The 47,356-nt window shown below is 70.9% G+C and carries 44 protein-coding genes and 1 pseudogene; 18 read left to right on the top strand and 27 right to left on the bottom strand.

Translation table 11 applies throughout. The features are described 5' to 3' along the window. Positions 1-242 precede the first annotated feature (242 nt). On the bottom strand, positions 243-1,364 hold the full coding sequence (locus ACR2FV_RS00625) for a tyrosine-type recombinase/integrase (RefSeq protein ID WP_434013797.1): 1,122 nt from the start codon (positions 1,362-1,364) through the stop codon (positions 243-245). A 279-nt stretch (positions 1,365-1,643) separates the two neighbouring features. Further along, on the bottom strand, positions 1,644-2,240 hold the full coding sequence (locus ACR2FV_RS00620) for a DUF421 domain-containing protein (RefSeq protein WP_434013796.1): 597 nt from the start codon (positions 2,238-2,240) through the stop codon (positions 1,644-1,646). A gap of 204 nt (positions 2,241-2,444) precedes the next feature. Here ACR2FV_RS00620 and ACR2FV_RS00615 point away from each other — a divergent pair, with 204 nt between their 5' ends. The 6 genes from ACR2FV_RS00615 to ACR2FV_RS00590 are packed head-to-tail and all read left to right on the top strand — an operon-like array spanning position 2,445 to position 8,223. Then, complete coding sequence (locus ACR2FV_RS00615) at positions 2,445-5,399, top strand: DUF4040 family protein (protein ID WP_434013795.1); 2,955 nt, start codon at positions 2,445-2,447, stop codon at positions 5,397-5,399. Continuing rightward, a complete protein-coding gene (locus ACR2FV_RS00610; RefSeq protein WP_434013794.1) occupies positions 5,396-5,734 on the top strand; it encodes a sodium:proton antiporter in 339 nt (112 codons plus the stop codon). Before ACR2FV_RS00615 ends, ACR2FV_RS00610 begins: the two co-directional genes overlap by 4 nt. Beyond that, positions 5,731-7,245, top strand: coding sequence for a monovalent cation/H+ antiporter subunit D family protein (locus ACR2FV_RS00605; protein ID WP_434013793.1), 1,515 nt, complete (start codon positions 5,731-5,733; stop codon positions 7,243-7,245). Before ACR2FV_RS00610 ends, ACR2FV_RS00605 begins: the two co-directional genes overlap by 4 nt. Further along, positions 7,242-7,595 carry a Na+/H+ antiporter subunit E gene (locus tag ACR2FV_RS00600; RefSeq protein WP_434013792.1) on the top strand — a complete coding sequence of 118 codons (354 nt, stop codon included), beginning with the start codon at positions 7,242-7,244 and terminating at the stop codon, positions 7,593-7,595. Before ACR2FV_RS00605 ends, ACR2FV_RS00600 begins: the two co-directional genes overlap by 4 nt. Then, positions 7,592-7,852 carry a monovalent cation/H+ antiporter complex subunit F gene (locus ACR2FV_RS00595; protein WP_434013791.1) on the top strand — a complete coding sequence of 87 codons (261 nt, stop codon included), beginning with the start codon at positions 7,592-7,594 and terminating at the stop codon, positions 7,850-7,852. Before ACR2FV_RS00600 ends, ACR2FV_RS00595 begins: the two co-directional genes overlap by 4 nt. Beyond that, positions 7,852-8,223 (top strand): cation:proton antiporter, encoded by a 372-nt coding sequence (locus ACR2FV_RS00590; protein WP_434013790.1) that lies wholly within the window; start codon positions 7,852-7,854, stop codon positions 8,221-8,223. Before ACR2FV_RS00595 ends, ACR2FV_RS00590 begins: the two co-directional genes overlap by 1 nt. Positions 8,224-8,245: 22 nt before the next feature. Here the strand turns inward: ACR2FV_RS00590 and ACR2FV_RS00585 are convergent, their stop codons facing one another. From ACR2FV_RS00585 to ACR2FV_RS00565, 5 genes are all read right to left on the bottom strand, one after another. Further along, entirely contained in the window at positions 8,246-8,860 is a 615-nt protein-coding gene (locus ACR2FV_RS00585) for a DUF5063 domain-containing protein (RefSeq protein ID WP_434013789.1), read from the bottom strand. Between the two features lie 22 nt (positions 8,861-8,882). Then, positions 8,883-9,482, bottom strand: coding sequence for a recombination mediator RecR (gene recR, locus ACR2FV_RS00580; protein WP_434013788.1), 600 nt, complete (start codon positions 9,480-9,482; stop codon positions 8,883-8,885). Positions 9,483-9,539: 57 nt separating this feature from the next. Further along, positions 9,540-10,214 carry a lysophospholipid acyltransferase family protein gene (locus ACR2FV_RS00575; RefSeq protein ID WP_434013787.1) on the bottom strand — a complete coding sequence of 225 codons (675 nt, stop codon included), beginning with the start codon at positions 10,212-10,214 and terminating at the stop codon, positions 9,540-9,542. Between the two features lie 11 nt (positions 10,215-10,225). Beyond that, positions 10,226-12,112 carry a DNA polymerase III subunit gamma and tau gene (locus tag ACR2FV_RS00570; protein ID WP_434013786.1) on the bottom strand — a complete coding sequence of 629 codons (1,887 nt, stop codon included), beginning with the start codon at positions 12,110-12,112 and terminating at the stop codon, positions 10,226-10,228. A gap of 76 nt (positions 12,113-12,188) precedes the next feature. After that, positions 12,189-14,504, bottom strand: a complete 2,316-nt coding sequence (locus tag ACR2FV_RS00565) for a HelD family protein (RefSeq protein WP_434013785.1) — start codon at positions 14,502-14,504, stop codon at positions 12,189-12,191. A gap of 332 nt (positions 14,505-14,836) precedes the next feature. Here ACR2FV_RS00565 and purD point away from each other — a divergent pair, with 332 nt between their 5' ends. From purD to purL, 4 genes and pseudogenes are all read left to right on the top strand, one after another. Beyond that, positions 14,837-17,131 (top strand): phosphoribosylamine--glycine ligase, encoded by a 2,295-nt coding sequence (gene purD, locus ACR2FV_RS00560; protein ID WP_434013784.1) that lies wholly within the window; start codon positions 14,837-14,839, stop codon positions 17,129-17,131. Between the two features lie 73 nt (positions 17,132-17,204). Continuing rightward, on the top strand, positions 17,205-17,492 hold the full coding sequence (gene purS / locus ACR2FV_RS00555) for a phosphoribosylformylglycinamidine synthase subunit PurS (protein ID WP_434013783.1): 288 nt from the start codon (positions 17,205-17,207) through the stop codon (positions 17,490-17,492). Next, entirely contained in the window at positions 17,489-18,169 is a 681-nt protein-coding gene (gene purQ / locus ACR2FV_RS00550; RefSeq protein ID WP_434013782.1) for a phosphoribosylformylglycinamidine synthase subunit PurQ, read from the top strand. The genes purS and purQ overlap by 4 nt, the downstream gene beginning before the upstream one ends. 11 nt (positions 18,170-18,180) lie before the next feature. Then, positions 18,181-20,520: pseudogene (purL, locus tag ACR2FV_RS00545) on the top strand (phosphoribosylformylglycinamidine synthase subunit PurL). Between the two features lie 446 nt (positions 20,521-20,966). Here purL and ACR2FV_RS00540 read toward each other — a convergent pair. From ACR2FV_RS00540 to ACR2FV_RS00495, 10 genes are all read right to left on the bottom strand, one after another. Next, positions 20,967-21,836 carry a helix-turn-helix domain-containing protein gene (locus ACR2FV_RS00540; protein WP_434013781.1) on the bottom strand — a complete coding sequence of 290 codons (870 nt, stop codon included), beginning with the start codon at positions 21,834-21,836 and terminating at the stop codon, positions 20,967-20,969. A gap of 2 nt (positions 21,837-21,838) precedes the next feature. Then, on the bottom strand, positions 21,839-23,128 hold the full coding sequence (locus ACR2FV_RS00535; RefSeq protein ID WP_434013780.1) for an adenylosuccinate synthase: 1,290 nt from the start codon (positions 23,126-23,128) through the stop codon (positions 21,839-21,841). A gap of 70 nt (positions 23,129-23,198) precedes the next feature. Continuing rightward, positions 23,199-24,023: a helix-turn-helix transcriptional regulator gene (locus tag ACR2FV_RS00530; RefSeq protein WP_434013779.1), complete on the bottom strand. Its 825-nt coding sequence runs from the start codon at positions 24,021-24,023 to the stop codon at positions 23,199-23,201. A 157-nt stretch (positions 24,024-24,180) separates the two neighbouring features. Beyond that, positions 24,181-24,585 carry a DUF3151 domain-containing protein gene (locus ACR2FV_RS00525; protein ID WP_434013778.1) on the bottom strand — a complete coding sequence of 135 codons (405 nt, stop codon included), beginning with the start codon at positions 24,583-24,585 and terminating at the stop codon, positions 24,181-24,183. Then, positions 24,582-25,610 carry a class II fructose-bisphosphate aldolase gene (fbaA, locus tag ACR2FV_RS00520; RefSeq protein ID WP_434013777.1) on the bottom strand — a complete coding sequence of 343 codons (1,029 nt, stop codon included), beginning with the start codon at positions 25,608-25,610 and terminating at the stop codon, positions 24,582-24,584. Before fbaA ends, ACR2FV_RS00525 begins: the two co-directional genes overlap by 4 nt. Before the next feature lie 46 nt (positions 25,611-25,656). Next, positions 25,657-26,448, bottom strand: a complete 792-nt coding sequence (locus ACR2FV_RS00515; protein ID WP_434013776.1) for an energy-coupling factor ABC transporter ATP-binding protein — start codon at positions 26,446-26,448, stop codon at positions 25,657-25,659. Between the two features lie 15 nt (positions 26,449-26,463). Next, positions 26,464-27,225: a cobalt ECF transporter T component CbiQ gene (cbiQ, locus tag ACR2FV_RS00510; RefSeq protein WP_434013775.1), complete on the bottom strand. Its 762-nt coding sequence runs from the start codon at positions 27,223-27,225 to the stop codon at positions 26,464-26,466. 2 nt (positions 27,226-27,227) lie between these two features. Then, entirely contained in the window at positions 27,228-27,539 is a 312-nt protein-coding gene (locus tag ACR2FV_RS00505) for a PDGLE domain-containing protein (RefSeq protein WP_434013774.1), read from the bottom strand. After that, positions 27,536-28,225, bottom strand: a complete 690-nt coding sequence (locus ACR2FV_RS00500; protein ID WP_434013773.1) for an energy-coupling factor ABC transporter permease — start codon at positions 28,223-28,225, stop codon at positions 27,536-27,538. Before ACR2FV_RS00500 ends, ACR2FV_RS00505 begins: the two co-directional genes overlap by 4 nt. Before the next feature lie 52 nt (positions 28,226-28,277). Continuing rightward, positions 28,278-28,940: a TrmH family RNA methyltransferase gene (locus ACR2FV_RS00495; RefSeq protein ID WP_434013772.1), complete on the bottom strand. Its 663-nt coding sequence runs from the start codon at positions 28,938-28,940 to the stop codon at positions 28,278-28,280. Between the two features lie 221 nt (positions 28,941-29,161). Between ACR2FV_RS00495 and ACR2FV_RS00490 the strand changes: the two genes are divergently transcribed. The 3 genes from ACR2FV_RS00490 to ACR2FV_RS00480 all read left to right on the top strand — a co-directional run bounded on the left by ACR2FV_RS00490 (position 29,162) and on the right by ACR2FV_RS00480 (position 32,761). Then, on the top strand, positions 29,162-30,505 hold the full coding sequence (locus ACR2FV_RS00490) for a sunset domain-containing protein (RefSeq protein ID WP_434013771.1): 1,344 nt from the start codon (positions 29,162-29,164) through the stop codon (positions 30,503-30,505). 277 nt (positions 30,506-30,782) lie between these two features. Then, positions 30,783-31,235 (top strand): C40 family peptidase, encoded by a 453-nt coding sequence (locus tag ACR2FV_RS00485; protein WP_434013770.1) that lies wholly within the window; start codon positions 30,783-30,785, stop codon positions 31,233-31,235. A 335-nt stretch (positions 31,236-31,570) separates the two neighbouring features. Continuing rightward, positions 31,571-32,761: an SH3 domain-containing protein gene (locus ACR2FV_RS00480; RefSeq protein ID WP_434013769.1), complete on the top strand. Its 1,191-nt coding sequence runs from the start codon at positions 31,571-31,573 to the stop codon at positions 32,759-32,761. 9 nt (positions 32,762-32,770) lie between these two features. Here ACR2FV_RS00480 and pyrE read toward each other — a convergent pair whose 3' ends face one another. Further along, on the bottom strand, positions 32,771-33,316 hold the full coding sequence (pyrE, locus tag ACR2FV_RS00475) for an orotate phosphoribosyltransferase (RefSeq protein ID WP_434013768.1): 546 nt from the start codon (positions 33,314-33,316) through the stop codon (positions 32,771-32,773). A gap of 45 nt (positions 33,317-33,361) precedes the next feature. Further along, positions 33,362-35,221 carry a S9 family peptidase gene (locus ACR2FV_RS00470; protein WP_434013767.1) on the bottom strand — a complete coding sequence of 620 codons (1,860 nt, stop codon included), beginning with the start codon at positions 35,219-35,221 and terminating at the stop codon, positions 33,362-33,364. 87 nt (positions 35,222-35,308) lie between these two features. Here ACR2FV_RS00470 and ACR2FV_RS00465 point away from each other — a divergent pair, with 87 nt between their 5' ends. Further along, positions 35,309-36,073: an alpha/beta hydrolase gene (locus tag ACR2FV_RS00465; protein ID WP_434013766.1), complete on the top strand. Its 765-nt coding sequence runs from the start codon at positions 35,309-35,311 to the stop codon at positions 36,071-36,073. A gap of 54 nt (positions 36,074-36,127) precedes the next feature. Here the strand turns inward: ACR2FV_RS00465 and ACR2FV_RS00460 are convergent, their stop codons facing one another. Both ACR2FV_RS00460 and ACR2FV_RS00455 read right to left on the bottom strand, forming a co-directional pair. Beyond that, positions 36,128-37,123, bottom strand: a complete 996-nt coding sequence (locus ACR2FV_RS00460; RefSeq protein ID WP_434013765.1) for a Gfo/Idh/MocA family protein — start codon at positions 37,121-37,123, stop codon at positions 36,128-36,130. 27 nt (positions 37,124-37,150) lie between these two features. Further along, positions 37,151-37,930, bottom strand: coding sequence for an SDR family NAD(P)-dependent oxidoreductase (locus tag ACR2FV_RS00455; protein ID WP_434013764.1), 780 nt, complete (start codon positions 37,928-37,930; stop codon positions 37,151-37,153). Positions 37,931-37,986: 56 nt separating this feature from the next. Between ACR2FV_RS00455 and ACR2FV_RS00450 the strand changes: the two genes are divergently transcribed. Together ACR2FV_RS00450 and ACR2FV_RS00445 are read left to right on the top strand one after the other, a co-directional pair. Further along, positions 37,987-39,909 (top strand): penicillin-binding transpeptidase domain-containing protein, encoded by a 1,923-nt coding sequence (locus ACR2FV_RS00450; protein ID WP_434013763.1) that lies wholly within the window; start codon positions 37,987-37,989, stop codon positions 39,907-39,909. Between the two features lie 47 nt (positions 39,910-39,956). Beyond that, a complete protein-coding gene (locus tag ACR2FV_RS00445) occupies positions 39,957-40,742 on the top strand; it encodes an exodeoxyribonuclease III (protein ID WP_434013762.1) in 786 nt (261 codons plus the stop codon). A 19-nt stretch (positions 40,743-40,761) separates the two neighbouring features. Here the strand turns inward: ACR2FV_RS00445 and ACR2FV_RS00440 are convergent, their stop codons facing one another. The 6 genes from ACR2FV_RS00440 to ACR2FV_RS00415 all read right to left on the bottom strand — a co-directional run bounded on the left by ACR2FV_RS00440 (position 40,762) and on the right by ACR2FV_RS00415 (position 45,726). After that, positions 40,762-41,031 (bottom strand): type II toxin-antitoxin system RelE family toxin, encoded by a 270-nt coding sequence (locus ACR2FV_RS00440; protein WP_434013761.1) that lies wholly within the window; start codon positions 41,029-41,031, stop codon positions 40,762-40,764. Then, complete coding sequence (locus ACR2FV_RS00435; RefSeq protein WP_434013760.1) at positions 41,021-41,320, bottom strand: type II toxin-antitoxin system Phd/YefM family antitoxin; 300 nt, start codon at positions 41,318-41,320, stop codon at positions 41,021-41,023. The genes ACR2FV_RS00440 and ACR2FV_RS00435 overlap by 11 nt, the downstream gene beginning before the upstream one ends. 60 nt (positions 41,321-41,380) lie before the next feature. Further along, positions 41,381-42,523: an MFS transporter gene (locus ACR2FV_RS00430; protein ID WP_434013759.1), complete on the bottom strand. Its 1,143-nt coding sequence runs from the start codon at positions 42,521-42,523 to the stop codon at positions 41,381-41,383. Positions 42,524-42,611: 88 nt separating this feature from the next. Next, on the bottom strand, positions 42,612-43,193 hold the full coding sequence (locus ACR2FV_RS00425) for an HhH-GPD-type base excision DNA repair protein (RefSeq protein ID WP_434013758.1): 582 nt from the start codon (positions 43,191-43,193) through the stop codon (positions 42,612-42,614). Positions 43,194-43,265: 72 nt separating this feature from the next. After that, positions 43,266-44,909, bottom strand: a complete 1,644-nt coding sequence (locus ACR2FV_RS00420; RefSeq protein WP_434013798.1) for an MFS transporter — start codon at positions 44,907-44,909, stop codon at positions 43,266-43,268. A gap of 73 nt (positions 44,910-44,982) precedes the next feature. Then, positions 44,983-45,726, bottom strand: coding sequence for an LppX_LprAFG lipoprotein (locus ACR2FV_RS00415; RefSeq protein WP_434013757.1), 744 nt, complete (start codon positions 45,724-45,726; stop codon positions 44,983-44,985). 119 nt (positions 45,727-45,845) lie between these two features. Here ACR2FV_RS00415 and ACR2FV_RS00410 point away from each other — a divergent pair, with 119 nt between their 5' ends. Both ACR2FV_RS00410 and ACR2FV_RS00405 read left to right on the top strand, forming a co-directional pair. Next, positions 45,846-46,385 carry a hypothetical protein gene (locus ACR2FV_RS00410; RefSeq protein WP_434013756.1) on the top strand — a complete coding sequence of 180 codons (540 nt, stop codon included), beginning with the start codon at positions 45,846-45,848 and terminating at the stop codon, positions 46,383-46,385. A gap of 73 nt (positions 46,386-46,458) precedes the next feature. Continuing rightward, the gene (locus ACR2FV_RS00405; RefSeq protein WP_434013755.1) at positions 46,459-47,265 is read left to right on the top strand and encodes a MerR family transcriptional regulator; all 807 of its coding nucleotides are present in this window, start codon (positions 46,459-46,461) and stop codon (positions 47,263-47,265) included. Positions 47,266-47,356 lie beyond the last annotated feature (91 nt).

Below are 47,356 nucleotides of genomic sequence, written 5' to 3'. Positions count from 1 at the left end.
GGGAAGTCGTCATCAGCCGGCAAAGCAGCGACCGCCGGGGGCGTCTCGATCAGACAGACCACCGCGGCGCGCCGGAACTATGCAAGCTGCACTGCATCATGGAAGCGACCAGTCGACCATGGACGCGAGACCGGTGACTTGACGGCCCCGCAGATCTGCTGAGGCGGCATTCCAGTGCCTCGTGAGGTTTTACGATCAGATGTCTGCGGTCACATCCTCGTGAGCGTGGTCACAAGGAGCGGTCAATCACCGGCGGCAGCCAGTTCCGACAGGGCGGCAGCGATCTTGGCGTCGCGTCCCCGGGCCGCGTGCTGGTATCGCAGCGCCGCCTGTGGCGTGGAGTGGCCAATGCGGGCCATGAGTTCGGCCAAGGTCGCTCCGGTCTGCGCCGCAAGGACCGCACCGGTGTGCCGCAGATCGTGGACCCGCAGATCCGGCCTGCCCGCTGCCTCCCGTGCGGCGTACCAGTACCGGTAAATGGTGTTGGGGTGCACTTGGACTGCGGGATCCTTGACCGACGGGAAGACGAGAGCGTCCCGCCCCTCCCCTACGTGGGTGTTGAAGTGCTCGTGCAGCACGGGCAGGAGGTGGGGTGGGACCGCGACGTCTCGGACTCCGGCACTGCTCTTCGGCGTGCCGACCGTCACCTGCCCCCCGTGCCGGACCACGCCCCTTCGGACATGCAGCACCCCTGCATCCAGGTCCAGGTCGCCGCGCCGCAGCTCGGCCAGCTCACCGAACCGCAGGCCGCACCAGGCGCCGATCAGAACCAGCGCCTGGAATCTGGCGGGCATCTGCCGCACCAGGATCCCCAGTTCCTTCAGGGAGGCCGGCTCGACCCGCCTGCTCCGTGTCGCGACGCCGGCGCCCCGCACCTTGCAGGGGTTGGTGGCGAGGATCTCGTCGTGGACCGCGGTGCTCAGGATCGAGCGCAGCAACCCGTAGGTCTGGGCGCGCTGGGTTGGTCGGGTCGGGTCAAGCTCGCTGTGCCAGATCCGGACGACGGACGGGGTGATGTCCCGCAGCGACATGTCGTCGAACGTCGGGATGATGAATCGGTCCAACTGCCGCCGGTAGAGGGCGCGGGTCGTCGGCTTGACGTCGCGGTGTGTCAGCCAAGCCTCGGCGTACGGCCCGAATGCCTCGGCCCGGCGACGGACCTGCGCACGCCGGGAGCGGGTGGGCGACCACTCGTCCTCTTGAATGAGACGACGTTCCTGTGCGAGCCAGGCCTCGGCGTCGGCCCTCGTCTGGAAGGTGGAGGGTGCCCGGTGGAACCCTTGGTCGGGACCCATGTAGAAGGCCTGGTAGCGCCTGTTCGATCGCTTCCGGATGCTCCCGAAGTCCCGCTTGGTTCGCGGCATGTGTTGACACCTGCTGTCAGGTCTGGGCATAACTGGGGCATAACTGGCGGACAATGGTGTCCTGTTACGCCTCAGTCTCTCACGAGGTAGCCTACTGATTATTGCTGGTCAGACGCCTTAAGGCCTGGTCAGCGACACAGACTTCGAGTCGGGCGTAGGAGATTCAAATCCTGTCACCCCGACCACGTCAGACCTCGGTTGCCGCATTGCGCGGCCTTGTGCACATCGCGCGGTCGCCGGAAGCGGCGCCCTGCATCAAGAGCCGCGCAATGTGAGCGCCTACGGCTGGGGGTCCGGGGCGGCGAGCAGGTCGGCCGGCATCTCCGCCGCGCCGACGACGCCGCTGAGCAGCTGAGGGTCGACGAGCTCACCACGCCGGAGCACGCTGGTGGCCCCCGTCGGCTCGAAGACCACCGCCGCCACTTCGCGTGGGTGCCGGACGCCGGCCAGCCGCAGCCGGGACTGCAGCTCGCTGGGCAGCACGTGGCAGCGCGCCATGTTGTCCGCCAGCATCCGGTCACCGGCCATCAACAACACAGGATGGTTGTCGATCATCGTGGCGCCGATCCGGGTGCGCCGGGCCATGCCGACCAATCCCTGCAGCAGGATCAGCGTGGCCAGCGCGATCAGGCCTGCGCTGAAGGCGGGGAACTCACCCAGCGCGCTGCGCCCGATCACGGCGCCGAACGCGATCACCGCCGCCAGGTCGAAGCCGGACATCCCCGACAGCATGCGCGGCCCCAGCAACCGGACCAGCAGCACCATCGCCAGGTACATCCCGATCGTGGACAGCACGACGGCCAGGCTCTCCAGGGGGCTGACGGTCAGTAGCTCCCAGAGCCCGAGACTGTCCCGCTCCAGCACGTCAGGGGGCACCCTGGGCACCCTACTCCGGCCGTACCCCCTGGTCGTGCGGCCTGCGAGCCACAGTCCAGCCCGCAGCTTTAGCGCCGAATTGCCGGGACGTCAAGCATGGTCTTCACCTAGTCCTGACCGGGTATGTCGTTGCTACACTCCGGCCCATGCCCGACCCTGACTCGACGACGTCCGGCGTCGTCCGAGCACGGGCGGCCTGATCCCGTGAATCTGCTCTGGACCCTGCTCATCCTCGTCGGGGCCGTTGCCGCCGCGCCGGCGTGCACCCGGTGGCTGGGCCGGGACGCCGGCTACCCCCTCGCCGGCATCTACCTGCTGGCCACTGCAGCCTTCTTCCCGGCCGCCATGGATGTCATGGCCGGGGAGACCGTCACCTACTCCGTGCCCTGGGTGCCGGCGCTCGACCTCAACTTCGCCCTGCAGGCCGACGGCATCGGGGTGGTGTTCACCTTCATCGCGTTGATCATCGGGGCGGTGGTCTTCGCCTACTCGGCGCGCTACCTGCACGACGGGCGGCATCTGAGCTTCTACCTCGTGATGTGCGCGTTCACCCTGTCCATGGTCGGGCTGGTCCTCGCGGACGACATGATCCTGCTCTTCCTCAGCTGGGAGCTGACCTCGCTCGCGTCGTTCCTGCTGATCGCCCGCTCCGGCTACGGCGGCGAGCTGGCCTCGCTGCGCACCCTGATCATCACCTTCATCGGCGGACTCACCATGCTGGCCGCGACGGTGTCGATCATCGCCCGCACCGGCACCACGTCGGTCACCGAAGTCCTGGCCGACCCGGTATGGACCACCGACCCGGCCTTCACCACCACGATGGCCATCCTGGTGCTGGTGGCCGGCTTCACGAAGTCGGCGCAGTTCCCCTTCCACAGCTGGCTGCCCGACGCGATGGCCGCGGCCACGCCGGTCAGCGCGTACCTGCACGCCGCTGCGGTCGTCAAGGCCGGCATCTTCTTGCTGATGCGCTTCAGCCCGGCATTCCACGAGACGCCGGTGTGGAACTACACACTCATCATCACCGGCCTGTTCACCGGTGCGATGGCCGCCTGGTTCGCCGCGCAGAAGACCGACCTGAAGAAGCTGATGGCGTACTCCACGGTCAGCCAGCTCGGCCTGATCGTGGCCACCATCGGCATCGGCACCGAGGAGGCGCTGGCCGCGGCGACCCTGCACATCATCGCGCACGCGCTGTTCAAGTCCGGGCTGTTCATGATGGTCGGCGTCATCGACCACGCGGCACACACCCGGGATATGCGGCGCCTGCCTGCGCTCTACAAGAAGATGCCGTGGTCGTTCGCCGCGGTCGTCCTGGGCTGCGCCTCCATGGCCGGCATCCCGCCGATGCTGGGCTTCGTCTCCAAGGAGTCCATCTTCACCGCGATGCGGGAGGCACCCGGACCCGAGTGGTTCGGCTGGGCCGCCCTGGCGGGGGCGGTCGGTGGTGCGGTGCTGACCTTCGCCTACTGCGCCAAGATCGTCTTCGGCGGCTTCGTCGACGGCACCCGCACCGACATCGAGGTGCACGAGGCGGCCCCCTCGCTGCTGCTGCCGGCGGCCCTGCCCATCGTGGTCGGCCTGCCGCTGGCGATCTTCGTCGGGGTCCTGGACACCCCCGTCGGGCAGGCCGTCCGGGCCGCCCTTCCCGAGGTCGAGCATGAGGTGCACCTCGCGTTCTGGCACGGGCTCAACCTCGAGCTGGCCCTGTCCGCCCTGGTCATCGCCGTCGGCATGCTGATCATCCTCAACCGCGCCGGCCTGCGGCGCTGGGTCGAGCACGAGACGCTCTCGGTCGACGGCGCCTGGATGATGACGCGGATGGTGCGCCACCTGACCACCTTCGGCCGGGTCCTGGTCGGCACCGTCCGGGCCGACAACCCAACGCGGCACGTGGCTGCGCAGTTCACCGTGCTCAGTGTGGTCATCGTCGGCGGGGTGCTGAGCATCCTGGCCACCTCCGGTCTGGCCCCGCAGACCCCGGGCCTTGGCCGCCCGATCGACGCGCTGCTGCTGCTGGTCATCGTCGGTGGGGTGATCGGGCTGACCCGGGCCGACTCGCGACTGGCCGCCACGGTCAGCCTCTCGGCGGTCGGCATCACCGTCACCGTGCAGATCTTCGCCCTCGGCGCCCCCGACGTCGGGCTGACCCAGCTGCTGGTCGAGGCCCTCACGGTGCTGATGATCATGCTGGTTCTGCAGAAGCTGCCGTTGCGCTTCGTCAGGGCCCCCCGGTGGGGTCAGCGGGCCGCCGCCGGGCTGGCGGTGCTCGCGGGACTCGCCGCAGGTCTGGTGACGTGGGCGCTGACCGGGCGCCGCGAGCTCAGCGCCGTCGCCGACTACTACCTCGAGGAGACCTACGAGGAGACCGGCGGCAAGAACATCGTCAACACGATCCTGGTCGAGTTCCGGGCCCTGGACACCTTGGGCGAGCTGACCGTGCTGGGCATGGCCGGCATCGCGATCATCGCGGTCCTGTCCACAGTCCGGGACCGGGAGCTGGACCCGGACGCCGAGCACGACCACAACTACGTGCCCGCGCCCGACATACCGCTGCGTCCGGCCGGCTCCACGGCGCACCGGGCGATGACCGAGTCGTGGGGCAACGCCGTCCCCCTGCAGATGCTGATCCGGGTCACGGCACCTCTGCTCGCGGTCATCTCCGCCATCCTGTTCCTGCGCGGGCACAGCAGCCCCGGCGGCGGCTTCATCGCCGCGCTCGTGGGCTCCTCGGTCGTCGCGCTGATCTATCTGAGCGCCGCCCGGGACCACCAGGTCGGTCCTCCGCGAGCCCCGGTGACCCTGATCGCCGCCGGCGTCCTGCTGGCCCTGGCCACCGGCATCTGGGGGCTGCTGGCCAAGGGCTCGTTCCTGGAGCCGATCCACGGGGAGTTCGCCGGTCAGGCGATCTCCTCGGCCATGGTCTTCGACCTCGGCGTCTACTGCGCGGTCCTCGGCCTCGTGATGGCCGCGTTCAACCTGCTCGGGGCGACCGAAGACGCCGAGGAGGGCACTCGGGAGCGCGCAGACGAGAGCTTCGAGGGCGAGGTGCACGGCCCGCTGGAGACCGTGCGCGGTGAGCGGCCCACCGGCGGACTGACTCCACGCTCCACCCACCTGACCTCGGACACGCAACCCACCACGAGGAGTCGATCGTGACCTCGCTGCTGCCGATCACCATCGGCATCCTCGTCGCCGGTGGCGTCTACCTGATGATGCAGCGGGCCATGATCCGGATCATCTTCGGCCTCGCCCTGCTCAGCCACGCCGCCAACCTGATTCTGCTCACCACCGGTGTCACGGCCAAGCGTGACGAGCCCCTGGTCAACAAGATGGACGTAGCGGCCGCCGCGGACCCGCTCCCCCAAGCCTTCGTGCTGACAGCCATCGTGATCGCGTTGGCCGTGACGGTCTACATGCTCACACTCGCGGTGATCGGGCACAACGACGACACCAAGCGGATGCCGGAGACCGGGGAGTACCACGACCGATGATCTCCGAGCTCCTCCCCCTGTTCGTGATCGTCCCGCTCACCGCGGCGGCGATCTCGGTCCTGATCCGGCATACCGCCGCGCAGCGAGCCGTCCTCATCGGCGTGCCGGCGTTGATCTGCCTCGCGGGAGCCCTGCTGGTGCTGGAGCACCGCAGCACTCCTGTCATCGCGCACAACATCGGCGCCTTCCCCGGTGGGGTGTCCATCCCGTTCGTCTCCGACACCCTGTCGGCGCTGATGCTCACGGTGACGGCGTTCACCACGACGGTGACCTCGGTGTTCCTGACCCAGACGGGCGAGGACCGCCTCCGCTTCGTCCCGGCCCTGGCCCTGATGCTGACCGCCGGCGTCAACGGCGCCCTGCTGACCGGCGACCTGTTCAACCTCTTCGTCTTCATCGAGGTCATGCTGCTGCCGTCCTACGCGCTGATCGCGGTGACGGGCACCTGGCGGCGGCTGGGCATCGGCCGGCTGTTCGTGGTGGTCAACCTGACGACCAGCACCATCCTGCTGATCGGTGTGGGCCTGGTCTACGCCACCGCCGGCACGGTCAACCTGGCCGAGCTGGTCGGGGCGGCCGCCGAAGACCCCCGAGTGAGTCTGGCCATCTCCATCGTGCTGCTCTCCCTCGGCATCAAGGCAGGGCTGGTGCCCACCCATGGATGGATGCCGAGGTCCTACCCCGCGACCTCCGCGGGCATCATGTCCCTGTTCGCCGCGGTGCACAGCAAGGTCGCGCTCTACGCCATCTACCGGATCTACTCGATGACCTACGAGGGCCAGGCCGCGTGGTCGCCCGTGCTGGCACTCATCGTGGCGTTGACCATCCTCATCGGGGCCTACAGCACCTTCGGCGAGCACATCATGCGGCGGGCGCTGGCCTGGCAGATGATCACCGGGATCGGGCACATCCTGCTCGGCGTGGCGCTGTTCACCCAGCTCTCGCTCGCCGCGGGGATCCTCTACATGGTGCACCACATCGTGACCATGGGAGCGCTGCTGCTCACCTCCGGGGCGATCGAGCAGACCTACGGCAGCGGGCGCTACGAGCGCCTCGCCGGGCTGGCCAAACGCGACCCCTGGGTGGCCGCGGTCTATGCGTTCGCGCTGCTCTCCCTGGTCGGTCTGCCGCCCTCGTCCGGCTTCTTCGGCAAGGTCAGTCTGCTGCAGGCGTCGGCCGATGCCGGAGGCTGGCAGCAGTGGACCTTCATCGCGGTGATCACGGTCGCCGCCTTCGGCAACCTCATCGCGGCGCAGAAGCTGTGGTCGGGGGTCTTCTGGGGCCCACAGATGGAGAACTACCGCCCGGCCAGCCCCCGATCCGGACGGGGGCGACGGGTGCCCCTACCTCGGACCACGCACGTCAAGGCGCGCCTGGCAGCTCCCGGCGCCTTCCTGTGCGTCACCCAGCTGGCCATCTTCCTGGGGGCCGGCGCCATCCTCCCGATCACCTTCCGAGCGGCGCAGGGCCTGACCAACCTGGCGCCGTATGTCGAGGCGGTGCTGCAATGATCCATCCCCTGAACGCGGTGCGCTACTTCGGCTTCATCACCTGGGAGGTGCTCTCCGGTGCCGTCACGGTCGCTGTCGACGCCTTCACCCCCGGCAAGGGCGCCACCCCGATGATCGTGGAGCTGCCGCTGCGGTGCACCACCGACTTCGAGGTCACCACGATGGCGTCCTCGATCACCATCACCCCCGGCACCATCACGGTCGGCATCACCCCGGCGACCGGGCCCGCCCCGGCGACGCTGTTCGTGCACTCCATGTATGTCGCCGAGCGGGAGGACGTGCTCGAGGGGCTGCACGACATGGAGCGCCGGCTGCTGCTGATGACCCGGGGCAAGGAGGCGGACAGATGACCGTCATCGTCTGGGTCACCGTCGCGATCCTGATCGTCTCGGCGCTGCTGGGGATCCTCCGCCTCATTCTGGCCACCGACGAGGCCACGGCCGCCGCCGTCAGCGACCTGATCTACTTCTGCGCCGTCGGGACCTTCGTGATGATCGCGACGCTGTTGGACTCCTCGGTGATCTTCGACGTGGCCTCCATCGCCGCACTGCTGGGCATCCTGGCCACGGTCGCCTTGTCCCGCATCCTGACCCGGGGGCGCCGCTGATGGACACCGTGCTGCTCATCCTGATCGCCGTGCTCTCGATCGGCGGTGCGTTCTTCGTGCTGGTCAGCGCGCTGGCGATGCTGCGGGTCGGCGACGGCCTGAGCCGGATCAACGTGCTCAGCCCGGCCACCGGCATCGGTCTGCCCGCGATCGTCGCTGCTGCGTTCATCCACGACCTGCAGATGCACGGCTTCGACGTCTTCGACCTGATCAAGACCACGGTCGCGATCGTGGGCTTCATCATCCTGTCGTCGGTGGCCAGCAACACCCTCGGCCGCGCGACCTACCGCTCGGGGTGTCCGCTGGACCCGGACACCCAGCCCAACGAGCTGGCCCAACGGCCCTCGGAGACGCCTCGCGAGCTGCCCTGAGGCTCCGGGCAGGCGCGAGCGTTCAGCCGACGGGGTCGGCGGCCGAGTCAGCGTGCAGGGCCGCCATCTCCGCCTCCATCACTATCTCCTCATCGACATCCAGCCGCACGTGGGCCAGCAGGGCCAGCACGACCCGCAGGGCCGACGCCGCACGCTCCCCCCAGGACGACAGATAGCTGAACTGCCACCACCACAGCGCCTCCGTGGTCGCACCGGCGTCGTGGTGCCGCAGGCCGTGCGAGAGGTCGGCTGCAATGCTGACCACGTCGTTGGCCAGGCTGCCGCGCACTACCTCACCGGTGAGCACCGGATCCTGCACCTCGGCATACTCATCGACCCCGGTGAGCAGGGCCTGCAGCCCCTCGCGGATCAGGTCCAGGTCGGGGTCCGGGCCGTGGTCGGGCTCGAACCGCTCTGCCGGGACCACGTCGACCATGGCGCCCAGCCGGGCGCCGGCGCCCTGCACCTGGGACAGGGCCAGCAGCAGCATGGGCAGCGCCGCCTCGGGAGCCGTCCCGGCGGCCACCTCCCGCACGGCCACGAGATAGGTCCGCGCCTGGGCGGCGGTCTCCACGGCTAGGCCGGACAGATCGGTCCCTACCGCGGAGCCATCCGCACTTCTGCCGTCCTGCTTCATTGCACCTCTCCTTGCGCCCGTCTCAGGCCTCGATCAGTCGGCGTCCCTCGAACGCCCGGCCCAGGGTCACCTCGTCGGCGTACTCCAGGTCCCCGCCGACGGGCAGGCCGGAGGCCAGCCGGCTGATCGGCACCTGCATCGAGCGCAGCAGCCGGGTCAGGTAGGTCGCGGTGGCCTCCCCCTCCAGGTCGGGGTCGGTCGCGATGATGACCTCGGTCACCGCGCCGTCGGCCAACCGGCTCATCAGCTCCTTGACCCGCAGGTCCTCGGGACCGACGCCACCGATCGGGTTGATGGACCCGCCGAGCACGTGGTAGCGGCCACGGAACTCGCGGGTGCGCTCGATCGCCTGGACGTCCTGGGACTGCTCGACCACACAGATCAGCGCCGGGTCGCGACGGGGGTCCAGGCAGATCCGGCACTGCTCCGCCTCGGCGACGTTGCCGCAGGTCACGCAGAACCGCACCTTGTCCTTGATCTGCTGCAGAGCTTCGGCAAGCCGGACGACGTCGTCGGGATCGGTGGACAGCAGGTGGAAGGCGATCCGCTGCGCGCCCCTCGGACCGACGCCAGGCAGTCGGCCGAGCTCGTCGATCAGGTCCTGGACCACTCCTTCGTACACAGGGCGACTGTATGCGGATCAGCTGGGGATGCGCGAGCGACCCACCGATTCGGGTGCTCAGTCGGCTGCCTCGGGTGGTCGCTGGTTGTAGTCCGGCGTTGTCTCTTGGCCGCTCATCGTCTGCACCGCCAGGCGGATCTCGTCGGCGACCTCCCGCCGGGCCCGGCCGGCCGGGACACCGGCATAGCGTTCGGTGAAGGTCATGGGCGGCCCGAACTGCACCCCGAAGCGCTGCACCTTGGGCAGCCGTCGCCCGATCGGCTGCAGCTCGTCGGTGCCGGTCAGCGCCACCGGGACGACCGGGCAGTCGGCCTCCAGCGCCAGCCAGGCCACCCCCGTCCGGAAGCGGTACAGCCGCCCGTCGCGGGAGCGCGTGCCCTCCGGGTAGATCCCGAAGGCGCCGCCACCGCGAAGGTGTCCCAGGGCCAGGTCCAGTGACTGCTGGGCTGCCCTGGTCTGGTCGCGCTCGACCGGGATCGAGCCGATTGCGGTGAAGAAGGTCCGGTTGACCCGGCCTTTGAGGCCGCTTCCCGTGAAGTACTCGGCCTTGGCCAGGAAGGACACCTGACGGGGTGCGGTGAGGGGGATCGCCACGCTGTCGGCGAACGACAGGTGGTTGCTGGCCAGGATGACCGGTCCGGCCTGGGGCACGTGCTCCGCTCCCACGATGTGGGGTCGCCACAGCGCCAGGGCCGCAGGTCGGACGGTGAAGTGCAGGAAGCGATAGAGCATGCGTCCTCGCCTCATGGGGCGGGCGCGTCATCGATGGCGATCACCGTGCCACCCAGCACGCTCTCGATGACCGGCTGGCCGAACGAGCCTGAGGTGTGGAGGTCCTCGTCGTCCTCGCGCGTCGGGGGCTCCTGGTCGGGCGGTCGCGCCCCGGAGGCCCGGTCGGCGCCGCCGCTCGGCGGTGACCCGTGGGGGTCACGACCCTGGGGCGCCCGACCCTGGCCCGCCCGCCGAGGCTCACCGTCATCACCTTGCCCGGCGCCGACCGTGCTCTCCACCCGGGTGTCCAGGCCGAGGGACTCGATGAGCGCCTGACGCACGACCTCGGCGTGGTTGCCCCGCCGAAACGTCTCGGCCTGACCGGCGGTCGCGATCTCCAGCAGCAGCCGGCGGCCGTCGTAGTCGAGCACGGTGGTGTTGACCGACACGAAGCTCCAGGTGACCCGGCGGATGGCCTTGACGGCGTCGAGAACCTCGGGCCAGTGCCGCCGCACGGCGTCGGTGTCCAGGCCGCCGGGGGTCGGTGTCGCGGCGGGTGGCCTCTGGAGGGGCGCCGGACCGGTCGGGCCAGCCGAAGCCGCCGGTGGGGTGGCGGACCGCGCCCCGGCGGGCTGCGACGGCGATGACGGCTGCCGCTGTGACGGCGATGCTGGCTGCCGCTGTGACGGCGATGCTGGCTGCCGCTGCGACGGCGCGGACGGGGCCGCGGTCACCGGCGGGGGCGTACTGTCGGGCCGGGCGGCCGAGAGCCGACGTTCGATCCGGTCCAACCGTGCGGCATACCCCTGCTCGCCCGTCGCGCCGGGCAGCAGCAGTCGGGCGCAGATCAGCTCCAGCAGCAGCCGGTAGGAGACCGCGCCGGTCATCTCCGCGAGCCCCCGGCTGACCACGTCGGCGCATCGTGTCAGCGAGGCGATGCCGTAGGACGACGCCTGGTGTCTCATCCGGTCGACCTGGTCCCGTGGGATCCCCGGCAACAAACCGTCGGCGTGCTCGCCGACCGCTGCCAGCACGATCAGGTCGCGGTAGCGCTCCACCAGGTCCTCCACGAACCGGCGAGGGTCGTGCCCGGACTCCATCACCCGGTCGACCTGACCGAACACGGATGCGGCATCGCCTGCGGCCACCGCGCCGACCACCGCGTCGAGCAGCTCGCTGTCGGTGAAGCCCAGCAGCGTCGCGGTGCGCTCGTAGCTCAGTCCCTCCGGCCCGGCGCCGGAGATCAGCTGGTCCAGCACGGACAGGGAGTCGCGCACCGACCCGCCGCCGGCCCGGGTCACGAACGAGAGCACCCCGGTCTCCAGCCCCACCTGCTCGGTGGCGCAGACCTGCTCGAGGTAGCCGGTCAGCCGCTGCGGCGGCACGAGGTGGAAGGGGTAGTGGTGGGTGCGGGAGCGGATCGTGGAGAGCACCTTGTCGGGCTCGGTCGTGGCGAAGATGAACTTCACGTGCTCCGGCGGCTCCTCGACCACCTTGAGCAGGGCGTTGAAGCCGTGCGTGGTGACCATGTGGGCCTCATCGATGATGTAGACCTTGAAGCGCGCCTGGGCCGGTCCGAAGGCCGCCCGCTCGCGCAGGTCGCGGGCGTCGTCGACCCCTCCGTGGCTGGCCGCGTCGATCTCCACCACGTCGATCGCGCCTGCCCCCCCACGGGCGAGGGCCACGCACGAGTCGCACTGCCCGCACGGCTGCGGCGTGGGGCCCTGCGCGCAGTTGAGACACCGCGCCAGGATGCGGGCGCTCGTCGTCTTGCCGCAGCCGCGCGGCCCGCTGAACAGGTAGGCGTGGTGCACGCGCCCGCTGCGCAGCGCCTGCATCAACGGTTCGGTGACGTGCTCCTGGCCGATGACATCGGCGAAGGTCTCCGGTCGGTATCGCCGGTACAGCGCAGTGCTCACGGCACCGACCCTAGCGGTCCGGGCCGACCACGTGGCCCCTTGCCCACAGGGCGTCCCCGTCGGCACCGGCGCTCGCTCAGGCGACCCGCAGCACGGTCATCCGGTGTGCCGCCCGGGTCAGCGCGACGTAGAGCATCCGGGCACCGCCCGGCGACTCGCGCACGATCTCCTCGGGGTCCAGCACCACCGTGGCGTCGTACTCCAGCCCCTTGCTGGACAGCGGATCCGCCAGCACCACCCGGTCGGCGTACCCGCCGACGACGCGGGCCACGCCCTCCAGCCGGCGCCGCGGGCCGATGACCGCGATGGTCCCCTCGACCTGGTCCACCAGCTCCGCGACCGCCTGCTCGGTCTGCTGGAGCAGCTCTCCAGCGGCGACCGTGCGCTCCACGGGCCGGTCACCGGTCTCCCGCACGGCCCGCGGGATGTCGGCCTCGGGCACGTGGTCACGGATCAGCCGCTGCGCGACCTCGAAGATCTCCCGCGCGTTGCGGTAGTTGGTGTCCATGTGGAAGTGCCGTCGGGTCGCCGCCCCGAAGGCCTCGTCACGGGCGACCCGCGCCTGCGCCAGGTCCGGCCAGGACGCCTGGGCATCGTCGCCCACGACGGTCCAGGAGGCCGACCGGCCCCGCCGGGCAAGCATCCGCCACTGCATCGGTGAGAGGTCCTGGGCCTCGTCGACCAGCACGTGGGCGAAGTCGTCGACGGCGGTGAGCCGGCCGGCCAGCAGCCGCTCGAGGGGGTCGCGGGAGACCCGGTGGTATGTCGTGGGCTCACCGGCGCCCTGCCCGCCGGCCCCTGCGTCGTCGCCGGGGTTCGCTGCGCCGCGCTGCGTCCGGTCCTCTCCCCGCCCCGAGCGCAGTGCCGCCACGCCGTACTGCGAGGCGTCCTGCAGCTCCTCGATCTCGTAGAAGCCACGTTCTTCGACGGGCGGGGCGATCATCGGGCCGAGCATCGCCGCGAGCTCGTCGATCAGGGCGATGTCGGCCACCGACCACTCACCGCTGCGCCGGGCGACGTGCAGCGACTGGGCCAGGTCGCGCACCTGCGCGGCGTCGAGGTCGTGGCCGGCGACCTGCTCGGCCACACCGGGGTCGGCCAGCCGCAGCAGCACCTCTCGCGGGTCGACCGGGCGCCACCACTGCTGCACGAACGCCTCGACGTCCCGGGAGTCCTCGAAGCGACTGAGGAACTCCTCCCGGTCGCCCTCCCGCACCTGCCGCCACGCCAGCTCGCCCAGCACCCGGAGCACGACGTCGACCGGGCTGTTGCGTCGATGGTGGCGCAGCACGTCCCGGTGCGCCTGGGCCAGGGCAGGCTCGTCGAGCCGGACGGCGTGCCCTGCCACGAAGCAGCGCAGTCGCTGCGGCGCCTCCGGCAGCGGCAGCCGTGCCAGCCTGCTCAGCACGGCCCGCATCCGGGCCGAGCCCTTGACGAAGGCCGCCGGGGGCGCGTCCCACCGGTTGGCGGTGACGCCCCCCACGACGTCACCCAGGGAGCGCAAGGTGACGCTCTGCTCCCCCAGCGAGGGCAGCACCCGCTCGATGTATGCGGTGTAGGCGCTCGACGGGCCGACCACCAGCACGCCGCCGGACTCGAAGCGACGCCGGTTGGAGTAGAGCAGGTAGGCCGCCCGGTGCAGCGCGACGACCGTCTTGCCGGTACCCGGTCCGCCCGTGATCTCGGTCACCCCGCGGGCGGGTGCTCGGATGGCCTCGTCCTGATGCTGCTGGATAGTGGCGACGATGTCGCGCATCCGGGCACCCCGGCTGCGGGTCAACGCGGCCATCAGCGCACCGTCTCCGATGACGACCAGGTCGTCCGGGGCCTGCGCGACCATCAGGTCGTCCTCCACCCCCACGACCTGCTCGTCACGGCAGCGCAGCACCCGCCGCCGCAGCACCCCCAGCGGCTCCACGGGCGTGGCCCGGTAGAACGGCGCCGCCGCGGGGGCGCGCCAGTCGACCACGAGAGACTCATAGTCGTCGTCCCGCACGCCGAGCCGACCGATATAGCGGACCTCACGGTCCGGCAAATTCGTGCTGTGGTCGGGCTGGAGGTCCAACCGGCCGAAGACCAGACCTTCGTGCTGGTGCTGCAGGGACGCCCGGCGGCGGGCGGCGCTGTAGACCAGGGCGTCCCGCTCGAACAACCCGGTCATCTCCTCCTCGCGAGGCTCGCCGGTGCCGCGGCGGTCGGTCTGACCCCGCGCCATCCCCTCAGCGTGCACAAGATCGGCCCGGACCCCCGCCTTGGTCAGCTCCCGGTAGACCCGGTCCACGTGCGCCTGCTCACGGGTGATCTCGGCGTCCAGGGCAGCACGGACCTCGACAGTCACAGCATCCGTCCTCTCGGCTCGAGGCGCCCGGGCCTCCGGCACCGGCGAGCGCATCGCGAGCGACCCATAATAGCGAGCGGCACCTCCGACTCCGGATAGCCTCGCGGTATGCCGTCGAGCAGGCCTGCATTTGATCATCGCCTGACGAATGTCTCAAATTGGTCACGTGTTCCACTGGCGCCGGGGGTGCCGGTCGTGCCACGATAGGAAGACCGGCGTTCGCGTCGGCATGGGGACGCGCAGCGTCGCCGGCTTGGACCCCCCATCAAGTCGGCTGACCCCGCCTCATGGCAGTGGCCCGCCTGGGAGATGCCCCCCCGCCTCCCAGGCGGGCCACTTGCACGTCCGGGTCCGGACCGTTCCACGTGCTGGCTAGAGTCATCCCCGTGAAGGTCTTGGTGATCGGCGCCGGCGCCCGCGAGCACGCCCTGGTCCGCTGCCTCGATCTCGACGCTGCCGTGACCGAGGTGCTGGCCGGCCCCGGCAACCCGGGGATCGCCGAGATCGCGCAGTGCCTGCCCCACATCGGCGACGGCACCGACGCGGCCGCTGTCGTCGAGGCAACGCGACGGCACGCCGTCGACCTGGTGGTCATCGGCCCCGAGGCGCCCCTGGTCGCCGGGGTGGCCGACGCGGTCCGCGAGGCCGGCGTCCCCTGCTTCGGTCCCTCCGCCTCGGCGGCCCTGCTCGAAGCCAGCAAAGCCTTCGCCAAGGAGGTCATGGCCGCTGCCGACGTGCCGACCGCCCGGGCACACATCTGCACCGGCCTCGACGAGGTCGCCGAGGCACTGGACTCCACCGGGGCCCCCTACGTCGTCAAGGACGACGGCCTCGCCGGAGGCAAAGGGGTCGTCGTGACCGACGACCTCTATGCCGCGCTGGCGCACGCCCGGCGCTGCCTGGACAAGCCACGGGCCACGGTGGTCATCGAGGAGTTCCTCGACGGTCCCGAGGTGTCACTCTTCTGCCTGACCGACGGCCACGTCGTGCGGGCGCTCGCGCCGGCGCAGGACTTCAAGCGGCTCGGCGACGGTGACGTGGGCCCCAACACCGGCGGGATGGGGGCCTACAGCCCCCTGCCGTGGCTGGAGGACCAGGCGCCCGACCTGATCGGGACCGTGCTGGAGCGGATCGCCCGGCCGACCGTCGAGGAGATGCGACGCCGCGGTATGCCGTTCGTCGGAGTGCTCTACGTCGGGCTGGCGCTGACCTCTCGCGGACCCCGGGTGGTGGAGTTCAACGCGCGCTTCGGCGACCCGGAGACCCAGGCCGTGCTCGCCCGGCTGCGCACTCCCCTCGGCTCCGTGCTGTATGCCGCGGCGACCGGAGCGCTGGAGGAGGTGCCGCCGCTGACGTGGCATCCGGAGGCAGCAGTCACGGTCGTCCTGGCGGCGCCGGGCTACCCCGACAAGCCCCTCACCGGCATACCCCTGCGCGGGCTGGACCGCGCCGCCCGGATTGCGGGTACCCACCTGCTGCATGCGGGCACTGCGGCTGATTCGAGTCCCGACGCGGCGTCGGGAGCGCTGGTCAGCAGTGGCGGGCGGGTGCTCTCCGTCGTCTCACTCGGCACGGATCTTACCCAGGCCCGGGAGCGGGCCTACGCCGCCACGGACCTCCTCGAGATGGACGGCGCCCAACACCGGACCGATATCGCCCTCGCGGCAGCCGGCGGCGAGGTCGCGGTGCCCGGGGAGACCCCCCCGGGACGGGCCACGGACCCCTCCGGCGGCGTCGGGGAGATCCCGGGCCACGTGCGGATCTACTCGGGCAAGGTGCGCGAGCTCTATGCCCCGGTCGAGGAGCGGACCGGGGCGGTGCGGGACGACCGGCTGCTGCTGGTCGCCAGCGACCGCGTCTCCGCCTACGACCATGTGTTGAGCTCCCCCGTCCCGGACAAGGGCAGTGTGCTGACCCGGCTGTCCCTGTGGTGGTTCGACCGACTTGCCGACCTGGTGCCGCACCATGTGCAGTCGACCGACGTGCCCGCTCAGGTCGCCGGGCGGGCGGTCTACGTGCACCGGCTGCGGATGCTGCCGGTCGAAGCCATCGCCCGGGCCTACCTGACGGGGGGCGGGCTCAGGGAGTACCGACGGGACGGAACGGTGAGCGGGGTGCCGCTGTCCGAAGGTCTGGTCGACGGGTCCCGGCTGCCCGAGCCGATCTTCACCCCGTCGACCAAGGCCGCGCTCGGGGAGCACGACCAGCCGATGACCTACGACGAGGTGGTCTCGCTGCTGGGGCCGACGCTGGCCGCTCGGGTGCGTGACCTCACCTTGGCGATCCTGCGCCGCGGCAACGAGATCGCCGAGCAGCGCGGGATCCTGATCGCCGACACCAAGGTGGAGTTCGGGGTGGACCCGGTGGCGCTGGGCCTGCCGCACGACGCGGAGGTCGACTGGGCCGCGTTGGACCCGGGCCGGGTGCAGCTGGTGCTGGCCGACGAGGTGCTCACACCGGACTCCTCCCGGTTCTGGCGCGCGGCGCAGTGGGCACCGGGGTCGCCCCAGACGTCCTATGACAAGCAGGTGCTGCGCGACTGGCTCACCGGCCCGGAGAGCGGCTGGGACCAAGCATCGGGGGAGCCGCCCCCGGACCTGCCCGAGGTCGTGGTCGCGCTGACCCGGGGGCGTTACGTCGAGGCCTATGAGGCGCTGACGGGTCAGGCGTTCGATCGATAGACTCCGCCTCGATTCGTCTGCCCGATCAACCCTCACCGGACGACCCGTTCACCACGACCAAGGAGTGGCCCCCATGGCGACTGTCGTCGTTGACGTCATGCCCAAGCAGGAGATCCTGGACCCGCAGGGCCAGGCGGTGGTCGGGGCGCTGCGGCGCCTGGGCATCGAGCAGTTCTCGGACGTGCGCCAGGGCAAGCGGTTCACCCTCGAGGTCGAGGGAGAGATCACCGAGGACGTGCTGGAGGCGGCCCGGGAGGCGGCTGACACGCTGCTGAGCAACCCGGTGATCGAGGAGGTTGTCTCGGTCCGGGCGCAGCAGGACATCGACTCGGTCCGGGCGCAGCAGGAGCCCCCCGCATGAGGGTAGGGGTCGTCACCTTCCCCGGCTCGCTGGACGACGTCGACGCCCAGCGCGGCGTGCGGCTCGCCGGCGGCGAGGTGGTGCCGCTGTGGCACGGCGAGGACAGCGGGACGGCGCTGCGCGGTCTCGACGCCGTGGTGCTGCCCGGGGGGTTCTCCTACGGCGACTACCTGCGCTGCGGAGCGATCGCGCGGTTCGCGCCGATCATGGACGAGCTGGTGCCGGCTGCCCGTGGCGGGTTGCCGGTGCTCGGCATCTGCAACGGCTTCCAGGTCCTGTGCGAGTCACATCTGCTCCCCGGGGCGCTCGTGCGCAACGACCACCAGCAGTTCGTCTGCCAGGACCAGCGGCTGCGCATCGAGCGGGTGGACACCGCCTGGACCACCGACTTCGCACAGGACGAGGAGATCGTCGTGGTGCTCAAGAACGGCGAGGGCAGCTATCAGGCCGACGAGCACACCCTTGATGCGTTGGAGGTTGAGGGCCGCGTCGTGGCCCGCTACCTCGGCGTCAATCCCAACGGCTCGCGCCGGGACATCGCCGGGGTGAGCAACGAGCGCGGCAACGTCGTGGGCCTGATGCCGCACCCTGAGCACTGCGTCGAGGCCGGCTACGGGCCCAGTCTGGACGGCTTGCCGTTCTTTTCCTCGGTGCTGGCTGCGGCGGTGAACGCATGATGTCGGGGGGGATGCGAGGGGGGACACGGGGGGCGGAGGCCCCAGTGCGAGGGGGGACACGGGGGGCGGAGCCCCCCGTGCGACTGGGCACCGTCGAGCAGGCGCGGAGCACACCGGAGCACCCTCAGCCCTGGGCCGAGCTCGGGCTGAAGTCCGACGAGTATGCGCAGCTGGGCGAGATCCTGGGCCGACGCCCGACCAGCGCCGAGCTCGCCATGTATTCGGTCATGTGGTCCGAACACTGCTCCTACAAGTCCTCCAAGGTGCACCTTGGCCAGTTCGGCGACAAGACCGACCCGGCGATGCGCGAGCACCTGCTGGTCGGCATCGGGTAGAACGCCGGGGTCGTCGACATCGGCGATGGGTGGGCGGTGACCTTCAAGGTCGAGAGTCACAACCATCCCAGCTACATCGAGCCCTACCAGGGCGCGGCCACGGGGGTCGGCGGCATCGTCCGCGACATCATGAGCATGGGTGCTCGCCCGTTGGCGGTCATGGACTCGCTGCGCTTCGGTGCACTGGAGCATCCCGACACCGCGCGGGTGCTGCCCGGCGTGGTGGCCGGGGTCGGCGGCTACGGCAACTGCCTGGGCCTGCCCAACATCGGCGGCGAGGTCGCCTTCGACCCGTGCTACCAGGGCAACCCGCTGGTCAACGCACTGTGTGTCGGGGCGATGCGCGTCGAGGACATCCATCTGGCCTCGGCCAGCGGGGTCGGCAACCTGGTCGTCCTCTTCGGGGCCAAGACCGGCGGCGACGGCATCGGCGGAGTCTCGGTCCTCGCATCGGAGACCTTCGACTCCGCCAAGCCCGCCAAGCGACCGGCGGTCCAGGTCGGTGACCCGTTTGCGGAGAAGGTGCTCATCGAGTGCTGTCTGGACCTGTATGCCGCAGGCGTCGTCGCGGGCATCCAGGACCTGGGCGGGGCCGGGCTGAGCTGCGCCACCAGCGAGCTGGCCTCCAACGGCGACGGGGGCATGCGGATCCACCTTGACCGGGTGCCGCTGCGCGACTCCAGCCTCTCCCCCGAGGAGATCCTGATGTCGGAGAGCCAGGAGCGGATGATGGCTGTCGTCGAGCCCGCGCAGCTCGAGGAGTTCCTGGCCATCGCCGGCCGCTGGGAGGTGGAGGCGACCGTGCTCGGCGAGGTGACCGACGGCACACGACTGGAGGTCTACTGGGAGCAGGACCTGCTTGTCGACGTGCCCCCACGCTCGGTGGCCCACGACGGCCCGGTCTATCAGCGACCGCTGCAACGTCCGGCATACCTGGAGGCGCTGCAGGCCGACTCCACGGCAGGGCTGGCCGGACCGAGCACCGGAGCCGAGCTCGCGCAGGCGCTGCTGGATCTGCTGGGCTCCCCCAACGGTTGCGACCGCTCCTGGGTGACGCGGCAGTACGACCGCTACGTGCGCGGCAACACCGCTCAGTCGATGCCCGATGACGCCGGGGTGGTGCGGGTCGACGAGGCGACCGGGCGCGGGGTGGCATTGTCCGCGGACTGCAACGGCCGCTTCGTGCAGCTCGACCCGTATGTCGGGGCGCAGCTGGCCCTGGCCGAGGCCTACCGCAACGTCGCGGTGGCCGGGGGCGCTCCCGTGGCGGTCTCGGACTGCCTCAACTTCGGCTCCCCGGAGGACCCGGGGGTGATGTGGCAGTTCAGCCAAGCGGTGACCGGGCTGGCCGACGGCTGCGCGACGCTCGGGATACCCGTGACCGGCGGCAACGTGTCGTTCTACAACCAGACCGGCGCCGTCCCCATCCACCCCACGCCCGTGGTCGCGGTGCTCGGGGTGCTGGACGACGTGGCCACCCGCAACCCGTCGGGCTGGTCCAAGCCCGATGAGGCGATCTATCTGCTCGGCACGACCCGGGACGAGCTCGACGGCTCGATGTGGGCCGACGTGGCCCACGGCCACCTCGGCGGTCTGCCCCCCGCCGTCGACCTGGCGGGCGAGCGTCGGTTGGCCGAGGTGGTGCTGGCGGCGGGCGCGGGCGGTCTGCTGACCTCGGCGCACGACCTGTCCGAGGGAGGGCTGGGCGTCGCCCTGGCCGAGGGCGTGCTCCGTCACGGGGTGGGAGCCTCGGTGTCGCTGGACAGGGTGACCGATCGGGACAGCGTCGATGCGTTCGCGGCGCTGTTCAGCGAGTCGTCTGCCCGTGCACTGGTGACCGTGCGGAGCGAGGACACCGAGGCCCTGGAGCAGCTGTGCGCCGAGCACGAGCAGCCGGTGCTGCGCCTGGGCACGACCGGAGGCGAGGCGCTGGGCGTGGAAGCGCTCTTCGAGCTATCCATCGGCGACCTCCGCGCTGCGCATGACGAAGTCATCGAAGCGGCTCTGCGGGGCTGAGGCCGTCCCGGTCCGGCACCTTGTGGCGGTGGCTGGGTTCGATGCTGTGTTGTGTGCTCGGCACCGACATCGGTCGGGCGCCTCCCGAGACGACGGGGTGAGCGTTGTCAGTGCGGTGCTGCCGTCCACCCAGACGCCCCAGCGGGGCACCGAGTGCGGCCGGCCGCCCCGGCGCACACTGGCGATCCAGTGGTGCAGGGAGCTGGACAGCCGCGGCTCCACGTCCGACCAGCTCAGGAGTCCTGCGCTCTCGTCCGGCAGGCCGTAGCCCTCCGGCAGATCGGGGCGGCCAACAATCAGGGGCGTCCAGGCCATCCCGCGGTGGTAGGACGAGCCCCCTCCAGCGCATCACCACCCAGCGCCGGAGCGTTGCCTTGGGTGCAGAGTGCCGCGCTGCAGCCCAGCGCTGCGCGCAAAGGACTGCGCCGACGGGACCGATGCAGTGCTCATCGCCTCGAGTCTGGACCGTTGCGGTGGCCGCCGCCGTCAATGTTTGGTCGCTCCTCGGCCAGCCAGGCCGACGGCGAGCACCCCACCATCGCGGTGAACTCAGCGTCCAGGTGGGCGTGGTCCGCGTAGCCCGAGGCGAGCGCCGTGTCGGCCAGGGTGCGGTCGATGCCACCCACGATGCGGTGAGTCGCGGCGTCGAGCCGAGCCAGCCGACAGGCGGTCTTGGGGCCGACTCCCAGCTCACGACGCATCAGCGTGCGCAGCTGCCGGGTGCTGAGTCCTACCTGCTGCGCCAGCCGGTCCACCCGGATGCGCCCCCCGGAGCGCTGCACCTCACGCCAGGCATGGGCCACCTCCGCCCTGCCCTGCGGCACCTCGCCTCGGTCTGCCGTCGTGCACAACCCCTGGACGGTGGCGGTCAACTCCCCGACGTCACAGCCGTCGGCCAACCGCGCTCTCAGCTGAGCCGGTGCAGGCCCGAGGACGTCCTCGACGCCGAAGCCCGCCCCGGTCAACTCGGCGGCCGGCAGACCGAGCAGGCGCGGTGCTGCCAGGGGATGCAGAGCCAGCTGCACGCCACGCTGAGACCCCTGCATGCGCACCGCAGTGGCCCGGTCGTGCAGACCCGCGAGACAGCTGGGCAGGGCGGCCGCCGGTGTCGCGGGCCACGACGCGCCGACGCCGGGAGCCGACCCGTGCAGCCGGATCGGCTCACCGACGGTCACGATCAAGGTCAGCCAGCTGGACGGCATACCTCGATGCCATCGAGGCACCGGCTCGAGGTTGTCGTAGGCGACGGCGGAGACGACCCCGGCCTGCGCCATACCTGGCCAGCGCAACCGCGCGAACGCTGACCCGGACGTCATCGTCAGTCGCCGAGCAGGCCGAACCGCTGGATGGTCTCGGTGCGACCGGGTCCGACGCCGATCGCGGAGATCCGGGTGCCGATCAGCTCCTCCACGCGCAGCACGTAGGCCTGTGCGTTGGCGGGCAGCTCCTCGAAGCTCCGGCAGGCCGAGATGTCCTCCCGCCACCCGGGGAGCTCCTCGTAGATGGGCTTGGCGTGGTGGACGTCGGACTGGTTGACCGGCATCTCCTCGTGCTTGGTGCCCTGCACGTCGTAGGCGACGCAGATCGGCACGGTCTCCAGACCCGTCAGCACGTCCAGCTTGGTGAGCACCACGTCGGTCAGGCCGTTGACCCGCCGCGCGTAGCGGCCGACCACCGTGTCAAGCCACCCGCAGCGTCGCGGACGACCGGTCGTGGTGCCGTACTCCGCACCCGTCTTGCGCAGGAACTCACCGGAGTCGTCGTGCAGCTCGGTCGGGAACAGACCCTCCCCCACCCGGGTGCTGTAGGCCTTGAGGATGCCGATGACCCGGTCGATCCGGGTGGGTGCCACACCGGAGCCGGTGCAGGCACCGCCGGAGGTCGCGTTGGAGGAGGTGACGAAGGGGTAGGTGCCGTGGTCGACGTCCAGCAGCGTGGCCTGGCCGGCCTCGAAGAGCACGGTCTTGCCCGCGTCGAGCGCCTGGTTGAGGCACAGACCGGTGTCGGTCACCATCGGCCGGATCCGCTCCGCATGCAGCAGCAGCTCGGCCAACACCTCGTCGACCTCCACCGCCCGTCGGTTGTAGATCTTCAGCAGCACCTGATTCTTGACCTGCAGGGATGCCTCGATCTTCTGCCTCAGGATCGACTGGTCGTAGAGATCCTGCACCCGGATGCCGACGCGGCTCATCTTGTCAGCGTATGTGGGCCCGATGCCCCGCCCGGTGGTTCCCAGCCGGCGCTGGCCGAGGAAACGCTCGGTGACCTTGTCCAGGACCCGGTTGTAGGGAGGTATGACGTGCGCGTTGGCGCTGATCCGCAGATGGGAGGTGTCGACCCCTCGGGCCTCGAGCGCGTCGAGCTCCTCGATCAGCACGCCGAGGTCGACGACGACACCGTTGCCGATCACCGGGATGACCCCGGGGGTGAGGATGCCGCTGGGCAGCAGATGCAGGGCGTAGGTCTGGTCCTCGATGACGACCGTGTGCCCGGCGTTGTTGCCACCGTTGAACTTCACGACGTAGTCGACGCTGCCGCCGAGCAGATCGGTGGCCTTGCCCTTGCCCTCGTCGCCCCACTGGGTGCCCACCAGCACGATCGCCGGCATAGTGCCTACCTCTGTCGTCCTCGAAACGGTCGGGCACAGCGTACCGGCCGCCGCGCGGTGCTCCTCACCCTTACGTGATCGGTTGGTCGTGCTGACCTCGCCGGCCGATCTCCAGACCCAGCTGGAAGCGCGTCCGCACTCCGTAGCCGTCCACGAGGTCGGCCACCCGGCGACGCACCGTGCGCAGACCCACACCGAGATGCCGGGCGATCGCCTCGTCCTTGAAGCCCATCGCAAGCAGCTCCACGAGGCCGCGCGTCTGGGCGGACAGATCTGCCTGGAGCGCAAGCTCGCCCCTGCGCCAGTACTCCTCGAAGAGCGCGGTGAAGGCTTGGACGACGATCGGCACGCGGATGAGCAGGGAGTCGGCGTCGGGCTCCGGTCCCTCTTCGACCAGGACGACCGAGCTACCGAAGACCACAAACTGCAGGTCGATGTCCTCGACGAAGCGTTGTCGCTCACCGTCGGCCGCTCGGGCGTGGACCCAGTCTCGCCAAGCCGGGTCGGTCAGCACATCCAGCCGGAAGACCGTATGCACCGCCCGCCCCGCGTGGATGCCCTCGCGACGGGCGCGGATCACCGACGGGTCGTGCTCGGGCCCGGTCTGAACCCGAGCGGTCACCTGGCGGACGTCCCCTGGTGAGGTGCGGGCCGCCATCTGCACGATCTCCGAGGCGGTGGTGGGCGTCACCTCCTCGAAGGGGGGCAGCCGCGCAGGATGGTCCGGCGTGCCCGCGGCACGGTCCTGCTCGTAGCTCTCCAACGACCCCCGGAGCTGTACAACCCGCCGATGCTGCTCACCCAGCTCGGCCTCGGCCAGGTCCAGCAGCCCACCGATTCTGGCCAGCGCCACGCCCTGGTCCGGAGACTTTGCGGTTGGTGGTTGATCGTTCACCCAAGGCAGGATAGTGCCAATGGCAGGAAGGAGTCACTATTGGCCGCGACGGTGTGCTTCCATGGGACCTGTCGGGCACACCGCAGGGGACGCGCAGCCTGACGTTGCAGGGGTGTCATCGGTGTCGGGCCGCTCGGCCCGACACCGATGCCATGCCCTAAAGTCCCAGTTCGCGAGCTGCCTGCGCGGACGAGGCCCTCAAGAAGTCGGCGCAGCGACGCTGTTCCTCATCCTCGCCGATCCGTTGGGCAGCCACGGCCAGCGACGCCAGCGAGCGCAGAAAACCGCGGTTGGGCTCGTGCGACCACGGCACCGGACCCTGACCACGCCACCCTGCCTGGCGCAGCGCGTCCAGACCGCGGTGATATCCGGACCGGGCAAAGGCATATCCCTCCAGGTCCAAGCCGTCCTCCAGGGCATCCTGGGCCAGCACCGCCCACGCCAGGCTGGAGGAAGGATGGGCTGCGGCCACCTGCCGAGGGTCGATCCCCTGCTCCAGCAGGTCCGCCGCCGGGTCGACCGGCAGGTGAGTTGCCGGTATGCCGAGCAGGTCGTCGCTCACTGGTGCGTGCCCGCGCTACGCAGGTTCTCGCAGGCGGTGACGATCCGGGCGGCCATCGCCGTCTCGGCCTCCTTGCCCCATACGCGCGGGTCGTACTTCTTCTTGTTGCCCACCTCGTCGTCGACCTTGAGCACGCCGTCGTAGTTGGTGAACATGAAGCCTGCGATGGGCCGGGTGAACGCGTACTGCGTGTCGGTGTCGAGGTTCATCTTGATCACGCCGTAATCGACCGCTGTCGAGATCTCCTCCATCGTCGAGCCGGAGCCGCCGTGGAAGACCAGGTCGAAGGGACGCGCGTCGGCATCCAGCCCCAGCTCCTCGGCCGCCGCGGACTGCGCCTGCTTGAGGATCTCCGGCCGCAGCTTGACGTTGCCCGGCTTGTAGACACCGTGCACATTGCCGAAGGTCAGCGCCGTCAGGTAGCGGCCCCGGTCGCCGGCACCCAGGGCCTTGATCGTGGCGATGGCGTCCTCGGGGGTGGTGTAGAGCTTGTCGTTGCGCTCGTTGTCGACACCGTCCTCCTCACCGCCGACGACCCCGATCTCCACCTCCAGGATGATCTTGGCCTCGGCGCACTTCTCCAGCAGCTCCTCGGCGATCTGCAGGTTCTCCTCCAAGGGCACCGCCGAGCCGTCCCACATATGGGACTGGAAGATCGGCGTGCCGGTGCGCTGCACCTGCTCGGCCGAGGCGGCCAGGAGCGGACGCACGAAGTCGTCCAGCTTGTCCTTCGGGCAGTGGTCGGTGTGCAGGGCGATGTTGACGTCGTAGTGCTTGGCGACCTCGTGGGCGTAGGCCGCGAGCGCCAGCGACCCGGCGGCCATGTTCTTCACGGTCGAGCCGGAGAGGTAGTCAGCGCCTCCGGTGGACACCTGCACGATGCCGTCCGACCCGGCCTCGGCAAAGCCGCGGAGCGCGGCGTTGAGGGTCTGGCTCGACGTGACGTTGATGGCGGGGTAGGCGAACGAGCCCGCCTTGGCCCGATCCAGCATGTCGGCGTAGGCGTCGGGGGTGGCGATGGGCATGGGTCCTCCTCGTTGAGTCCGGGCTCTGCGTCCGGGTGGGCGCGGCTCAGCCGCCATGCTTCCACACGCCCGCGCCGCCACGCTCCCGGACCGGGGCCGGCGGCACTGCGAAACCGACCGGCATCTCGAGGCGGTGTGCCGCAAGGAGCGCCGAGTCGCCCAGCACCTGATCGATCGGCCGGTCGGCCGCGATCACGCCCTCGGACAGGATCACCGCTCGCTCGCACAGCTGCAGGGCGTAGGGAAGGTCGTGGGTCACCATCAGGACCGTGACGTCCAACCCGCTCAGGATCTCGGCCAGCTCGCGGCGAGAGGCGGGATCCAGGTTGGAGCTCGGCTCGTCGAGCACGAGGATGTCGGGCCGCATGGCCAGCACGGTCGCCACGGCCACGCGCCGCCGCTGCCCGAAGGACAGGTGGTGCGGCGGGCGATCCGCGACGTCGCCCATGCCCACCGCTGCCAGTGCCTCCTCGACCCGGTCGGCGAGCTCCTGCCCGCGCAGACCGAGGTTGGCCGGGCCGAACGCGACGTCATCGCGCACCGTCGGCATGAACAGCTGGTCGTCGGGGTCCTGGAAGACCAGGCCGACCCGGCGCCGGATCTCCGCCAGGTGCTCATCAGCCACTGGCAGGCCGGCCACGTGCACCGTCCCGGCCCCCGCGGTCAGGATCCCGTTCAGATGCAGCACAAGCGTCGTCTTGCCGGCGCCGTTGGGTCCGAGCAGGGCAACCCGCTCCCCCCGACCCAGGCGCAGGTCGACGCCGTAGAGCACCTGCCGGCCGTCGGGGTAGGCGTAGGCCAGACCACGCACGTCCAGCACGACTTCGCTCGCCGGCACCGGGGTCACCACCGCTCAGACCAGGTATGCCGTGAGCAGGACGACCGCCGCCGCCGTGGGCAGGGCGAGGGCGGTGACCACGTGGACCCTGCTCACGGGGGGCCGTGCCGTGTCCGGCAGCGATCCGGCGTACCCCCGCGACAGCATCGCCAGGTGGACCCGCTCGCCACGCTCGTAGGAGCGGATGAACAACGCTCCCGCGCTGCGCGCCAGCACCGGCCAGGACTTCAGCGAGCCACCCCGGAAGCCCCGGGACTCCCGGGCGATCCGCATTCGGTGCATCTCAGCGGTGACCACCTCGAGGTAGCGCAGCATGAAGGACAGGATCTGCACCATCAGCGAAGGCATCCGCAGCCGCTGCAGCCCGGCCACGACCTCCCGGGGCTCGGTGGTGGTCGCGAGCAGCAGGGCTGCCAGGACCCCGAGCGTGGCCTTGGCGGCCAGCAGCCAGGCCGCCTCGAGCCCCGCCTCGGACAGACTCAGCGGACCGACCTGCACCCGGGGACCGGTGGCGATCACCGGCAGCAGCAGGGCGAAGACCAGGAACGGCGCCTCGATGACCATCCGCGGCAGCAGGAAGGCCAACGGGACGGTCGAGACGCGCACGGCCGCGAGCAGGAGGATCAGATAGCCGGCAAACGCCGTCGGGTGCTCGGCGGGCGTGGCGACCACGAGCACGACGAAGGAGACGAGCGCCACGAGCTTGAGATGCGCCGGCAGCCGGTGGACCGGTGAGTGACCGTGGAAGTGCAGGGCGTGTCCGTGCGGGGCTCCCACCGTCAGCGATCCTGGTGACCGCGGCGGCGCAGCAGCCACATCAGGGTGAACGCGATCGCCGCGGTCACCGCGACACCGAGGACCCCGGCCAACCCGCCGGAGAGCCGCTCGTCGCCGACGCCGGCGGTGCCGTAGTCAGCCAGCGGCGAGCCTGCCGCGGCCGAGTCTGCGGCGGTGTCAGCGAAGCCCACCTGCGCCGCGACGTACTCCAGCCCGTCCGGGTGCGAGGAGGCGTAGAAGCTGACGACACCCGCGACCAGCAGGCACGCTGCCAGGCCGGTCAGCACCAGTGCCTTGGTGGAGATGCGTTTCATGCCCGCACCCCGCTGCGGATCTCCAGGTCGGCCGGACTGCGGTAGGGGCGGGCGCCCCGGACGAGGTCGGGCCGCACGGCCAGCACCGAGGAGACGACCAGTGCGGTGATCACACCCTCGCCCAAGCCGATCACGGTGTGCCAGCCGACCATGACGGCCACCAGCGTCGAGAAGTCCAGCGGTGCCTGGCCGCCGACGGCATACAACGCACAGAACGCCAGGGCGGCGACCGGGACGGAGACCAGCCCGGCGACGAAGGCAACGCCCGGCAGGACACCCACTCGCCGAGGCAGCAGGGCCGTGCCGAGCCGGTAGGCACCCCATGCCGCCCAGACACCCACGATGGCCATCAGGGTGATGTTGGTCCCCAGCGCCGTCAGCCCCCCGTCGCCGAACAGCAGGGCCTGCACCACGAGCACCACGCTCACGCACAGGGTGGCGGTCCAGGGGCCCACCAACAAGGCCGCCAGCGCTCCCCCCAACAAGTGACCCGAGGTGCCTACTCCGACCGGGAAGTTGATCATCTGGCCGGCGAAGACGAAGACGGCGGCGAGTCCCGCCAGCGGAGCCGTGCGGTCGTCGAGCTCACTGCGGGCGCCGCGCAGGGCGGCGGCGATGCCCCCGACGGCGACGACACCGGTGGCCGCGGACGTGGTCAGGTCAAGGAAGCCATCAGGAACGTGCATGGTGAGAGCCTAATGCAAACACTTCGCATTTGCCAGGTCTCTTTGCCAGGTCTCACGGAGTCGGCCCGGAGACGTGTTGGCGCACCCAGGCATGCATGGCGATCGCACCCGCGGCGCCGGCGTTGAGGGAGCGGGTGGAGCCGTACTGGCTGATCGCGACCACCTGGTCGGCGCAGGCCAGCGCGTCCTCGGTCAGCCCGGGGCCTTCCTGGCCGAGCAGCAGGACGCAGTGTCGCGGCAGCTGCGCGTGCTCCAGCGGGAGTGCCGTGACGGTGTTCTCCACGGCGATGATCGGTATGCCCTCGGGCTGGCGCTGGGCGCGAGCCCAGGCCGCCAGCGCGTCGACCCCTGGATGGTGGTGCTCGTGCTGGTAGCGGTCGGTCACCATCGCCCCGCGACGGTTCCACCGCCGCCTGCCCACGATGTGGAATGCCGCGACGTTGAAGGCGTTGGCGGTGCGGATGACCGATCCGATGTTGAAGTCGTGGCCCCAGTTCTCGACCGCCAGGTGCAGCTCGTGGCGACGGCTGTCCAGGTCGGCGACGATCGCCTCCCGGGTCCAGTAGCGGTAGCGGTCGACGACGTTGCGCCGGTCACCCTGGGTGAGCAGCTCCGCATCGAGGTGCCGTGGCAGTGCCCCTGTGTCGTCCCGTGGCCAGGGGCCGACCCAGGGCCCGACCCCCACCTGGCGCGGACCCGCAGCAGCGTCGCTCATCCTCGCTGACCCTCCACACGGTCTGCCGAGACGTCCGAAGCGCTGCTCACGCTGTCTCGCTCTCGACGCGGGCCGGGGGTGCCCCAGCATTGTGACACTCCGGCCGAGCCGTAGCAGCGGGCGAGTGGGCGCACTACGGTGAGCAGCAGGTGCCCTGCAGCAGCGCGCCGACCGACGCGACCGATCAGGGCCGTGTGACCCGAACAGAACGGATCGTCTTCATGCGACCCATCTACTGGTTGTTCATCATCTCCGCGGTCCTCTTGCTCGCGGTCGGCATCTACCTGCTGACCCGCAGGCCTAGTGCTCCCAGCGACGACGATCACGAGGTGTCCGAGTTCGGACCGGGTGGCCGGCACGTGGCGGCCGGCGACGCCGGCGTCGAGCCCGCCGCTCCCGCGCCTCAACCCGTCGAGCCCGAGCGGTCGCAGAACGCTCCCTACGATCAGGAGGCGGACCAGGACGATCGGGCGCAGACCGCCTCGGACGACGGGCATGACGCAGCGGCCGTGCCCGAGGCTGCCTACACCAACACGGCCACGGGGCAGGAGGTGCCGTTGGAGGACGAGCCGTCGGCGCAGGAGGAGCCGACGACGACTCAGGAAGAGACGGCGACTCCTGACGAGGCGGAGCCGCATGCGAAGCAGGACACCTGGGTCCCGGTCGAGCCGCACCCGGAGCAGCAGCACGCCGATCCCGAGGCGCAGGAGCGCGCCGAGCACGAGGCGCAGGAGCGCGAAACCGCCGCCGCGGTCACCTATGGCTCACCGCCGGACCTCGGTGAGGACAAGGTGTACGCGATCCCCGATCACGGGACCCACGGCGCCGACAACGACGCCAGCGGTGCCGACACCCCACCCGTCCCCTTTGCTGCCGGCTCCGCGGATGCCCCCGAAGCCGAGGCCATCCGGCACTCCGACGCCGGTCATCCGGGGCCGTCCAGCCAGCACGCTGACGACGCCGAGTACGCGCCAGGGGAGGTGGGCGCCGACTCCCCCGGACCGGAGCCGCGGCACGGTGCCGGTTCGACCGCATACCCCACCGCGGAGCAGACCGGTCAGGGCGCCCCGGGTCCGGACAGCCAGCCGACCGATGCAGCGATCCTGACCCCTGGAGTCGACGATCCCGACATCGATCACCCGGGCGACGATGATCGCCGTCACGACGACGAGCGGCCCGCCGAGGGGCAGGATGAGCACACCGCCGTTCCGCAGGCCGAGACGGCCCAGCCGGTCGAGACAGTGGAGAGGGTCGAGACGGTCGAGACGGTCGAGCCTCAGGCTCCGACGGCGCCTGCGTGGGACGAGCATGACGACGACGTCCCGCCCGACGCCGCAGCCGCCGGCTTCGAGCCGGCTCCCAGCCCCTACGGCCCCGGCACCGCGCTCCCTGCCGAGGACGGCTCAGGACCTGCGAACTGGGACATCAAGGGCAACACCGGTTCCATGCTCTTCCACACCACGGACTCGCCAAGCTATGCCGAATCGCGGGCCGAGGTGTGGTTCGAGTCCGAGCAGGCTGCACGCGCCGCGGGCTTCGCGCACTGGGATCGCAAACGCCGCTGAGGGCGCAGCCGGCGCCGTCAACGCGCGACGGGTAGGTAGCGGACTTGGCCCTCCGCGGGGTCAATTCTGGCTCAAGGGTTGCCTGCGGCTACGTTTGCGCTTCACTCTTGGTGTCTTCCTGTGACTCCCCTGACCCAGACTGGATAGCCCATGACTGTTGCGCGCCCGCCTGCCCTCCACCCGCCGAAGCACCGCATCGCTCCTCGCAGGGGCGGCGCGAGACGCGGAGTGCTGCTGCTCGCGGCGGCGCTTTCGTTGAGCTCCGGTCTCCCTGCCCATGATCGACCAGCGCAGCGACGGCTGGGTCGATCTGCCCGGTGACCGCTACGTCTCCAGCGTCATCCTGAGCGAGACTCCGCCTGGGGGTGGCACGACTCCCCCACCGGCGGAGGGCTCGCCCAGCGCAGCCGCGGTCCTCTCGATGGCACAGACCTACACCGGTGTCCGGTACGTCTACGGCGGTGAGGACCCGTCCGGCTTCGACTGCTCCGGTTACACGCAGTACGTCTTCGGCCGGCTCGGGGTCTCCCTTCCCCGCACCGCGGCCCAACAGTTGGCCGCGACTACACCGACGAACAACCCCCGGCCCGGTGACCTGGTGTTCTGGGGCTCCTGGCACGTGGGCATCTACGCCGGCAACGACTACGTCTACGACTCGGGCCGGAGCGTCCAGCAGACGTCGAAGCGCCGGATGTTCCCCGGCGTCACCAGCTACGGCCGGGTCGGCTGACCGCTCCTGCCCACCCGGATCTACCGTCTGAAACCCCTAGTTCACGTGCGATTTCGTGAGCTTTGCTGGACCTAGAGGATGTTCGTCGCGATGACGTGCTGAACTACATGAATAGTGTGAGCAAGATCACGCTTTCCTCACGGCACGTCGTCAGCGTAGCCGCTGTGACCTGTGTGAAGGGAGGGTTGCGCGATGCTCGTGTTGTCGGATTCACTCCCGGTGTCGACCCACCCTCACGTCGGACTGGACGGACCATGACTGTCGAGCACCCCCCCGCCCTCGGTTCATCGCCGCGATCCCGCCGTTCCCTTCGGTATGACGTGCGAAGAGCCGCCATGCTCCTGGCCGCAGCCTCGCTCCCGGTGGGCGCGGCGGTCCCCGCGCACGCCGCGCCGGCGCCGGCCAAGACTCCAGCGCCGCAGGACGCCCTGGCCACGACCACGCCACCAGTGCTCGGCTCGGGGGTGAGTGGACTCGCCTCCATTGGCACGCTGCGGACCGCGCCCGGCACGACGACTCGCTACGTCGACGTCGGCCTGGCCAATGTCCGCCGCGGGCCCGGGATGGGATACGACGTCGTCGGAACCCTCACCCGAGGGACCAGGGTGACCGGCACCTCCACGCGGGGATGGCTCAGGATGGGCGACGGACGCTACATCGGCACCTCGATCCTGACCGGCACCGCGCCCGGCGGCTCGGGGAGCTCAAGCTCCGGCGGGAGCTCCCACGCAGGGCCCACCGTCACCCGCTGGGTCACCGCCACGGGCGGCAACGTGCGCTCCGGCCCAAGCCTGAGCCACCACGTCACCGGCACCCTGCGCCGGGGCGCCAAGGTCACCGGCACCCTGACCAGCAACGGCTGGGTCCAGATGCCCGGCGGGCGCTTCATCTCCGGCTACATCCTGACCGGCACCGCGCCGGGCCGGGACAACGGGGGCGGCTCCCGCAGCCGCGGCAGTGAGGTGGTCCGCTACGTCACCGCCACGGCCGGCAACGTGCGCTCCGGGCCGAGCACGTCTCACCGGGTCGTCGGCACGCTGGCGCACGGCACCCGAATCCGCGGCGTGCCGCGCAGCGACGGGTGGCTGGCTCTGGGCGACGGCCGCTTCATCTCCGGCGTGATCCTGTCCGCGCAAGCGCCCGGCGCCGGGGTGGCGCCCCCGCGGACTGCTCCCCCGCCCTCCGCCGGGTCCTTCGACCGGGCCCAGCTGCTCTCCGTGGCGCAGCGATACACCGGGTTCAGCTACGTCTACGGCGGTGAGGACACCTCCGGCTTCGACTGCTCCGGCTACACCCAGTTCGTCTTCCAGCAGATCGGCGTGCGGCTACCCCGCACGGCGGCGCAGCAGCTGGCGGCCACCACGCCCACCACCGACCCGCGGCCCGGTGACCTGGTGTTCTGGGGCTCCTGGCACTTGGGCATCTACGCCGGCAACGGTTACGTCTACGACGCGGGTCGCAGCGTCCAGCAGACGTCGAAGCGCCGGATGTTCCCTGGCGTCACCAGCTATGGCCGGGTCGGCTGAGCGGTCGGGTCACCCCAGACCGAGATCGGCCAGCGCGTAGGCCGCGCGGTAGTCCAAACCATGCTCGTGCACCCTCTCCCGGGCACCACTGGCCCGGTCGACGATCACGGCCACAGCAGCGACCTCAGCGCCGGCCTCCCGGCAGGCCTGCACGGCCGTGAGCGGCGAGTCGCCCGTGGTGGACGTGTCCTCGACCACCAGGACCCGCCGATCACGGATCGGGGGGCCCTCGATGCGCTGCTGCATACCGTGCGCCTTGCCGGACTTGCGCACCACGAACGCGTCGAGACGATCGCCGCGGGCCGCGGCAGCGTGCAGCATCGCTGTCGCGACCGGGTCGGCGCCCATGGTCAGCCCACCCACGGCATCGAGCTCCAGGTCGGCGACCAGGTCGAGCATCAGCTGACCCACCAGGGGTGCGGCCACACCATCGAGGGTGACGCGGCGCAGGTCGACGTAGTAGTCGGCCTCGGCGCCCGAGGACAGTGTGACCCGGCCGTGCACGACGGCCTGGTCGCGGATGATCTGCAGCAGCTGCTCGCGGGGGGTGCTCACGGTGGGCCAGCCTAGTGGGCGGGTCACCCCGGCGTGGGTCGTCGGCTACTCGTCGCGGGGCCCGGCGAGGTGGCGGTGCAGGAAGTCGATGGCCGCGGGATAGGCGTCGATCTTGTTGACCCGCTTGACCAGTCCGTGGCCTTCGTCGTCGTAGACCCGCAGCTCGCACGGCACACCCTTGGCCTGCAGCGCAGTGGTGATCTGCCGGGCCTCGCCCACCGGAACCCGGGGGTCGTTGGCGCCATGGATGACGAACAACGGCGCGACGATCTGATGCAGGTAGGTGATCGGCGAGGCCCGCGTCAGCAGCTCGCGGTGATCCTCCAGCGAGCCGTACTCCCGCTCGCGGTAGGCCCGCCGATAGCCCGAGGTGCGCTCCAGGAAGGTCACCAGTGAGCTGATCCCCACGATGTCGACACCGGCCGCCCAGCGGTCGGGCTGCATCGAGACCCCGGCGAGCACCATGTAGCCGCCGTAGGACCCGCCCCACAGCGCGGATCGCTGCGGGTCCAGACCCTGGGTCGACAGCCAGCCGTGCAGGTCGGCCAGGTCGGCCACCGACTCCAGCCGCAGGTCCACATCGTCCAGGGAGTACCACCGCTTGCCGTAGCCGGTGGAGCCGCGCACGTTGGGCACCAGCACGGTCAGCCCGGAGGAGGCCAGGGCCTGCACGACGGGGTGCCAGATCAGATCGGACGCTGCCTCGGGCCCACCGTGCACCAGCAGCACGCTCGCCCCGGCGAGGTCGTCGTTCGGCGTGGCTCCGGCATACCGGAAGCAGGGGATCTGCTCACCGTCCCGCGTCGGTATGCGGTGCGTGCTCGGCTCGGTCAGCGCGTCCCGCACCGCTGGTGGCAGCGCCGCGGCGGAGGAGACCAGCGGTGCCGCGGCGCCGGTGCCGGCGTCCACCAGATGGATGACGCCGGGCTCGGTCGGTGCGGTGCCCGAGACCACCAGGTGGCCCGAGTCGGGCGACCAGCGCACCGAGACCGCGGCCAGTGCGGGCACGTCGACCCGGGCCCGGTGCGCACCGCCGGTCCCGTGCACCGCGAGGCGCATGGCGCCGTCGACCAGGGTGCCGATGACCATCGCCGAGCCGTCGGGGCTGACCCAGCAGCTCAGGTCGTGCGCGTCGTCGGCGACCAGCACGTCCCAGGAGCCGTCCCGGTCCAGTCGCTGCACGGCGGCGAACTCGCGGTCGTGGTTGCTGGCCAGCAGGAGTGAGGTGTCGTCGGCCGACCAGCCGGGAAGATCGTGGTGGGCATGGTCGTCGGGGTCCGTGAGCGAACCGGGGCCCTCCACGCCGGGACCGAGCAGGTCCAGCACGGTGGAGCAGGGCTGCAGGCTCAGCCGCAGCACGGCCAGGTCGCGCTGCGCGTGGTCGAGCACGGCACCCACGACATACCCGCCGGCGTCGTGAAGCACCCGCTCGGCCCCGGTCTCCAGGTCGCGGGCCACGACGTCCATGTCGACGCCGTTGCGCCGGTTGGTGGAGTAGACCAGCGTCTGCGGGGTGACGTCGCGCAGGTCGTGCAGGTGCTCCGGGTCGTGCACCAGGAGGGTGAGCGCGTCCAGGCCGACGGGGCGTTCGGGCAGCGGGTCGAGGTCGAGCAGCGACAGCTGCACCAGCTCATCGCCCCCCTGGTCGTGCTGCACCACGACCTGACGACGGCCGGGCAGGTAGCGCCCCGAGCACTTGCCGGGCAGGTCGGTCAGTGCTGTGCGCGTGCCGTCGGGGGCGATCTCGACCAGCTGCACCGAGCCCAGCTCATCGTGCCCGGCCAGCACCCGGCCGGCGTCGTCGACGTCGAAGGCGGTCCAGGTGCGGGCCGAAAGCAGCTCGGTGATCAGCGTCGTGGAGTCCATGCCGCGACCGTAGTCCGTGAGCTCGGTGCCGAATGTCACCCCGCGCACCGTCCTGCGCCGTAGGGCCGTGCATACGGTGACACTCGACACCCTGTGCCCGCACCGCCGTGACCGTACGGTGGGGGCATGGCGCTGATCACCTGTGACTTCTACTCCGACGTCCTCGAGGTCAGCACCTCGATGACGGTGCTGCTGCCGCAGCAGACCCGGACCCAGATCGGGATGTCCGGCGCGCCGGGACACGGCGAGCCGCCGGTCCTCTACCTGCTGCACGGCCTGTCCGACGACCACACCACCTGGGTGCGGCGGACCTCGATCGAGCGGTATGCCGCGCCGCTGGGTCTGGCGGTCGTGATGCCGGCGGTGCATCGCAGCTTCTACGCCGACGAGGTGCACGGCCACCGCTACTGGACGTTTCTGAGCCAGGAGCTGTCGCAGGTGGTGTCGTCGTTCTTCCGCGTCTCGCAGCGCCAGGAGGACACCTACGTCGCCGGTCTGTCGATGGGCGGATACGGCGCGTTGAAGTGGGCGCTGCGCGAGCCGGACCGCTTCGCCGGCGTGGCCAGCATGTCCGGCGCCCTCGACGTCGTCCGGATGCCGGAGCGGCCGGAGCGAGCCGGTCTCGTCGAGCGGGTCTTCGGCGGCATGCCGGGGCCACAGGACGATGTGCTGGCCCTCGTGGCCTCGGCCGACGTCGAGGCGCTCCCACCGGTGCATCTGAGCTGCGGCACCGACGACGAACTGGTCGAGGGCAACCGTGTCTTCGCCCGGGCTGCGCGCGAGGCCGGGGTGCAGCTCACCGAGGACTTCCGCCCCGGCGAGCACGAGTGGGGGTTCTGGGACACCGAGATCCAGAGCGTCCTGGACTGGCTCCCGGGCCTGTCCACCTGAGCCCTCATCGACCCGGACCTGCTCGTCGCGCCGTCACGGACCCCCTCGAGCAGATCAGACCCGGAGGTCGGAGTCCTCCTGGTGGTGCACGCCCAGTGCCTCGCAGGCCTGGTTGAGGGTGCGCTGCACGGCGAGGGTGTCGGCCAGCGGCATGACCTCCGACTCGGTTCGCCCGGCGCGCAGGCACTCGGTCACCTCGATCAGCTCGTGGCTGTAGCCGCCGCCGAGCGCGGGAGCCTCGATGACCTCGGGGTCGCCGCCGCGGGGGGTCAGCACGATCGAGCTCGGGTGGTGGAACCGGGGCGGCACGTCGATCACGCCTTCGGTGCCGATGATGCGGGCCGATCCCGGGCTGGGCTGGCGCAGCGAGGCCAGCAGCGTGGCGGCCCGGCCGTCGTCATAGCCCAGCAGCAGCGCTGCCTCCAGGTCCACCCCGGTCGGGGCGAGGGAGCCGACCACCTCGACCCGGTCAGGGGCGCCGAGGAAGTAGTGCGCGAACGACACGACATAGACCCCGAGGTCGAGCATGGCGCCGCCACCTTGTGCCGGGTCGAAGAGCCGGTCGGCCGGGTCGAAGGGCTTGTCCACCGCCAGGTCGGCCTGCACGCAGCGGACCTCGCCGATCGCCCCGTCGCCGACCAGCTCCCTCAGCCGGACGACCGCGGGTTGGAAGCGGGTCCACATCGCCTCCATGGCGAAGACGCCGCGCGATCGGGCGGCGTCGATCACCTCCTGCGCTCCCTCGACGGTGGCGGTGAATGCCTTCTCGACCAGCACCGCCTTGCCTGCCTCGATTGCGGCGAGGGCGATCGCGTGGTGCTGCGGGTGCGGGGTCGCGATGTAGAGGACGTCGATCTGCGGGTCCTCGATGATGCCGCGGTAGCTGTCGTGCACCCGGTCGGCCCCGAACTCCTGCGCGAACGCGGCAGCCCGTTGCTGCGAGCGAGAGGCCACCCCGGCCAATCGCGCGTGCGGGACGTGCTCCATGTCTGCGGCCACCGCCCGGGCGATCCGCCCCGGCCCGACGAAGCCCCAGCTGATCTCATCCATCCGCCCAGCCTAGGGGTCGGCGACAGCTCAGGTCGGCCAGGTGCGCCGCCGCGCCGCGAGCGATCCGGTCAGCCGGCGCACCAACGGGCGGGGCAGCAGCCGGGCCGTGCCTGCGAGCGCCTTGTAGTGCAGCGACGGAACGGAGATCACGCGACCGGCGGAGACGTCGTCAAGGGCGTCTTGGGCCACCCGGTGCGCCTGCAGCCACCAGCCGTCGGGCAGCTTGGACATGTCCATCTCGGCGCGGTCGTGGAACTCGGTGCGCACGAAGCCGGGGCACACCGCGGTCACGGTCACTCCGGTGCCGGCCAGCTCGGTGGCCAGCCCCTCGGAGAACACGGTGACCCACGACTTGGTCGCGGCGTAGGTGCCCATCGCGGTGAACGAGGCGACGGAGGAGACGTTGAGGATGGCGCCGTGGCCGCGCGCCCGCATGGCACCGCAGGCCGCGTGACTGGTGACCAGCACCGCCCGCACCATCACGTCCAGGGCTCGCTCCTCCTGCGCCAGGTCGCCGGTGCTGAAGCGGCGGCGCACCCCGAAGCCGGCGTTGTTGACCAGCAGGTCCACCGGCCGGTCCGGATCGGCGACCCGTTCGGCGACCCGCTGCAGCTGGGCCCGGTCGGCCAGGTCGGCAGTCAGGACCTCGGTGCGCACGGCATACCGGCGGTGGATCTCGGTGGCCAGGTCATCCAGCCGCCCGGTGTCGCGGGCCACCAGGATGACATCGTGGCCGCGGTCGGCGATCTCGACGGCAAACGCCCGGCCCAGGCCGGCCGAGGCGCCGGTGACCAGTGCGGTTCCCATGCACCCACCCTATGGTCGGGCGTATGCCGGAGCACGCCTCGTGGTGAGATGTCCGGGTGGTCCGACGCCTGCCCCTTGTCCTGGCCTGCCTGCTGAGTCTGGTCGTGACGACGGCGTGCTCCGCGCCGGAGCCCCCAGAGCCGGACCCGTATGCCGAGCAGGTCGCTGACGCGCTGGAGACCGGGGAGCCGTTGCCCGGCTGGGACGACGCCGCGCTGCTGGGCCCGGAGGGACCGCTCGGCGGGTTGGCGGACGTGCCGCACACCGTCGACGTGGTCTCGGTCGGGCCGGTGCAGGAGAGCCAGGACGGGCCGAACACGGCGCAGGTGGTGCTCGAGTGGTCCTGGCAGGTGGGCCAGGAGCAGACCTGGGACTACCAGCGCCCGGTGCAGCTCGAGCTCATCGAGGCCAGCGAGGACGACCCGGCACGGTGGACCTCCACCCCCGACGCGTCCTGGCTTGGGGAAGGCGTCGGCCCGAAGGGTGACCTGTCGGTCCGGACCACGCCGGCGCAGCGCGGCGACATCACGGACGCGGACGGGACGCCGATCGTCACCGCCCGCCCGGTGCTCCGGCTGGGCCTGGACAAGACCCGGCTGGAGGGCGGGACCGAGGCACAGATCCGCGACGCCGCGGCCGAGGTGGCCGAGGTCGTCGGGGTCGATCCGACATCCTTCGGTGATCAAGCAGTGGCCGCCGGGCCGTCGGCCTTCGTGGAGGGTTACAGCGTGCGCGAGACCGATCCCGGAGTCGACCTCGACGCCCTGACGCAGACCACCGCCGGACTCGCCGTGCCCGCCGAGCTGCCGCTGGGCCCGACGCGCAGCTGGGCGGCGGCGATCCTGGGCCGCTCCGGGCCGGCGACCGCGGAGATCGTCGAGGACTCCGACGGCCAGATCCAGGCCGGTGACACGGTGGGGCTCTCCGGGTTGCAGCGCAGCCTGGACCCCGCCTTGCGGGGACAGCGCGGGGTCAGCGTGGGGCAAACCGTCGAGGGCGGGCCGGAGGGGACGCTCTTCGAGGTTGCGCCGAAGCCGGGCGGGCCGGTGCGGCTGTCCCTGGTGACCGCGCAGCAGAACCGCGCAGAGCTGGCGCTCGAGGCCGAGACCGAGCGGGCCGCGGCGCTGGTGGCGCTGCGCCCCTCCGACGGTCACGTCCTCGCGGCGGCCAGCAGCCTGGGGGCCGACGGCGCGAACGTCGCGATGACGGCCCAGGTGCCGCCCGGCTCGACCTTCAAGATGGTCACCGCCCTGGCCCTGCTCCGTGCGGGGCTGACCCCGGACTCGCCGGTGCAGTGCCCGGCGACGATCACGGTGGACGGCTTCGAGATCAGCAACTTCCCGGACTACCCGAGCGGGTCGACGGGCACCATCCCGTTGCGCGAGGCCATCGCCCAGTCGTGCAACACCGCGATGGTCAGCTCCCGCGACCAGATCTCACCAGCGGCTCTGGCGCAGGCGGCCACGGCGCTGGGCGTCGAGGGTCCCGCCCCGCAGACCTGGGAGGCCTTCCTGGGCAGCGTGCCCACCGACGGGAGCGGCACGGCATACGCCGCGTCGTTGTTCGGTCAGGGTGAGGTGCTCATGTCGCCTCTGGCGGTGGCAACCACAGTGGCCTCGGTGCAGGCCGGCCGCACGACGGCCCCCGTGCTGGTACTCGGGCCGGATGCGGTGGCCGACGCGCCGGAGCCGTCCCCGGCACGGCCGCTCACCGAGACCGAGGCGGCCCAGCTGCGCGAGCTGATGGCCGGGGTGGTGACCGACGGGGGCGCTCAGGGTGTGCTCGGCGACCTCCCCGGAGCGCCCGTGATCGCCAAGACCGGCAGCGCGGAGGTCGGCACCGGCGAGGGGACGTCGGTGGATTCGTGGGTGGTCGCGGCCCAGGGTGACCTCGTCGTCGCCGTGTGGGTGCAGGGCGGCGGCTACGGCGCGCAGACGGCCGGGCCGATCGTGCGAGACTTCCTGCTCGCCCAGGGCTGAGCCAGGCGCGTCCGGCCCCCGTCGGTGTCGGCCCCTAGGGTGGCCGGGTGCGCATCGCTACATGGAACGTCAACAGCATCCGGGCCCGGGTCGACCGGGTCACCGCCTTCCTGGAGCGGCACGACGTCGACGTGCTCGCCGTGCAGGAGACCAAGTGCCGCGACGACCAGTTCCCCCACCTGGCCTTCGAGGGCACCGGGTATGCCGTGGCGCACACCGGGCTCAACCAGTGGAACGGGGTGGCGATCCTCTCCCGGGTCGGACTGGACGACATCCAGGTCGGCTTCGACGCGGTGCCGGGGTGGGGCGATCCGTCGGTCGTGGAAGCCCGGGCGATCTCGGCGCTCTGCAGCGGCGTGCGGGTGTGGTCGCTCTACGTGCCCAACGGGCGGGGCCTGGGCGACCCGCACATGGACTACAAGCTGGACTGGCTGGAGCGGTTGCGGCAGGCCGGGGCGGGGTGGCTGGAGCAGGACCCGCAGGCCCAGGTCGCGCTGATGGGTGACTGGAACATCGCGCCGCAGGACGACGACGTCTGGTCGATGGCCTACTACGAGGACAAGTCACATGTCAGCCCGCCGGAGCGGGCAGCCTTCACCGGGGTGGTGGATGCCGGGTATGCCGACGTGGTGCGCCCGCACGTGCCGGCCGGCGCCTTCACCTACTGGGACTACACCCAGCTGCGGTTCCCCAAGAAGCAGGGGATGCGGATCGACTTCGCCCTGGGGTCGCCAGCCCTGGCGCAGCGCGTGACGGGCGCCTCGATCGACCGGGAGGAACGCAAGGGCAAGGGGGCCTCCGACCACGCCCCCGTCATCGTCGACCTGGTCTGATGCGCATCCGCCGTCTCGATCAGGGCGCTCGGTAGGCGTCGGCCCGGCCCCGCACATCGAGCACGACGACGACTCTGCGTTCTTCGTCGATACGATAGCGGATGTGGTAGTCACTGCGTCGGGCGACCCAGTGCTCCGCGTGTGGGGCGTGCAGCTGCTCGCCGAGTCGATGCGGGTTCTCGCGGATCGAGCCGTCCATAAGCTCCCACGCTGCGGCGGCGACCGTAACCGGGAGCTCGTCGGTCAGCGCCCGACGGGCGGGCCGAGCCAGCTCGACGTCATACCTCACGAGGTTCGGGGTGGCCAGCACGCCGCTCGGCTATCAGGCTGGCCATCTCCTCCCTGGGGGTCACCTGCCCCTCGTCGATCGAGCGTTCGGCCTCGGCGAGACGCTCCCGATCACCCGGGTCGTTGAGGAGCGCCAGTGTCTCCATGATCGACTCGTAGTCCTCGACCGAGAGCACGACTGCCGCCGGCGTGCCGTTGCGGGTGATCGTGAGGGTGTCATGAGTACGTGCCACATCATCCACCAGGGCGGAGAGGCGATTGCGCACGGTCGCCAGAGGCAAAGTTGTCATAGCCACGATTCTAGCCACTCCTGCAGACCTTCTTCATCGCCCGCTGCGTTGTGGGGCCGGTCAGCGTCGGCGCAGGGCGAGCGGCAGCGTGGCCGCGGCGAGCACGGCCGCGACTGCGAGCGCCTCCGTGAAGCCGTAGCCTGCTGCGACGAGGCCGACCAGCACCGAGCCGATCCCGGTGCCGAGGTCGAAGCCGACGTTCCAGACCGCGCTGGCCAGCTTGTGATGCACCCGCGGCACGACGTCGAAGGCGACGACCAGGGTCAGGTTCTGCAGCCCCCCGTAGCTGACGCCCACCAGTCCGGCGGCGACGACGAAAGCCACCAGCACCGGCGCGGCAGGGTCGGGGACCCGCACCGTCCACGCGGTGAGGGTCATGCTCAGCACCGTCAACAGCACCAACGGCCACAAGAACGGTTGCGTGCCGTGGCGATCGCTCAGCCCGCCCATCCCCCACCGAGCCACCGCGGCCGTGGCGCCCATGGCGAAGAGTGCCGCCGCCGAGGCCAGCCCGCTGTCGACCAGCTGCGGCGCGAAGCTGGCCAGGGCCCCTCCGGCCAGGGTCACCCCCAGCAGCAGGACGGTGGGCCGCAGCAGCCGCAGGTATGCGGTGCGCCGGCCCATCTCCTCGTCGCGGGCAGCCGCGGCACCGGGGTCGTCGGCAGGGGGCTCGTGCAGGATGCGACCGAGGGCCAAGGCGGCGGGGATGCCCAGCAGCGGCAGGCCGCTGACGGTGAACACCACCCAGAAGCCCCACGTCTGCGCCACCCATGCACCGCCCGGCAGCAGGACCAGGTTGGGCAGCGCGATGGCCAGCCCGTAGGCGCCGATCGCCGCACCCCGGCGGGCCGGGTCGACCAGCTCGGCGACGGCCGCGCTGCCGGTGACCGTGAGGATGCCGAAGCCCACGCCACGCACCGCCGACAGCACCAGGATCGGGATCAGCGCGTCGCTGGCGATGTGGCCCAGCGCAGGCAGCCCGAGCAGCAGCATCCCCAGCGCCATCACCGGCCCCCACCCGAACCGGCGCAGCGCCCCGGGCACCCACAGCTGGGTGAGCACGGTGAACAACAGCAGCACACCATTGACCAGCCCGGCTCCGGCCTCGTCAGCGCCACCCCGAACGGCCCACAGCGGCGCAACCGGCAGCAGCGCGGCATACCCCGCGAACCCGGTGAGGGTCATCGCAATCAGTGCCGGCATGCCCCGGGCGCGCCAGATCGAAATCGCGATGGGGGTGCTCCTAGCTTCGGGTCGTTGCGGGTTGGTGCGGTGCGCGTCGCGGCGCAGGTCAGCCCTTGGCGGCCTTGGCTGCGGCTTTCTGCTCCCGCTTCCAGACCCGCACCTGGGTCATCGACTCCTCATCAACGACGTCGGCGATCGACATCCGGGCCCCGTGGCGCCCGTAGTCGCCGGCGGCCTGTTGCCAGCCGGGCGCCTCCAGGCTGCGCTGCTTGCCCAGCAGGGCCAGGAAGATCCGTGCCTTCTGGTCACCGAAGCCAGGCAGCGCCTTGAGCCGCTTGAGCACCTCGCGGCCGTCGGGCTCCCCGTCGGTCCACAGTGCCTCCGCGTCACCGTCGTAGTCGCGGACGACCGCGGCGGCCAGGTCGTGCACCCGGCGGCCCATGGAGGCCGGGAAGCGGTGCACCGCGGGCGGGGTGGCGCACACGGTCACGAACTCCTCGACGTCCGTCTCCGCGATCAGCCGCGGGGTGACCTCGCCCAGACGTTCGGCCAGCTTGTGCGGCCCGTCAAACGCGACCTCCATCGGGATCTGCTGGTCCAGCAGCATGCCGACCAGCAGGGCGAACGGATTGTCGCTGAGCAGCTGGTCGGCCTCAGGCTCCCCGACCAGGTGCAACTTCGCAGTCATGCTTCGCATCCTGTCACCCCGTGGCACTGCATCCGTCGCTGCGGGCGCTTTGCTTCCGGCGCTCCCGGGACGTCAGCTCGCGGTGACCCTGTCCCGGTCTGCGCTGCGACGTCCGAGGCGCAGTGCCAGCAGGGCGGCCAGGGCCGCCGCGATCGCCGCTCCGGTGAACACCGTCTGCACCTGCACCACGCCGGCGTCGAGCAGGGCCTGCGCGTCGGTCGGATCCGGCAGCAGCGCGACCGCGTCGTAGAAGCGCCGCAAACCGACCGCCGTCAGCAACGCCAGCCCGACGACCATCCCGACCATCCGGGCGACCACGACCAGGGAGCTGACCGTGCCGTGCGCGTCGTCGCGGGCGTCGGCCAACGCCGCGTCGTTGACCGGGGCGATCGCCAGACCGACGCCGAGCCCGGCCGCGGCCAGCACCAGGGTGGTGGAGACATCCTCGGCGAGGGAACCGCGGGTCCATGTCGCCATCACCACGAGGGCACCGGCTGCCAGGGCCAGACCGGGCGCAGCGACCAGCCCCGGGCCGATCCGGCGCAGCAGCAGCCCGCCCAGGACGGCGCCGACCGGCACGGCGACCAGGAAGCGCACCAGCACCAGCGCCGCCTGTGTCTGGGTGGTCTCCCCGTCCAGTCGGGCCAGCAGCGGCACGTCGACCACAATCGCCACCAGCGCGGCACCGACCAGCAGGCTGACGACAAGTGCAGGTCCGACCCGGCCGCGCACGACACCGGGAGCAACCAGCGGATCGGCTGCCGTGCGCTGCCGGATCACGAAGCCGACGACGGCCACCGCCCCGACCGGCAGCAACCACAGACCCCACGGTCCGAGCACCTCGGTCTCCGGGTCGGCGGAGGAGAAGGTCAGCACCAGCGAGCCCAGTGCGAGCGCGACCAGCGTCGCACCCAGCAGGTCGGCCCGCAGCAGCAGCGGCAGCCATCGCGGGGCGCTCAGCAGGCCCAGCACCAGGATCGCCACGGCGGCCGCAAGGCCGATCGGGGTGGCCGCGCGAGACCCGCTACCGGGGGCGAGGGGGACGAACGGCTCGCCGTAGGCCACCGAGGTCACCAGAGCCTGCGGCGCCCACAGCGCCAGCACCGTCAGGACGGTGGCGATCAGGGCCACCACGACGATCAGGAGCGACATCAGCCGGGAGGACCGGCGGGCGACTGCGCCCTCGTCACGCGACCGACCGGCGGTCCGGCCCAGTGCCCAGATCGCCAGTGCGCACAACACCCCCAACGTCACATTGAGCCAGAAGATCGCCCGCCAGGTGCTCACCAGCAGCACCGCGGCGCCGAGCAGCGGGCCGAGCACCGCGCCCAGCTCCTGGACGGCGCCGACGAGACCGAGCGGCATACCCCGCCGCCCGGGTGGCCACAGGTCCGCGACCAGGGCCAGGGTGGCGGGCACCAGCCCTCCGCCGCCCAGGCCCTGCAGGAACCGGCCACCCACCATCACCGGCAGCTCCACCGCCACAGCGGTCACCGCCGAGCCCACGACGAAGATCGCCAGACAGGCGATCAGGATGTGTCGCCGCGGGACCAGGTCGGCCAACCGTCCGATCAGCGGCAACACGGCGATGTAGCCGAGCAGGAACCCCGAGATGATCGGGGTCCCCCGCTGCAGGGCCTGGATGCCCAGCCCGGCTCCGGCCATCATGTCGGGCAGCGCCAGCACCACGACATACGTGTCGGCGGCGGCCAGCATCACCGCGAGCGCGGCGACGCCCAGCAGCGTCCGCGACCCTCGATGGGTAGAGGTGCCGGCGATCGCCACGAGGCTAGGGAGCGGTGATCTCGACCGGGACCCCGTAGTCGTCCAGGGTCACCGTGTAGGTCGACTCGGCCGGTGGGTAGAACGGGCCCGTCAGGGTGACCGTGCGCGCCTCCCAGGACTCCTCGACAAGGCCGTAGACCACGTCGAAGGTAGCCTCGGGCGCGCCGGCGTTGAGCAGGTCGACGATCAGGTCGCCGGGCAGCGTGCCGCTGACCTCCTGCACCACGTCGGCGCCCGCCCGGGACTGCTCCCCGAACTGCGGGTTGTCGGTCTTCTTCAGCAGCGACACCAGGCCGGTCTCGAGGTCGAACAGCCCCGCCGGATCGGGCACGTTGAGCGAGTCCGGATCCGTCTCGGCGTAGCGCCCGGTGAACGGCAGCTCTAGGTAGAGCAAGTCGTCGACCGCGATCGTCGGCACGTCGGCCTGGATGCCCGTGAGCTTGGCGGTGATGGTCCCCTCGAAGGCGGCGGGCTCCAGGGTCCCCGACCCTTCGGCACCGATGACGTAGGCCGACTCACTCTCGGGCAGGCTCGAGCCGACCATGCCCAGACTGACCGAGCCGGCCGAGGAGAGCACGTCGTGGGCCTGGTCCAGCCGGTCCTGGGGCGTCGGCTCGGAGGTGGCGGCGGCGTCGTCGGGACCGCTCGGCTCGTCGTCGCTGCAGGCGCTGAGCCCGAGGAACCCGACGCCCGCCAGGACGACGAGCGCCCGGACTGGTCGAGCCTGCCGTCGCGCTCGGATATCCATGTCTCCCCTTGTCGATTGTGGTGCGACTGCCCCTAGTATGCCGTCGCGACGGCATCCGCTTTGGCGGGACCGGATCAGCAAAGCCACGAAGACCGCACGGTGAAGCAGGGAGGGGACCCATGATCACACCGGACGCTCGGCATACCACCCGCCCGTCCGGATCGGTGACCGCCGTTGTGGCCCTGCTGAGCGGTGTCGTGCTCACGGCCTGCAGCAGCGAGCCGGAGCGGGCGGGTGACGTCTCGGGCACCGTCGGTGAGCCAGCGGACCTCACCCAAAAGCTCAGTCTGCCCGGCGTCGAGGTCCACCTCGAATCCGTGGTCAAGGATGCGCAGTGCTCCGACGGCGGTCTTCGGCCCTCCAACGGAGACTTCATCGCTGTCGAGGTCACCGTGCGCAACGCGGGGGACGAGGACGTGGTCGGCATGTCGTCCTTCGAGTGGCAGGCAATCGGGTCCGATGGCGCCTCGATCCCGGCGCACGCCAAGGTCCCGACCTACGGCTGCTTCGCACCGGACCAGCAGTTCCCGCTCGAGTTCGACGGAGCAGACGAAGTCAGCGGCACCCTGCTCTTCGACGCACCCGCCGACACCGAGCGACTGGTGGGCAGTGCGATCTACGTCAATCCCAGTCCGACGTTCACCCTCGACCTGGGTTGAGCCGAAGTCTCGCCGCGTCTCGACGGCCACTCTTGACTCTGACACCGTGTCAGGCCGTAGACCGGGAGTCGTCATGCTGAGCATCGGAGAGTTCGCCCGGCACGCTGGAGTCAGCGTGCGGATGTTGCGTCACTACGACGCGTTGAAGCTGCTGGAGCCGTCATACGTCGACCCCGACACGGGGTACCGGTCGTATGCGGCGTCACAGCTCCCCCGCGTCAACCGGCTGGTCGCGCTGAAGGGGCTCGGGTTCACTCTCGAACAGGTGGGTCCAATCCTCGACGCGCAAGTCTCGGCGGAGGAGCTGCGCGGCATGCTGACGCTGCGCAGCGCCCAGCTCGCCGAGCAGATCGAGGCTGACCGGGCGCGGTTGCAGCAGATCGAGCGACGTCTCCGAACGATCGAGAAAGAAGGAATCATGTCGGATCTGGAGTATGTCGAGAAGTCCCTTCCGCCCGTGCGGCTGGCCCAGCTGGTCGCCCAGGTGAGCACCCAGTCGGAGATCGGTCCACAGATCGGCCCGATGTTCCAGCGATTGGGCCAGGAGCTGCCCGCGGTGGGCGTATCCGTCGACCAGCCGGGGGTCGCGTGGTACGCCCCTGTCGCCGAGGGGATGCAGATCGCCGCGGCCTACCCGACGGTCCTGGAGTCGGTTCCCGTGGACGGAGTCGAGGTCGCTGACCTCACCGCCGTGGCCCGGGCGGTCACGGTGGTGCACCACGGGTCTGTCGAGACCATCGGTGACACCTGGCAGGCGCTGATGCGGCACCTCGAGGCTGAGGGGTTGTCGCCGAGCGGGCCAGGGCGGGAGGTCTACCTGGAGACCCCCCTGGACGACGGGGACCGTTGGGTCACCGAGCTGCAGCAGCCCGTGGCCTGACCGGGCGCCACGCCATACCGTCCGGGGCCGGCCGACCGATATGCGCTCCACTGGGGCCTTCGCAGGGTGCGGTCGCGCGCACATCGGTCGG

Origin of the sequence: Ornithinimicrobium sp. (assembly GCF_051004135.1) — a bacterium.
GTDB lineage: Bacteria > Actinomycetota > Actinomycetes > Actinomycetales > Dermatophilaceae > Ornithinicoccus.
This window is presented reverse-complemented; position numbering and strand designations above follow the sequence as displayed.

What these genes read in the sequence shown, in the direction of transcription:
- ACR2FV_RS00540 (WP_434013781.1), bottom strand. Translation starts at nt 21,836, where the DNA reads ATGACGTCCGGGTCAGCGTTCGCGCGGTTGCGCTGGCCAGGTATGGCG.
- ACR2FV_RS00485 (WP_434013770.1), top strand. Translation starts at nt 30,783, where the DNA reads ATGATCGACCAGCGCAGCGACGGCTGGGTCGATCTGCCCGGTGACCGC.
- ACR2FV_RS00435 (WP_434013760.1), bottom strand. Translation starts at nt 41,320, where the DNA reads ATGACAACTTTGCCTCTGGCGACCGTGCGCAATCGCCTCTCCGCCCTG.
- ACR2FV_RS00575 (WP_434013787.1), bottom strand. Translation starts at nt 10,214, where the DNA reads ATGCTCTATCGCTTCCTGCACTTCACCGTCCGACCTGCGGCCCTGGCG.
- ACR2FV_RS00460 (WP_434013765.1), bottom strand. Translation starts at nt 37,123, where the DNA reads ATGGATGAGATCAGCTGGGGCTTCGTCGGGCCGGGGCGGATCGCCCGG.
- purS (WP_434013783.1), top strand. Translation starts at nt 17,205, where the DNA reads ATGGCGACTGTCGTCGTTGACGTCATGCCCAAGCAGGAGATCCTGGAC.
- ACR2FV_RS00480 (WP_434013769.1), top strand. Translation starts at nt 31,571, where the DNA reads ATGCTCCTGGCCGCAGCCTCGCTCCCGGTGGGCGCGGCGGTCCCCGCG.
- ACR2FV_RS00430 (WP_434013759.1), bottom strand. Translation starts at nt 42,523, where the DNA reads ATGCCGGCACTGATTGCGATGACCCTCACCGGGTTCGCGGGGTATGCC.
- ACR2FV_RS00500 (WP_434013773.1), bottom strand. Translation starts at nt 28,225, where the DNA reads ATGCACGTTCCTGATGGCTTCCTTGACCTGACCACGTCCGCGGCCACC.
- ACR2FV_RS00565 (WP_434013785.1), bottom strand. Translation starts at nt 14,504, where the DNA reads ATGCGCTCGCCGGTGCCGGAGGCCCGGGCGCCTCGAGCCGAGAGGACG.
- ACR2FV_RS00600 (WP_434013792.1), top strand. Translation starts at nt 7,242, where the DNA reads ATGATCCATCCCCTGAACGCGGTGCGCTACTTCGGCTTCATCACCTGG.
- ACR2FV_RS00405 (WP_434013755.1), top strand. Translation starts at nt 46,459, where the DNA reads ATGCTGAGCATCGGAGAGTTCGCCCGGCACGCTGGAGTCAGCGTGCGG.
- ACR2FV_RS00585 (WP_434013789.1), bottom strand. Translation starts at nt 8,860, where the DNA reads ATGAAGCAGGACGGCAGAAGTGCGGATGGCTCCGCGGTAGGGACCGAT.
- ACR2FV_RS00590 (WP_434013790.1), top strand. Translation starts at nt 7,852, where the DNA reads ATGGACACCGTGCTGCTCATCCTGATCGCCGTGCTCTCGATCGGCGGT.
- ACR2FV_RS00410 (WP_434013756.1), top strand. Translation starts at nt 45,846, where the DNA reads ATGATCACACCGGACGCTCGGCATACCACCCGCCCGTCCGGATCGGTG.
- ACR2FV_RS00625 (WP_434013797.1), bottom strand. Translation starts at nt 1,364, where the DNA reads ATGCCGCGAACCAAGCGGGACTTCGGGAGCATCCGGAAGCGATCGAAC.
- ACR2FV_RS00415 (WP_434013757.1), bottom strand. Translation starts at nt 45,726, where the DNA reads ATGGATATCCGAGCGCGACGGCAGGCTCGACCAGTCCGGGCGCTCGTC.
- ACR2FV_RS00490 (WP_434013771.1), top strand. Translation starts at nt 29,162, where the DNA reads ATGCGACCCATCTACTGGTTGTTCATCATCTCCGCGGTCCTCTTGCTC.
- ACR2FV_RS00420 (WP_434013798.1), bottom strand. Translation starts at nt 44,909, where the DNA reads ATGCTGGCCGCCGCCGACACGTATGTCGTGGTGCTGGCGCTGCCCGAC.
- ACR2FV_RS00425 (WP_434013758.1), bottom strand. Translation starts at nt 43,193, where the DNA reads ATGACTGCGAAGTTGCACCTGGTCGGGGAGCCTGAGGCCGACCAGCTG.
- ACR2FV_RS00535 (WP_434013780.1), bottom strand. Translation starts at nt 23,128, where the DNA reads ATGCCGGCGATCGTGCTGGTGGGCACCCAGTGGGGCGACGAGGGCAAG.
- purQ (WP_434013782.1), top strand. Translation starts at nt 17,489, where the DNA reads ATGAGGGTAGGGGTCGTCACCTTCCCCGGCTCGCTGGACGACGTCGAC.
- ACR2FV_RS00505 (WP_434013774.1), bottom strand. Translation starts at nt 27,539, where the DNA reads ATGAAACGCATCTCCACCAAGGCACTGGTGCTGACCGGCCTGGCAGCG.
- ACR2FV_RS00605 (WP_434013793.1), top strand. Translation starts at nt 5,731, where the DNA reads ATGATCTCCGAGCTCCTCCCCCTGTTCGTGATCGTCCCGCTCACCGCG.
- fbaA (WP_434013777.1), bottom strand. Translation starts at nt 25,610, where the DNA reads ATGCCCATCGCCACCCCCGACGCCTACGCCGACATGCTGGATCGGGCC.
- ACR2FV_RS00595 (WP_434013791.1), top strand. Translation starts at nt 7,592, where the DNA reads ATGACCGTCATCGTCTGGGTCACCGTCGCGATCCTGATCGTCTCGGCG.
- ACR2FV_RS00455 (WP_434013764.1), bottom strand. Translation starts at nt 37,930, where the DNA reads ATGGGAACCGCACTGGTCACCGGCGCCTCGGCCGGCCTGGGCCGGGCG.
- ACR2FV_RS00465 (WP_434013766.1), top strand. Translation starts at nt 35,309, where the DNA reads ATGGCGCTGATCACCTGTGACTTCTACTCCGACGTCCTCGAGGTCAGC.
- ACR2FV_RS00495 (WP_434013772.1), bottom strand. Translation starts at nt 28,940, where the DNA reads ATGAGCGACGCTGCTGCGGGTCCGCGCCAGGTGGGGGTCGGGCCCTGG.